General features: G+C 57.7%; 39 protein-coding genes and 1 tRNA gene. 37 read left to right on the forward strand and 3 right to left on the reverse strand.

Annotated features, from left to right (window positions below):
• Positions 1 to 559 precede the first annotated feature (559 nt).
• The 21 genes from QP978_RS09440 (at position 560) to QP978_RS09540 (ending at position 26,312) form a co-directional block, all read left to right on the forward strand.
• Positions 560 to 1,567, forward strand: a complete 1,008-nt coding sequence (locus tag QP978_RS09440; RefSeq protein ID WP_070767224.1) for a siderophore ABC transporter substrate-binding protein — start codon at positions 560 to 562, stop codon at positions 1,565 to 1,567.
• Between the two features lie 39 nt (positions 1,568 to 1,606).
• Entirely contained in the window at positions 1,607 to 2,554 is a 948-nt protein-coding gene (locus QP978_RS09445; protein WP_049171656.1) for an ABC transporter permease, read from the forward strand.
• On the forward strand, positions 2,547 to 3,590 hold the full coding sequence (locus QP978_RS09450) for an iron chelate uptake ABC transporter family permease subunit (RefSeq protein WP_053087318.1): 1,044 nt from the start codon (positions 2,547 to 2,549) through the stop codon (positions 3,588 to 3,590). Before QP978_RS09445 ends, QP978_RS09450 begins: the two co-directional genes overlap by 8 nt.
• Complete coding sequence (locus tag QP978_RS09455; protein WP_070437367.1) at positions 3,587 to 4,345, forward strand: iron ABC transporter ATP-binding protein; 759 nt, start codon at positions 3,587 to 3,589, stop codon at positions 4,343 to 4,345. The genes QP978_RS09450 and QP978_RS09455 overlap by 4 nt, the downstream gene beginning before the upstream one ends.
• Before the next feature lie 44 nt (positions 4,346 to 4,389).
• Positions 4,390 to 5,286 carry an RNase H family protein gene (locus QP978_RS09460; protein WP_284857106.1) on the forward strand — a complete coding sequence of 299 codons (897 nt, stop codon included), beginning with the start codon at positions 4,390 to 4,392 and terminating at the stop codon, positions 5,284 to 5,286.
• Positions 5,287 to 5,380: 94 nt separating this feature from the next.
• Complete coding sequence (locus tag QP978_RS09465; RefSeq protein ID WP_395892555.1) at positions 5,381 to 6,538, forward strand: hypothetical protein; 1,158 nt, start codon at positions 5,381 to 5,383, stop codon at positions 6,536 to 6,538.
• A 120-nt stretch (positions 6,539 to 6,658) separates the two neighbouring features.
• Complete coding sequence (locus QP978_RS09470) at positions 6,659 to 7,699, forward strand: HAD-IIA family hydrolase (protein WP_049193446.1); 1,041 nt, start codon at positions 6,659 to 6,661, stop codon at positions 7,697 to 7,699.
• A gap of 6 nt (positions 7,700 to 7,705) precedes the next feature.
• Entirely contained in the window at positions 7,706 to 7,981 is a 276-nt protein-coding gene (locus QP978_RS09475) for a hypothetical protein (RefSeq protein WP_049189958.1), read from the forward strand.
• A 5-nt stretch (positions 7,982 to 7,986) separates the two neighbouring features.
• Positions 7,987 to 8,826: a TlyA family RNA methyltransferase gene (locus QP978_RS09480; RefSeq protein WP_049171668.1), complete on the forward strand. Its 840-nt coding sequence runs from the start codon at positions 7,987 to 7,989 to the stop codon at positions 8,824 to 8,826.
• Positions 8,819 to 9,781, forward strand: coding sequence for an NAD kinase (locus QP978_RS09485; protein WP_049171641.1), 963 nt, complete (start codon positions 8,819 to 8,821; stop codon positions 9,779 to 9,781). The genes QP978_RS09480 and QP978_RS09485 overlap by 8 nt, the downstream gene beginning before the upstream one ends.
• A 57-nt stretch (positions 9,782 to 9,838) precedes the next feature.
• Positions 9,839 to 11,578: a DNA repair protein RecN gene (recN, locus tag QP978_RS09490; protein WP_284857107.1), complete on the forward strand. Its 1,740-nt coding sequence runs from the start codon at positions 9,839 to 9,841 to the stop codon at positions 11,576 to 11,578.
• A 25-nt stretch (positions 11,579 to 11,603) separates the two neighbouring features.
• Positions 11,604 to 12,788, forward strand: a complete 1,185-nt coding sequence (gene steA / locus QP978_RS09495; protein WP_154844206.1) for a putative cytokinetic ring protein SteA — start codon at positions 11,604 to 11,606, stop codon at positions 12,786 to 12,788.
• Positions 12,789 to 12,877: 89 nt separating this feature from the next.
• Positions 12,878 to 13,789 carry a copper transporter gene (locus tag QP978_RS09500; RefSeq protein ID WP_284857108.1) on the forward strand — a complete coding sequence of 304 codons (912 nt, stop codon included), beginning with the start codon at positions 12,878 to 12,880 and terminating at the stop codon, positions 13,787 to 13,789.
• A 74-nt stretch (positions 13,790 to 13,863) separates the two neighbouring features.
• Positions 13,864 to 15,072, forward strand: coding sequence for a DUF262 domain-containing protein (locus QP978_RS09505; RefSeq protein ID WP_150963478.1), 1,209 nt, complete (start codon positions 13,864 to 13,866; stop codon positions 15,070 to 15,072).
• Between the two features lie 74 nt (positions 15,073 to 15,146).
• A complete protein-coding gene (locus QP978_RS09510) occupies positions 15,147 to 16,430 on the forward strand; it encodes a hypothetical protein (protein ID WP_150963479.1) in 1,284 nt (427 codons plus the stop codon).
• Between the two features lie 814 nt (positions 16,431 to 17,244).
• On the forward strand, positions 17,245 to 17,502 hold the full coding sequence (locus tag QP978_RS09515) for a DEAD/DEAH box helicase family protein (protein ID WP_150963481.1): 258 nt from the start codon (positions 17,245 to 17,247) through the stop codon (positions 17,500 to 17,502).
• Positions 17,503 to 17,770: 268 nt separating this feature from the next.
• Positions 17,771 to 18,043 carry a hypothetical protein gene (locus tag QP978_RS09520; RefSeq protein WP_150963483.1) on the forward strand — a complete coding sequence of 91 codons (273 nt, stop codon included), beginning with the start codon at positions 17,771 to 17,773 and terminating at the stop codon, positions 18,041 to 18,043.
• A 611-nt stretch (positions 18,044 to 18,654) separates the two neighbouring features.
• A complete protein-coding gene (locus QP978_RS09525; protein ID WP_150963485.1) occupies positions 18,655 to 21,246 on the forward strand; it encodes a type I restriction-modification system subunit M in 2,592 nt (863 codons plus the stop codon).
• Complete coding sequence (locus tag QP978_RS09530) at positions 21,239 to 22,408, forward strand: restriction endonuclease subunit S (protein ID WP_191622128.1); 1,170 nt, start codon at positions 21,239 to 21,241, stop codon at positions 22,406 to 22,408. Before QP978_RS09525 ends, QP978_RS09530 begins: the two co-directional genes overlap by 8 nt.
• 12 nt (positions 22,409 to 22,420) lie before the next feature.
• Positions 22,421 to 25,588: a type I restriction endonuclease subunit R, EcoR124 family gene (locus QP978_RS09535; RefSeq protein WP_150963489.1), complete on the forward strand. Its 3,168-nt coding sequence runs from the start codon at positions 22,421 to 22,423 to the stop codon at positions 25,586 to 25,588.
• Positions 25,589 to 26,108: 520 nt separating this feature from the next.
• Positions 26,109 to 26,312 carry a hypothetical protein gene (locus QP978_RS09540; RefSeq protein WP_150963491.1) on the forward strand — a complete coding sequence of 68 codons (204 nt, stop codon included), beginning with the start codon at positions 26,109 to 26,111 and terminating at the stop codon, positions 26,310 to 26,312.
• A gap of 192 nt (positions 26,313 to 26,504) precedes the next feature.
• On the opposite strand, the gene QP978_RS09545 is transcribed toward QP978_RS09540, so the two are convergent.
• Complete coding sequence (locus QP978_RS09545; RefSeq protein ID WP_284857109.1) at positions 26,505 to 28,559, reverse strand: GmrSD restriction endonuclease domain-containing protein; 2,055 nt, start codon at positions 28,557 to 28,559, stop codon at positions 26,505 to 26,507.
• A gap of 309 nt (positions 28,560 to 28,868) precedes the next feature.
• On the opposite strand from QP978_RS09545, the gene QP978_RS09550 reads away from it, so the two are divergent.
• The gene (locus QP978_RS09550) at positions 28,869 to 29,408 is read left to right on the forward strand and encodes a GntR family transcriptional regulator (RefSeq protein ID WP_224784278.1); all 540 of its coding nucleotides are present in this window, start codon (positions 28,869 to 28,871) and stop codon (positions 29,406 to 29,408) included.
• A gap of 823 nt (positions 29,409 to 30,231) precedes the next feature.
• Positions 30,232 to 31,347: an esterase/lipase family protein gene (locus QP978_RS09555; protein ID WP_284857110.1), complete on the forward strand. Its 1,116-nt coding sequence runs from the start codon at positions 30,232 to 30,234 to the stop codon at positions 31,345 to 31,347.
• Positions 31,348 to 31,420: 73 nt separating this feature from the next.
• On the opposite strand, the gene QP978_RS09560 is transcribed toward QP978_RS09555, so the two are convergent.
• Positions 31,421 to 32,197 (reverse strand): LURP-one-related/scramblase family protein, encoded by a 777-nt coding sequence (locus QP978_RS09560; RefSeq protein ID WP_284857111.1) that lies wholly within the window; start codon positions 32,195 to 32,197, stop codon positions 31,421 to 31,423.
• A 40-nt stretch (positions 32,198 to 32,237) separates the two neighbouring features.
• Positions 32,238 to 32,756: a type 1 glutamine amidotransferase domain-containing protein gene (locus QP978_RS09565; RefSeq protein ID WP_070855741.1), complete on the reverse strand. Its 519-nt coding sequence runs from the start codon at positions 32,754 to 32,756 to the stop codon at positions 32,238 to 32,240.
• A gap of 93 nt (positions 32,757 to 32,849) precedes the next feature.
• Between QP978_RS09565 and QP978_RS09570 the strand changes: the two genes are divergently transcribed.
• From QP978_RS09570 to QP978_RS09635, 14 genes are all read left to right on the forward strand, one after another.
• The gene (locus QP978_RS09570) at positions 32,850 to 33,059 is read left to right on the forward strand and encodes a DUF4177 domain-containing protein (RefSeq protein WP_070602687.1); all 210 of its coding nucleotides are present in this window, start codon (positions 32,850 to 32,852) and stop codon (positions 33,057 to 33,059) included.
• A gap of 134 nt (positions 33,060 to 33,193) precedes the next feature.
• A complete protein-coding gene (gene pyrG / locus QP978_RS09575; protein ID WP_284857112.1) occupies positions 33,194 to 34,825 on the forward strand; it encodes a CTP synthase in 1,632 nt (543 codons plus the stop codon).
• 47 nt (positions 34,826 to 34,872) lie between these two features.
• Positions 34,873 to 35,526, forward strand: coding sequence for an NUDIX domain-containing protein (locus QP978_RS09580; protein ID WP_284857113.1), 654 nt, complete (start codon positions 34,873 to 34,875; stop codon positions 35,524 to 35,526).
• The gene (locus QP978_RS09585) at positions 35,523 to 36,461 is read left to right on the forward strand and encodes a site-specific tyrosine recombinase XerD (protein ID WP_070851061.1); all 939 of its coding nucleotides are present in this window, start codon (positions 35,523 to 35,525) and stop codon (positions 36,459 to 36,461) included. Before QP978_RS09580 ends, QP978_RS09585 begins: the two co-directional genes overlap by 4 nt.
• 116 nt (positions 36,462 to 36,577) lie before the next feature.
• Positions 36,578 to 37,453: a ParA family protein gene (locus QP978_RS09590; protein ID WP_038625574.1), complete on the forward strand. Its 876-nt coding sequence runs from the start codon at positions 36,578 to 36,580 to the stop codon at positions 37,451 to 37,453.
• A 3-nt stretch (positions 37,454 to 37,456) separates the two neighbouring features.
• Positions 37,457 to 38,299: a segregation and condensation protein A gene (locus tag QP978_RS09595; RefSeq protein WP_172954612.1), complete on the forward strand. Its 843-nt coding sequence runs from the start codon at positions 37,457 to 37,459 to the stop codon at positions 38,297 to 38,299.
• Positions 38,300 to 38,435: 136 nt separating this feature from the next.
• A complete protein-coding gene (gene scpB / locus QP978_RS09600) occupies positions 38,436 to 39,050 on the forward strand; it encodes an SMC-Scp complex subunit ScpB (RefSeq protein ID WP_005511298.1) in 615 nt (204 codons plus the stop codon).
• Between the two features lie 439 nt (positions 39,051 to 39,489).
• Complete coding sequence (locus tag QP978_RS09605) at positions 39,490 to 40,623, forward strand: PDDEXK family nuclease (protein WP_070604371.1); 1,134 nt, start codon at positions 39,490 to 39,492, stop codon at positions 40,621 to 40,623.
• A 209-nt stretch (positions 40,624 to 40,832) separates the two neighbouring features.
• Positions 40,833 to 42,215: an adenosylmethionine--8-amino-7-oxononanoate transaminase gene (locus QP978_RS09610; protein ID WP_284857114.1), complete on the forward strand. Its 1,383-nt coding sequence runs from the start codon at positions 40,833 to 40,835 to the stop codon at positions 42,213 to 42,215.
• Between the two features lie 27 nt (positions 42,216 to 42,242).
• On the forward strand, positions 42,243 to 42,932 hold the full coding sequence (gene bioD / locus QP978_RS09615; protein ID WP_284857115.1) for a dethiobiotin synthase: 690 nt from the start codon (positions 42,243 to 42,245) through the stop codon (positions 42,930 to 42,932).
• A 341-nt stretch (positions 42,933 to 43,273) separates the two neighbouring features.
• Complete coding sequence (locus QP978_RS09620; RefSeq protein WP_083304400.1) at positions 43,274 to 44,125, forward strand: pseudouridine synthase; 852 nt, start codon at positions 43,274 to 43,276, stop codon at positions 44,123 to 44,125.
• A gap of 51 nt (positions 44,126 to 44,176) precedes the next feature.
• Positions 44,177 to 46,489 (forward strand): bifunctional cytidylate kinase/GTPase Der, encoded by a 2,313-nt coding sequence (der, locus tag QP978_RS09625; RefSeq protein WP_070549848.1) that lies wholly within the window; start codon positions 44,177 to 44,179, stop codon positions 46,487 to 46,489.
• Between the two features lie 123 nt (positions 46,490 to 46,612).
• Positions 46,613 to 47,605, forward strand: coding sequence for a PASTA domain-containing protein (locus QP978_RS09630; protein ID WP_070862671.1), 993 nt, complete (start codon positions 46,613 to 46,615; stop codon positions 47,603 to 47,605).
• Between the two features lie 86 nt (positions 47,606 to 47,691).
• Positions 47,692 to 47,765, forward strand: a tRNA-Pro gene (locus QP978_RS09635).
• The last annotated feature ends 128 nt before the right edge of the window (positions 47,766 to 47,893 follow it).

Consider the following 47,893-nt stretch of genomic DNA (forward strand, 5'->3'; position numbering starts at 1 on the left):
CTGTATTTCGTTCGGCGGGTTTGCTTCACTACTTCTCCTGGTCGAAAGTGGTGATGCATTCACCGCCTGAACCTACCCGCTTGAAAGTGTCATAAACTCACACAGTTTCACCTTTGCAGCCCGTATTTACGCCTACAGCCCCATTCACATCTGCGTCCCCCATCCACGCCCGCAGCCCCGTTCACGCCCACAACCCCTCCATCACGCCTACAGCCCCAACTCACAAGCAAAGCCGCAAGCTCATCCCCAACTAGGCCCAACTACGCCCAACTAGGCCCAAACATGCGTCGATAGTGCACACGCTACCTTCGGTAGGGCCCAAGTTACCCCCGTTATCGAACGCTGCAGTCATACCTTTACCTGCACAAATGAGCTAATGCTAAACAAATAGAAGAACTCCACCCTAAATATTGCGTAATTTCATAACGTATTTACTTGTTAAATAGGGAACCCTAAGCTAATGTTTCACAGGTAATGATTACCTAAGTAAGTGATTGGGTAACGGCGTCTAAGTGGCGTTTGTTTAACAATCCTACTGTGACCGAAGGGATGCCTTTAAGTGGCGCGTTCTAACTCCGGCCGTATTCGCAATATCGTAGTTGCATCTGTTGCGAGCCTTGGACTTGTTCTTGGTGCTTGTTCTACTGATGCCGGTAACGAGGATAAGTCTGCAGCTGCAGGCAACGAGTCTACTATTACCGTTACTGATAATCATGGTGAGCAGACCGTACCTGCCGAGATTGACTCTGTTGTGGCCACGGATAACCGTTCCTTCGAGATGCTCGATCAGTGGGGTATTAAGCTGGCTGCAGCTCCTAAACCGATTATCCCGTTCACGGTTTCCGACTACAAGGACAATCCTGACGTTCAGGACATCGGCAATCACCGCGAGCCGAATCTCGAAATTGTTGCTGCTGCTGACCCGGACCTGATTGTGAACGGTCAGCGTTTCGGCAAGTACTACGATGACCTGAAGAAGCTCGCTCCGAACTCCGCGATTGTGGAGTTTGAGCCGCGCGAGGGCAAGCCGCTGGACGAGGAGCTCAAGCGGCACGCTAAGGGCCTGGGCGCCATCTTCGGTAAGGAGAAGGAAGCCGATCAGCTCATCGCAGACTTTGACAAGGCTCTGGAGCGCGCTCGCAAGGCTTACAACCCGGACGTGAAGGTCATGGCGCTGAACTCGTCGGGCGGCACCCTCGGTTACATTGCTCCGACTGTTGGTCGTACCTTCGGCCCGCTGTTCGACCTGATTGGCATGAAGCCGGCGCTGGAGGTCGACAAGGCCAGCGATGACCACCAGGGTGATGAGATTTCCGCCGAGTCCATCGCTGAGGCAAACCCGGACTTCATCATGGTGCTTGACCGCGATGCTGGCACCTCTGTCCGCGGTACCGATGAGTACCGTTCGGCACAGTCTGTGGTCGAGGAAGCCGCTCCGCTGAAGAACGTGAAGGCAGTCAAGGAGGGCAAGATCTACTACGCCCCAGAGGACACTTACACCAACGAGTCCATCGTCACGTACACGGAGATTCTGAACGGGCTTGCCGACGCCTTCGAGCAGGCCTAATAGTTCTCTGACCAGTCACAGGAGTACCTCACCAACTCTATGCAGAAGTTACTGGATTCCCGACTAGCCATCGGGATTGCCTTTGTGGCAGTCCTGGTGGCTATGTCGCTGTTTGTAGGCCAATACGACATCCTGGGCGCCGACGACGGCTGGGAGATGTTCGCCACTACGCGTATACCGCGCACCATTGCACTAGTGCTCTCGGGTGCCGCGATGGCGATGTGTGGCTTGGTCATGCAGCTACTTACGCGCAACAAGTTTGTCGAACCCACCACCACGGGAACCACGGAGTGGGCTGGTCTCGGCCTGATTTTCGTGATGTATTTCTTTCCTTCGGCCTCGATGCTTGGCCGGATGGGCGGGGCAATCATCTTCGCTTTCATCGGCACGGCAGTGTTCTTCCTGTTCTTGCGCCGTGTCGCTTTGAAGTCAAGTCTGGTTGTGCCCATCGTGGGCATCATGTTGGGTGCGGTAGTCAGTTCGATTTCGACTTTCTTTGCGTTACAGACGGACATGCTGCAGTCGCTAGGCGTGTGGTTCGCAGGCTCTTTTACTGCCATTTATAAAGGGCAGTACGAATTCCTGTGGCTGGTCGTCATCGTGGTTGCAATCGTCTTCGTATTCAGCGATCGGTTAACGGTTGCGGGGCTTGGTGAGGACATTGCCACCAACGTCGGTCTGAACTACAAGCGAATCGTGTTCCTGGGAACGGGGCTGATTGCAATCGCAACAGGTTTGGTCACCGTCGTGGTGGGCAACCTCCCATTCCTGGGGCTCATCGTCCCGAATATCGTCTCCATGTTCCGTGGCGATGATCTGCGCTCCAATCTTCCCTGGGTATGCCTGGTGGGCATTGCCATTGTGACGATTGCGGACCTGATTGGCCGCGTCATTATCGCCCCGTTCGAGATTCCGGTATCGGTGATTCTCGGCATCCTGGGTGCTGCCATCTTCGTCTATCTGATTGTGGAGCGGCGTCGTGCTTAATCTCAGTTCAACTCACACGGTGGCCGACCAGGCCGGGCCGCAAACGACGTCGTTTAGCACGGCCGCCGCGGCGCGCAGGTACTGGATTATCATTGCTGCGCTGGCGGGCCTGGCGGTGTTGTTTACGGCGGGCCTGCTTGCGTGGGACAACCCGTTGCCGTTCGGTACGGATGGTTTTTGGCTGATTGCGCGCCGGCGTCTTGATGCCGTAATTGCCATGATCGTGGTTGCCTGCTGCCATGCCGTCGCGACAGTGGCGTTCCAGTCGATTGCGAATAACCGAATTATTACGCCGTCGATTATGGGGTTTGAAGCGCTGTACGTGGCTATCAGTACCGCTGCGGTGTACTTCTTCGGGGCGACGGGTCTGATGAATGCCGGCTCGGTTGGGGCGTTTGTGCTGCAGCTCGTGCTGATGGTGGGGCTGTCGCTGGTGCTGTATGCGTGGCTGTTGACTGGGCAGGGCGCGGATATGCACAGCATGCTGCTGGTGGGCATTGTTATCGGTGGCGGGCTGGGCTCGGTATCGACATTTATGCAGCGCATGCTGACGCCTTCGGATTTTGACCTGCTGACGGCGCGGCTGTTCGGCTCTGTCAACAACGCGGACCCGGAGTTTTTCCCGGTGGCGATCCCGCTGGTGATCGCGGCAATCGTGGTGATTGCGCTGCATTCGCGGGCCCTCAATGTCATGTCGTTGGGGCGTGAAGTCGCGACGAATCTGGGCGTGAATTACCAGGTTCGGTCCATCACCGTGCTGGTTGCGGTGTCCGTGCTGATGGCAGTATCGACGGCTATGGTCGGCCCGATGACATTCCTCGGCTTCCTGGTCGCGACCATTGCGTACCAGGCTGCGGATACCTATGACCATCGTTTTGTGCTGCCGATGGCGGCGCTAATCGGCTACGTCACGCTGGCCAGTGCGTATTTCATCCTCAATCACGTTTTCTATGCCCAGGGCGTGGTGTCCATCATCATCGAGCTGGTTGGCGGTTCGATCTTCCTCTACGTCGTTTTGAAGAAGGGACGGCTATGATTCTCCTCGACAGTGTAAGCAAGAGCTATACCAGCGAGGTGTCAATTGGCCCCGTTGACCTGGAAATTCCAACCAATGCGATTACGGCTCTGATTGGGCCGAATGGTGCGGGCAAGTCCACGCTCTTGACTATGATTGGCCGCCTCCTTGCCGTCGATTCCGGCGACATCAACGTCGGCCCCTACAACGTGGGCAAGACCAAGTCGAAGGATCTGGCGAAGGTGCTGTCGATTCTGCGCCAGGACAACCACTTCGTCACCCGCCTCACCGTGCGCCAGCTGGTCAGCTTCGGCCGTTTCCCGTACAGCCAGGGGCGTCTGACCGCCGAGGACGAGCGCATCATCTCCCAATACATTGAGTTCCTCAATCTTGAGGCGCTCCAGGGCCGCTACCTCGACGAGCTCTCCGGTGGGCAGCGTCAGCGTGCGTATGTCGCAATGGTGCTCTGTCAGGAGACGGATTACGTGCTTCTCGACGAGCCGTTGAACAACCTGGATATTTCTCACTCGGTCGACATCATGTCGTACCTGCGCACTGCAGTGCGCGAGTTGGGTCGCACCATGGTGGTGGTGTTGCATGACATCAATTTCGCGGCTCGCTACGCCGATTACATCTGTGCGGTCAAAGACGGCCAGATTGTAGAGCACGGCCCTACCGCAGAGCTGATGCGTTCGGAGGTTCTGAGCCCAATCTTCAATACCCAGATTGACATCGTCGAGGGGCCGCACGGTCCGGTCGCCTGCTACGGCTCTTAATCCAATTCCTGGCCGGCCCCACGCAGCCGATACAATCTAGCCTCATGACTATTACTGCTGCTGTTGACGGTTCCGCCCTGCACAACCCCGGACCTGCCGGGTGGTGCTGGTATATCGACGACAGCTGCTGGGCCGCCGGCGGATGGAAAGAAGGAACCAATAACCGCGGGGAGCTCACCGCACTCGCCGAGCTCCTCCGCGCCACCGCGCACATTCCCGACGAGCCGCTTTTCGTACTGTGTGATTCGCAGTATGTGATTAACTCTGTCACTAAGTGGATGCCGGGGTGGAAGCGCAAGGGGTGGAAGAAGCGCGACGGTAAACCTGTCCTCAACGTCGACATTTTGCAGGACATCGACCAGCTGCTCGTTGGCCGCAATATTCACCTCGAATGGGTCAAGGGACACTCTGGCCACGACATGAACGAGGCTGCTGATCAGCGTGCCCGCGCCGCCGCCACCGCGTATCAGAAGGGCACCGCCGTGCCGGAGGGGCCAGGTTTCGCTGGTTCGGGTAGTCGCGCGCAGACGAATGCCGCGCCGACAAAAACCGCGCCCGCCGCGCCTAGTTCCGAGCCCAAGACGCCCAAGGCCGCAACCTTCGAGCAAGAAGGCCTCTTTGACCTCGCCGTCGACACCACAGTGACGCCCGAGGATGCCGCCAAGGAAGCGCTCACCGTTTTCCGCCGCGCCGCACATCGCGCTGAACAGGGAAATGCCCGCGCACTCAAGGCATTGCTTAACGACGCCCTGGGCGCCAACCTCGCCGTGCCAGACGGACTTTCGGATGCTGAGCATGAGCTCCGCGTCGAGGGAACCACCGCTACCGCGCAGTTCACCACCGACGACTGGGTTGGCCTGGCTGTCTGGGATTTGTCCCAGGCAGTGGGGAAGGCCACAGGTTCCGCGCGTTTGCTGGGCTGGAATGTGGGCAGGTCTTAGCAGTAGTATGAAAGTTTGGTCTTTTAGGTAGACCACCAGGCAATCCGGGGTTGCTGGTAGCCTGAAAACACATAAATTCTTTTACTCATTACATATAAGGAGCTCCGACTTCATGGCTGAGCACGAAGGTCCTCGTTCCGGCGAAGGCCGAGGAAATCGCGGAAACCGCGGGTCTAACCGTTCCCATGGTCGTGGTGAGGGCGGCTTTAACGGGCGCAACCGCAACGACCGTCGTGGACAGGGCGGTGGCCCAGGTGGTCGTGGCCGTGGTGGTCACGGTGGTCATGGCGGTAACCGCGATTCCCGTGGTTCGCGGGGCTTCCGTCGTGATGATCGCGATGATCGCGACTTTAACCGTGGCGACCGCAATGAACGCGGTGGCCGTGGCGGTCGTGGTTACAATCGCGATGACCGTAATGATCGTCGCGGCCCGGGCGGACGCGGTGGCCAGGGAGGCCGCAACTTCGACCGTCGTGGCGGCAAGCCACGTCGCTCCAACCGTGGTGGCCGCTTCCAGGATGAGGGGCGTACGCACCGCACCGGCCCGCAGCGCCCAGGCTTCCGCGAGGAGCGCATTGAGGCCCGCAAGAACGAGCCGAAGCTCCCAGATGACATTCGTGCAGATGAGCTCGACCCGAGCGTGCGCCAGGATCTGAAGAGCCTGGCTAAGGACAACGCCGACAAGGTTGCTCGTCACATGATTATGTCCGCAATCCTGATGGCTGAAGACCCGAAGCGTGCTCTGGAGCACGCCCGCGCAGCGAAGGACCGCGCAGGTCGCGTCGGTGTCGTTCGTGAGACCGCTGGTGTTGCCGCTTACCACGCAGGTGAGTGGAAGGAAGCCCTGGCGGAGCTGCGTGCTGCTCGCCGCATCTCCGGTGGCCCTGGCATGCTCGCGGTCATGGCGGACTGTGAGCGCGGTCTCGGCCGTCCAGAGAAGGCCATCGAGCTGGCTCGCTCCGAGGAAGCCAAGCAGCTGGACAACGAGTCCAAGACTGAGCTGGCTATTGTCGCCGCAGGTGCTCGCCGCGATATGGGTCAGATTGATGAGGCTCTGGTTGAGCTGGAGACCCAGGACCTGAACCCGGACCGCGAGGACTTCGAAGCAGCTCGTCTGTTCTACGCCTACGCTGATGCGCTGGTGGAGGCCGGTCGTAAAGATGATGCCAAGGTGTGGTTTACCCGCTGCGCCAAGATCGATGTGGACCAGATGCTCGATGCTCGCGAGCGCATCGAAGAGCTGAGCAAGTAATCAGCCCAGCTGCCGGCTCGCAACATCAGCCACCGCTAACGCACCGCTGGCGCAATCCGGCTGCGCATCTACAATTCGTCGTAAAGCGTTCCTATTTCGTAAAAGGAGAAATGAACCCCCATGGCTTCTGTCGCTTCTTCCTATGATGCCGCTCTGCTGGATCTGGATGGCACGATTTACGAGGGTGGCGCGGCGATTCCGAACGCGCTGGAGGGGCTGACTGAGGCGGCGCTGCCGATGGTGTTTATTACCAACAATGCCTCGCGCGCGCCGCAGACGGTGGCGGATCAGCTCAATGGGCTGGGCTATGACGTTCACGCGGACGATGTGATGACGTCGGCGCAGGCGGCCATTGAGATGGCGGCGGAGGTCATTGAGCCGGGCTCGAACGTTTTTGTGTTGGGTGCGGAGTCGTTTAAGCAGTTGGCTCGTGAGGCGGGGTACAACCTCGTGGATTCCGCTGATGACAACCCTGCGGCGGTGTTCCAGGGGCTCAACCGTGAGATGACGTGGAAGCAGATGTCGGAGGCGGCGCTGGCGGTGTCGCGAGGTGCGCGCTTCCTGGTGTCGAATTTGGATACGACGCTGCCGTCGGAGCGCGGTTTCCTGGTTGGTAATGGTTCGGTCGCTGCGGCGATTTCTACGACCACGGGCGTGGCGCCGCTGTCGGCGGGTAAGCCGAAGCCGCCGATGTTTATTAAGGCGGCGGAGCGTGTGGGCGCGAAGAATCCGCTGGCGATTGGGGATCGCCTCGACACCGACATCGCGGGCGGAAATGCGGCAAAGATGGACACGTTTATGGTGGTCACAGGCGTTTCCACGCATATGGATGTCGTTGCGGCGCCGCCTGAGCACCGCCCGACGCTCATCGGTGCTGACATGACTGCGCTGAATCGTGAGCTGGATCAGGCACGTCCGGCTCCGCAGGCTGGTTTCACCGCGCGTTACGACGACGCGGAGGCCGGTGTCATCGTTCTTTCTGGCGGTGACATGGAAGATCTTCGGTTGGTGAACCCGGCGGAGGCCGCGGTGGCGGCTCTGCTGACGGTCGTAGATGTGGTGTGGAACTCTGAGGCTGGTCGTGCTGGCGCAGTCGAGGTCGCGCAGGTCCGCGCGGAGGGCCCGGCTGCTGAGGCGGCGCTGGCTGCCTGGCGGAAGTGATAGCCGATGAGTGAGGTTGCACCGAAGCCGGGGCAGGGGCTGGGGCAGGGCGCTGGTCCTGTGCCGGGGCCGAAACCCGGCCCTGCATCTGTACCGAGCCCTGCGCCTAGCCCGGCGGCGATGCCCGGCGCGCGTGAGGTAACTCCGGAGGACGTCCGCGAGCAGGTGGCGGCCGCACTGTCAGCACCTGCCCCGACGCCGCAGGAGAGAGTCGCGCAGTTTGAGCGGGCGCATGAGATTTTGTATGAGGCCCTGGGCTCGTCACGCAGGGAAGGAAAGTGAACGCGGTGGCAAAGAAAGCTCCTAAGCGCAGGCTCGATGCGGAGCTGGTGCGAAGGAAGATTGCTCGCTCCCGTGAGGCGGCAGTGGACATGATTAAAGCCGGCCGAGTTGAGGTCGGTGGTTTTGTCGCCTCTAAGCCCGCGACTGCGGTGACGGGGGACGTGTCCATTCGCGTCAGTGGTCTGGAAGAAGACGAGAACTGGGCGTCGCGCGGGGCTCACAAGCTGCTCGGCGCACTGGAGGCTTTCGAGCCGCAGGGCCTGGACTTGAAGGGCCGGAAGGTGTTGGATGCCGGTGCCTCCACGGGCGGCTTCACCGATGTGTGCCTGCGCCGCGATGTCGAGACCGTCTACGCCGTCGATGTCGGTTACGGTCAGTTGATTTGGCGCTTGCAGGATGACCCGCGGGTGGTTGTGCTCGACCGTACTAACGTCCGCACGTTGACGCCGGAGATTCTCGGTGGCACGGCCGATGTCATGGTTGGCGACCTGTCGTTTATTTCTTTGAAGCTGGTCCTGCCAGCGATTGTTTCCTGCCTCGACGAGGGCGCTGACCTGCTGCCAATGGTCAAGCCGCAGTTCGAGGTTGGCAAGGAGCGCCTTGGCTCCGGTGGTGTCGTGCGCAGCGATGCGCTGCGCCAGGAAGTTGTCCAGGAAGTCGCCGAATACGCCCGCACTCTGGGGCTGTCCTTCCGTGCGGCGGTGGCCAGCCCGCTGCCGGGTCCGAGTGGCAACGTGGAGTTCTTCCTGTGGCTGGTGAAAGACGGCGGCGCCAGCGATATTGGTGATGAGGCTATGGCTGCGGCCATCGCCAAGGCTGTTGAGGAGGGGCCGCACAATGACTAGCGCGAAGACTCACTCACGGGAAAGCAAGCCCAAGACCAGCGCCGGCAAGCGCGAGATTCTGCTGGTCCCGCACACCGGCCGTAGCGCCAACCTGGAAATGGCCGCCGAGGCTGCCGAGCTGCTTGAGGCCGCGGGTATCGATATCCGCGTGCTGGCCGGTAAGAACCCGGAGGCGCTGGCTGCGCACCCGACGCTCGGCAAGTACCCGCGCTACTGGCATTCCCCGCAGGCGGCGTCGGGATGCGAACTCGTCCTCGTCCTCGGCGGCGACGGCACCTTCCTACGCGCCGCTGACATTGCGCACTCGGCTGACCTGCCGGTGCTCGGCATCAACATGGGGCACGTGGGCTTCCTCGCCGAGTGGGAGCAGGAGTCCATGACGGAGGCAATTAGCCGCGTCATCAAGCGTTCCTGGCGTATTGAAGACCGCATGACCATCCGCGTCACCGTCCGTGACACCACCGGCCGCGTCATTGGCTCGGGCTGGGCGCTGAACGAAGTCAGCATCGAAAATGTCAACCGCCGTGGCGTGCTGGACGTCATCTTGGAAGTCGATGGTCGCCCGGTGAGTTCCTACGGTTGCGATGGTGTGCTAATTTCCACGCCGACCGGCTCCACCGCGTACGCCTTCTCCGCAGGTGGTCCCGTACTCTGGCCGGAGCTCGACGCTATGCTCGTCGTGCCCAACAACGCCCACGCGCTGTTCTCCCGCCCGCTGGTGATCTCACCGCATTCGACTATCGCGATTGAGACCAACCACGACACCGCCGAGGCCATCGCGGTGCTCGACGGCTTCCGCAACATCACCATGCCGCCGGGTAGCCGCATCGAAATCGAGCGCGGCGCGCAGCCGGTTCGCTGGGTGCGTCTGGACGATCAGCCGTTCGCCGATCGTCTGGTGCACAAGTTCCGCTTGCCGACGTCCGGGTGGCGCGGCCCCGCCGAAGCCCAATAGCCTCCAAACACGGCAGACGAGACCCCAACTTCAAGGGAAGGACTGATTGCAGGCGCCATGCTGACTGAGATTTCCATCCGCGACCTCGGTGTTATCCCCGATGCAACGCTTGAATTCAGCCCAGGCCTGACCGTACTGACAGGTGAAACCGGTGCGGGTAAGACCATGGTGGTCACAAGCCTCAAGTTGCTCTGTGGCGCGCGTGCCGACGCCGGCCGCGTGCGCACCGGCGCAGACAAGGCGTTGGTGGAAGGCCGCGTGTCCACCGAGCACCTCTCGGAGGAAGAGTCAGCGACCATCGATGCTGTGGTTTCTGAACTCGGCGGCGAACGCGATGAGAATGACGAGTACCTGCTTGCCCGTCAGGTCTCCGCGAAGGGCCGCTCCCGGGCGTGGGTTGGAGGCCGCAGTGCCTCGGCTGCGGCGTTGGCGGATGTCTCCACCCGTCTGGTTGCCATTCATGGCCAGAATGATCAGCTGCGCTTGCAAAGCGCTGATGAGCAGCGTGCGGCCATCGACCGCATGGATGCCGACACCATCGCACCAACGCTGGAAACCTACCGGCAGCAGCGTGCACACTGGCGCGCCCTGGCCAAAGAACTAGAAGAGAAGACCTCCAAGCGCCGCGAACTGGCCATGCGTGCCGACCAGCTCAGCTTCGCCATCGAAGAAATCGATGCGGTCTCACCCGAACCGGACGAAGACCAGGACCTGGCCTCCCAGATCCGCCGCATGCAGGACCTGGATGGTCTCCGCGACGCTGCAGCCGTGGCGCTGGCCGCCATCGATGGCGCCGCCGCCGTGAGCACGACCGGCATGGATGCCGCCACCGAGGACTCCGGTGCCGCCGAACTCCTCGGCGCCGCCGCGAACGAGCTCGCCGCCGCAGACGACGAGGAACTCACCGAGTTTTCCAACCAGCTCAATGAACTGACCAGCCAGCTGTCCGAAATCTCCGCTGGTCTCGGCGCGTTTCTCTCCGGCCTGCCGGAGGAAACCGAGTCCTTGGACAAGCTGATGCAACGCCAGGTGGAGATTAAGAACCTCACCCGCAAGTACGCCCCAGATATCGCCGGTGTCCTGGCCTGGCGGGATAAGGCGGAGCGCAAGCTCGCCACGCTGGATGTCTCCGGCGAAGCCCTGGACAAACTCACCGCGGAGATCAAGGCGGCGGAGAAGAAGCTCGGCACCACCGCGCGGAAGCTCTCCAAGGCCCGCGCAAAGGCCGCGAAGCACCTGGAACAGGCCGTGACCAAGGAACTCAAGGGCTTGGCCATGCCACACACTTCGCTGGTGGTGGAGATCACCAAGGCCGACACCTTTGGCCCCGCTGGCGTGGACAACATTGAGTTCAAGCTCCGTGCCCACGAGGGTGCCGAGCCGCGCCCGCTGGCCTCATCCGCATCCGGCGGTGAGCTTTCCCGCATCATGCTGGCATTGGAAGTTGTCCTCGCCGAAGGACAGGCCGGACACACGATGGTTTTCGATGAGGTCGATGCCGGTGTTGGTGGGCGCGCGGCTGTGGAGATTGGTAAGCGCCTGAAGCAGTTGGCGGTGAACAACCAGGTGATCGTCGTCACGCACTTGCCTCAGGTGGCGGCGTTTGCGGATACCCACTTGGTGGTCAGCAAGGATGCGCGTTCGGGTGCGGTGTCGTCGAAGGTGACGAGCCTGGGCGACGAGGAGCGGATTGACGAGCTCGCGCGGATGATGGCGGGCTTGGACGATTCGGACTCCGGACGTGCGCACGCGCAAGATCTTCTGGATCAAGCTCGGCGCGCCTTCGCGGCCAAGTAGCTGCACTTATGTTTCACTAAGTGCCATGAGTCTGTTCTCTCGGAACGAAAAAGATCTTCCTGGCATTTCGGGGACCGTGCGGGACGGTTCCCGCCTGGATCGTGCGCTGAAGCGTATGGGCGAAGGCGACATCGTGGTGATCGATGCGCCGGATATCTCGCGTCCCCTGGCACAGCAGTTGATTGATGCCAAGGTCGCCGCAGTGGTGAACACTGGCGCGTTTACCACGGGTTTTGTGCCGAATTACGGCCCGCAGATGATGCGCGACGCCGACATCGAGATGGTGCAGAACGTCGGCGACGAGGTCTTTGAGAAGCTCAAGGACGGCAAGAACGGCAGGCTTGACGACGGCAAGCTCTACCACGGTGACCGCCTGATTGGACAGGGCGACGAGGTCGACCAGGACGAGCTGGAGCGCGCCTTCGACGAGGGGCGCACCAGCATGGTCGACCGCCTGGAGGCGCTCTCTGGCAACTTGGTGGAGTTCGCCAAGACTGAGTCCCCGCTCTACATTGATGGCCTGGGCATTCCGGACGAGACGGAGCCGCTGCGTGGCCGCAAGGTCGTTGTGGTCAGCCCTGGTGAGGGACACCGCAAGACGCTGGAAGACTTAAAGAACTTCATTCGCGAGTACGAGCCGCTGCTCATCGGCGTCGATGCAGGTGCCGACACGCTCTTCGACCTGAAGTACGAGCCGGACTACATCATTGGTGATCCGGAGAACATCAACTCCGAGGCACTGCGGTCTGCCGGTTGCGTGATCCTGCCCGCTGATCCGGACGGTCACGCGGTAGGCCTTGAGCGCATTCAGGACCTCGGCATTGGTGCCATGACCTTCCCGGCGCTGTCCGATTCCGCCACTGACCTGGCGCTGGTGTTCGCCGCGCATCACGACGCCGACATGGTCGTCTCCGTCGGTGCCCCGCAGAACATCGACAGCATTTACCACGATGAGGATCAAAGCGGCGTGCCGTCGGCGTTGCTGTCGCGTTTGAAGGTCGGGGAAAAGCTTGTCGACGGTCGCATGGTCGCTGACCTCTACCAGGTCAACAGCCGTGGTTTCGGTGTGGCCTGGGCAATCCTCGCTATCTTTGTCGCCGTTGCGGTGATCTTCGCTATCGCTGGTACTTCCGGTGATGGTTCTGTCAGCGAGAATCTGATTGATACCTGGAACTCCATAGCACTGTGGTTCCAGGGGCTGTTTAAGTAGTTATAGCGGTATCTTGAGCATTGTGAGCGCCTGAGTTTTCAGCTGTCAGTGCTGATTGAGGCGTCGGCGAAAGGAAAAAGGGACGGGCGATGGCGAAGAAGCGCAGGAGCGGGAAGTTTACAGCCGGTGTTACAGGTGCTGCCCTCGGTGTGGCGGCAGGTGCTGCGCTGGGTGCTTATGTGCTGAACCCTGCTGGTGCTGGCATTGATTTCGGCACTGGTGCCGCCTCCGAGCGCGATGCCGCTGTTGCCCGCGCTGATGCGCAGCAAGCGCGTGCCGATGAAGCCAATCGAATCATCGAGCCCATTGTCGGGGAGATTGTCAAGGGCTCACTGAAGGACGTGCCCGTCCTGGTTATCGCGACTCCCGATGCCACGGAGGAGCAACTGGCAGGGGTTTCCGAGACCCTGCGCGCTGCCGGTGCCCCAGATGCCGGCGTTTTGAAGTTGACCGATAAGTTCCTCTCCTCCGCTGGTGCGGACGAGCTGAAGGACACGGTTTCTACGTCGCTGCCGGCTGATGTGCAGCTGGACCCGGAGCGCCGTGAGCCGGGCAGACAGGCTGGCCAGGCGCTGGCTCCAGTGTTGGAGCTGGATAAGGATGGGGGAGAGCGGGCTTCCGCTGCTGACCGCAAGCTACTGCTGGAGGCGCTGAAGGGCGGCGGTTTCGTCGACTATGAGGAGGGGACGCTCCGCCCGGCTGCCGGCATTGTGATTGTTGGTAATCACGGCACTGTCTCACGCGCTGCGATTGATAAGGGCGAGGACCCTGAGTTCGGCGCTGGCTTGGTTGCGGATCTCGCTGTGGCTCTTGCTGAGGGCTTCGGTGCTGGTGAGGATGCGGCTGGACACGTAGTGGTGGGGACTGACGGCTTTGGTCGTGAAGGTGTCAGCGCGCTGCCAGACGAGCGCTGGGGCACCGACCCTGCCGTGAAGCGTGTAGACGCTGTGTCGGATGCGGCGGGCCAGGTTGGGGTTGTGAGACTGTTTCCAGCAGCTTGAAAGCGTGATGACACGGTCCATCGGGTAAGCTTTGATGTGATTAGAATGATGAAGACAAACAATTTGGAGGAGAAATGAAACTATTGAATGGTGAACAACTGCCGACCAAAAAGGAAAATAAATTTTCCGTTCCTATCACATCCGATTTAGAAGAAGAGTATGCAAACGGAGAATTCCGTATTGTGACAGAGCAAGGCCGGACACAGTTACCAGAACTAGCCACTTCACTTGTAAACAGTGATAAATATAATCTTTCACCGTCATACCAGCGCAAGGTTGTATGGTCGCAAGAGAAAAAATCTCGGCTTATTGAGTCATTCCTTATGAACATACCAATTCCACCGGTATTTTTGTACGAAACTGAATATGCACGATATGAAGTCATGGATGGTCAGCAACGAATGGCTACTATCCGAGAGTTTTATAATAATGATTTGGTTTTATCTGGACTGGAAGTATGGGCTCCTTTAAACGGAATGCGTTATCGAGATTTACCTAATCGGATTCGGAGCGGCATTGATCGGCGATACCTTAGTTCGATTATTTTACTTACGGAATCCGCTAGAACTAAGAATGCTGCAACTGATTTAAAACTAGAAGTATTCGCGCGCCTAAATACTGGAGGAATGCAGCTTACGGCCCAAGAATTGCGCTATGCAAAAGTTGAAGAAGGGCCTCTGAGGCTGGAGATTGAGGAAATAGTAAAAGTATCAACTGGATTTCATAAACTGTGGGGTATAGAAGGGCTTATTAATTCTGGGTTTGAGGTACCTTCGTTAGGCTCGAGTAACCTAACGAGTACTGAAGACAACTTAGTTAATCGAAAGCTTGCGGAAGAGCACGTATTACGGTTTTTTGCAAATCGGCAGCGCAATCTGATAAAACACGGTACATTCAAAGAACTTCTGGATAAGTACTGGGTACTTGGAAATGGAAATCTGACAGAGCCGATTGTACGCGAGATAGGCGAAATTTTTATACAAACATGCAACCTAATATATGAAGTTTTCGGTATGGATGCTTTATATTACTGGAAACTTGAAGAAGGCAAGTATGTGAGGACCGGCAGAAGATCAGTTGCAGTTTATGATGCTATGACTGCCGCATTTTCGAGTTTATTGAAAAATGCAGATGATATACGTTCTGCAAAGGAACGTATATTGGAAACATATCAGAAGGAATTTGTAAAAAATAGGGATATGTTTGATGGGCGCAAAACTGACTATAAATTCTATAAGGCACGCGTTGATCTCATTAGGCAACTGGTATCTGAATGTATTTAAGTAGAATACGCGTTTTACTCGATTCTTTATTGCAGAAGCTCTTTAGGTTCGACTCAAATCAATCGAATCAAACAGTGTTTGCACCGAATCGCATCGTAGCTCCATCTCTTGAATTGCCCGATCCAGTCCCGGTTTTCATTAAAAGCTGGATTCGTTTTAGTAAGCGATTCGATTCATTATCGATAAACAACTCTCCGGCTAATGATTTTGATGTAGTTAGATATCAAAAAGAGAGTGTCCAAAGGTCGGCGATTATTAAAGCAGCTTCCGGCTTTGAAGAAAGTGCACTGACGTTATTATCTAGTTGGAGTATCTCTTTCTGGGCACTTTGTGCCTCCTATAGCTCAATCTTAAGTGGACGGAGCCCTGAATATTATAAGAGCTTACGAATGAGGCTAGCTCTCCGTGGTGCCGATATTAATTCTAAAAGCGCAGGCTTGTGGTCGAAAGAACAGTTTGCGAGAACTGCTATAGGAATCGCGTCTTTTGAGAAGAATAAGGACGACACAATTAAAACAGCTTATGAAAATCTTTTCATGGCTACCATAGAATTTGATTCTGCCGAGAACGTAGAACTATATGCAGAAGAATTGGCGACGGCGCGGTCGGCAAACCTTAGGTTTCCTGTCTTTAGGCAACTAGCTAGTGATTTATCTTTTATATATTTTGATGGCGATCGGGAAAAGCTTTCTAAAAGAATTGACGAGTGCTTTCGCTTGGAAAGTAATGGAGATTCAAGCAGGGCCATCGATTTGGTAAACACATTCAATTCTTTATTCGATTTACGAAATGATGTCGCGCATAACGCCGATGTTCAAGGCTTAGAAGACGCTGATTCGATTCTTGAGTCAGTGGAAAACGTCTGGTATGCGCTTGTCGGGCTCTATAATTTGATGATGTCTGCCTGGCTCGAGCTTTTGGGTAGGATGATTGATCAGATTCCAATTGCATTTGAGGTGTCAGACGTCAAGATGCACTATGTTGAAAAGCCTTCGCCCTCTATTTCTTTTTCGTTTTGCTGTAATGATTTTGATAAGTTTTCCGATGATTCTGCATATTTAATCTTTTTAAAGCCGGAAAACAACGATGGACATTTTTTATTTTGGTCCGTTGATGAAAGCGGTAATCGCCTGCCGCCTGACATCAAGGTTAGGGATAATTCGATAATTAGTTTTGATGGCAAGTTTAGGAAAGTTTTCCAGGTTTCAACTTCGCTCCTTAAGAAACTCAAAGAAAATGGCGATTATTCGATGCATTTGGTGGTCTTAGATCCTTTGGATAGTGATATAAGGCGCTGGTCTGGCCCTTTTCTGCGCTGTATTCGGTATCAAATGATACTTGATTCGAATTTATCCTAGTTTGGAACTTTTGATTGCGAGGCGGTTGTATCGTTTATTTTTTGATTCTAGGTTGAATTGGCTTATAAAATACTTATTAGTTAATTTTCTTGTTTGTCGTTTTTGCGGAGGGCGTTATGGAAGCTTACCGTTCTTCTCGTTGAGTTACCGTTTCTTCTTGTTTCCTTTAGATTGAAGCTCGTTCTTGACTCCGCCATATAGGTAGCCCCTTTATGTTGGGTAACTTCAAAATTCAGTTTTGGTAGGTAAAAGTCCCTAACTCATCATTCCCTATTGAATCTGGTTTGTGGGATAATTTTGTTCCCATCTGAGTTTTCAAAATTCCATGAGAATCAACCGAAGATAAAGTACAGTATCGCTATGGAAAATTTCACGGTCAACTATGATTCTGCACTGACCGGCCTTCGGAAGTTCAGTTAAACGAGGTATATCGGTGCTCGCACGAGTAATATGAGGGGCTCCGATATTGGCATCAACTTGGTCTTCGTCGTATTGACGACTGCACGTGGATAGCCATAGAGTGCATGTGCTATAGGTCAACGACTGGCCTGGCCACGACGGTGCTCGATTCATTCTTTGTAACGTTTGGACAATCTCTTACTACGTCGTCTGCCCCAGAATAACCCCGGCAGTCGCATTATAATTCCGATCACTGATCACCGACCTTCGTACGCAGAAGAAGCTCCAGCTAATGTGCTGATTCCAACCAACCGCATCAGTTCAGCAGCCATTTCGGAATCCCTTTCAATTGGGTTGTCGTTTGCTTTGGCGCTGAAATCCAAACTCGTTTCTCGTAGCGCGAGACTTTTGAGTCTTGCCCGCACCAGCGGGAGCTGTTGGTAGTGGCATGGCTGGTTTTGCCGTGCGTGACCGCGGCAAACTCATCTTGGTTTGCGGTAACGGTCAGACGTTTACCGCCCTTCGCCTTGCTGAACGCGTAGCTAAGGAAAACGTCGGCAAGGTTCGCATTCGTTTCTTTGTGCCATATACTTCTCTGCTTTCACAATCTCTCAAGGAATGGACAACACAGGGGTTCCTCGACATGCGCACCTTCGCGGCGTGCTCGGATTAGAAAGTCTCCCGTAAAGCTGAGGATATTGCGATTTATGACCTGGAAGTTTCCGCCTCCAATAACGGTATTTCGATTGCGCAGCAGTTGAAATCCGGTGAGCTGGACAACAGGCTACACAGTGGCTTTTCCAGCGCTCAAAGACAAAGACGTGAGCCTTCCGGTTGAACTCGCATCTATGGATGGCTAAACGACTACGGCGCAGAGTTTTAGAGACTTGGCTCCGGCGAAGTTTTAGGTAAAGACTGCCCACGGCTACAAATTCCGTGTCATGACCGTTGACGAGGCCGTCGACAAAGTCCTGGCCTACAGCCAGGGTAATCAGATAGTTCTCGCTCTGCCCCTCGGTAATGGTTGGTGCATGGAACAGCACGGTCAAATACTCCGAGTCTCGGCTGGGGACGAGCGCGGCTTTGATGAAGGCTTCGCTATTTTTCCTCGAATCGGTACCCGCCTAAATCACGCTACGGGCATAACTGAACGAATTCAGACAAAGAGCATTGCTTCTAAAGCCAAGACCGAGTGGTTCTCACGTGTCAATTAACTCTAAGGTGGACGACTTTATCGAATCTATTATTCTCAAATGTACCTGTCGACTGGATTTGTTGGGTGCGCTACCGCGGGATGTTTTCACCCGAAGGGGAGACGGCTATCGCATAGCTGCAGGATCTGGCTGAAGAAGTGAACGCGTTGCTCTCACTAGTGGCATATAAATTGAAGCAGATGCTGACGTACAGGTATTTGTGTCAGCGTCGAAGAAGACCGAACGTCAAGTTGCGGAGCCATATAAAACGATTTGAGGTTTTTGACGACACTCTTTATTCAGCTGTAGAGCAATTGGATGGGGTTGGGCTTTGGTGAGTTCTGGAGGCGGAGCTGCCGCCGAAGAAAAGCTGACTATCGCGGCCGCTGGTGGATATTCGCATTCTGCCAAGAAAGCTTAGCGCGAAGAACCTTTCCCCGCACCGAGTGAAAACCACTTTGAGCTAGTAATTACCTGCACACTATCGCTGATGAACGGAGTATTCTACGCCTAGCTTCTCGTACGATGATTCCGTACAAATTTAACCTGTTGTTACACGCATGTAACCGTACGTCAGTCGTGGATATACTGATGTGACCGATTTAATACTGACAGGTAATAGGTACTTCATCATGGATAAACGACAACTTGCATCGCGTATTTGGGAATCCGCAAACACCATGCGCTCCAAGATCGAGGCGCAGGAGTATAAGGACTACATTCTCGGCTTCATCTTCTATAAGTTCCTCTCCGATCAGGTTGAGCAACTCATGTACGCCAACGACGTCGAACCCGATGAGCTTGCCGCGGTGCTTGTCGAAGACGACCCCGAGACTGTTGAGTTCGTACAGAACCGCTTGGGCTACTTCATCTCGTGCGACAATCTCCACTCGACGTGGCGTGCTGCTGGCAGTGACTTCAACGTCGCTGATGTCCGTGATGCGCTTGCGGCATTTGACCGTCTTCTCCTGCCGAGCCGCGCCCACGTTTTTAAAGACATCTTCCGCACGCTGGAAACGGGTCTGTCGAAGCTGGGCACGAACGCCACGTCGCAGACGAAGGCTATTAAAGACTTGCTCGACCTCATTAACGACATCCCGACTGATGGTGCTCAGGGCTACGACGTTCTCGGGTTCATCTACGAATACTTGATCTCGAAGTTTGCGGCGAACTCCGGCAAAAAGGCTGGCGAGTTCTACACCCCGCACGAAGTCTCCGAGGTGATGAGCCGCATCGTTGCAGCACACATCCAGGGCCGCGACACGATTACTATCTACGACCCAACCTCTGGTTCTGGCTCTCTGCTGCTGAATATCGGCCAGGCTGTCGCGCGTTACATGGGCGATCCAGATGCAATCAAGTACTACGCCCAAGAACTCAAAGACAACACCTTCAACCTCACACGCATGAACCTGGTCATGCGTGGTGTTAAGGCGGACAACATTGTCGCTCGCAACGGAGATAGCCTGAAGCACGACTGGCCGATGTTTGACGAGTCTGACCCGGAGAACACGTACGATCCGCTGTTTGTCGATGCTGTTGTGTCGAACCCTCCGTATTCGCAGAAGTGGGAGCCAGAGGGCATGGACACTGATCCGCGCTTTACGCAGTATGGTCTGGCACCACAGAACAAGGCTGATTACGCCTTCTTGCTCCACGAGCTGTTCCACATCAAGCCTGACGGCATCATGACCATTGTTCTGCCACACGGTGTGCTCTTCCGGGGAGGGGCAGAAGAGACGATCCGTACGCGCCTTATCGAGGCCAATAACATCGACACCATCATTGGCCTGCCGAGTTCGATCTTCTACGGCACCGGCATTCCGACCATCATCATGGTGCTGAAGAAACAGCGCAGCCACGACGATGTGCTGTTCATTGATGCATCCCAGGGCTTTATCAAAGACGGCAAGAACAACGTTCTGCGCGCACTTGACATCGAGCGCATAGTTGACACTGTCCATGCGCGCCGCGACGTCGAGCACTTCGCACGTGTTGTTTCTCGCGATGAGATCCGTGAGAACGACTACAACCTGAATATCCCGCGCTACGTCTCTGCGACGCTGCCGCCGGAGTCTGTGGACTTCTTCGCTACCGTCAACGGCGGCATCCCTGTCAGCGAGATCGACGCTCTTGACGGCTACTGGGATGTGCTGCCAGGCCTGCGTGAGGCACTCTTCGGTGAAGATGCCAACGGCTACGCAACCATCCGCACTGCAGACATTCGCGAAACGATCTTAGAGCACAGTGCTGGCGGAGCGCTGGCAGACACGTTGAACGCGGCATTGGATGGTTTTGCTGAGTCCTTGGAAACAGACATCATCGATGGCGCCATGGCTGTTCCAGTCAACACTGCTGAAGATGGCATCAAGGCTGATCTGTTTACACGTCTGGCTCCGGTACCGCTGGTCAACGAGTACCAGGGCTATCAGCTACTGCACGAGAAGTGGCTTGTCATTGCCAACGATTTGACGATCCTGCAGACCGAAGGCTGGGATGCAATGCGCGTGATTGATCCTGTCATGGAGTGGAAGCCGAAGAAAAAGGTTTATGAAGAAATTGGTCTTGAGGGACGTGTCGCACCATTTGCCATCGTCCAGGACCTTTATCTGCCTCAGTTGAGAGATCAAGTATCCGAACTGACCGATGAGCGCGATAGCATCGAGGCAAATCTCGACGCCATCGTAGAAGGTTTGAGTGAAGAAGACAAGACCGACCTTGCTGATGTGCTCAACGCCAAGGAAGACGGTTTCTTGAAGGACAATCTCAACAAGGCGGTCAAGGCACTTCCAACCCTTCCGAAGGGCGAGCAGTGGCCTGAGGGGAGCATCGAGGCTATTCAGATCGAGGCAAAGCAGTTGCGTGACCGCCTGACTATGGTGAATTCGCAGCTCAAGAAGGGCGACAAAGAGCTTGAGGCCAAGACGCACGAGACTGTTGAGAACCTCACCGCTGAGCAAATCGAGGAAGTGCTGTCGATGAAGTGGATCGCAGCTTTGATGGTCCAACTTGCGCTCCTCCCATCGCTTGCTCTGCGTGAACTCGCTGACCAGGTGCAGCGCCTGCAGGATAAGTACGCCACGCCCTTGACTGATTTGGATACGCAGATCGCTACCACTGAACGCAGCCTGCTTACATCGCTAGATCAGCTCACTGGCTCAGATGCGGACATGCAGGCTGTCGCAGCCCTGAAGCAGATGCTGGGCGGTGGTCAGCGTGACTAAGCACAACAAGCCAGCGCTGCGGTTTGATGGGTTCGATGATGAGTGGGTGACAAGCGAGTTAAATGACCTTGTAGAAGTCGGTAATGGGCGCGATTACAAGCATCTCAACGAAGGCCGCATTCCTGTATATGGAACTGGCGGGTACATGCTGTCTGTCGACCAGGCTCTTTCATACAGCAAAGATGCAATCGGTATTGGCCGAAAGGGAACTATCGACAAACCCTATCTACTCCGCGCACCTTTCTGGACCGTTGACACCCTCTTTTTTGTGATGGCCAAGAGCGGTATCGACTTGCCTTTTCTCTTCTCGGTGTTCCAACGTATTGACTGGAAATCGAAAAACACGGCTACAGGTGTGCCGAGTCTAACGAGTCAGGCCATTGAACGAACCACGATAACGATCTCCACATCCCTCGAAGAACAACGCGCCATCGGTGAACTCTTTGCTGACCTCGACGCGCTTATCGAGCAGCACCGCGCCAAGCAAGCGAACCTGCAGCAGACCAAGACCGCACTATTGCAGCGCATGTTTCCACAAGATGGTGCCGATGAACCGGAGCTGCGGCTTGGCGGGTTTAGCGGGCACTGGAAACGAGTGTCTTTCGGTGACACAGTGGAATCGTTCAAATACGGTTTAAACGCTGCTGCCACAGAATATGACGGTGTGACAAAGTACCTCAGGATTACTGATCTGGACGAATCTTCTGGACAGTTCGGAACGGGTTTGGTCACTTCCCCCAGAGCAGAAGAAGAGATAATTCGTGGTTTTCTCCTTAAAGAAGGAGACATGGTCTTTGCGCGCACGGGAGCTACCGTTGGGCGATCATACCTGTTCCGTAAGAGTGTAGGTAGGACTGTCTGGGCAGGATTCCTTATTCGAGCGCGCTTCAAACGAAACACTCATCCGCAGTTTATTGCGGCTTACGCCCAGACAGATTTGTACTGGACATATGTGAAACTAACATCGCAGCGTTCAGGGCAACCGGGTCTAAACTCCGCCGAATACGCCGCGATGCCAATTACGACCCCTCCCACCCTCGAAGAACAGCGTGCTATCGGTGGGGTCTTCGCTAATCTCGATGCCCTTATCGCTACCGAGCACCGCTACATCACACAACTGACCCAAGCGAAGACTGCACTGCTGCAGCGCATGTTTATCTAAGGATCGCTCACCATGACGACACCACTGACGTACACAGACGAGAATCGCTTCGAGGACGACGTTGTTGCCATGCTGCGCCGCCACGGCTGGGATGAGGTGCTTAATCGTCCCACTGAGCGCCAGCTCATCGACAACTGGGCTGAGATCCTCTACAACAACAACCGTGACCGGGACCGCCTCGGTGATGTGCCGCTGACGCCGTCTGAGATGGACCAGATCATCGAGCAAATTACGGAGCTGCGCACGCCCTTGCGGCTGAATGAGTTCATTAACGGGCGCAGTGTGGCTATTACCCGCGATGCACCTGAGGCACACAACCTGGGCAAAGAAGTGAGCCTAAAAATCTACGACCGCCGCGAGATTGCAGGTGGCCAGTCCTGTTATCAAATCGCACGGCAGCCGATGTTCTCCACTGCAGCGCACAAGCTCATGCCTGAGCGTAGGGGCGATCTTATGCTGTTGATCAACGGCATGCCGGTGATTCACCTGGAGCTCAAACGCTCTGGCGTGCCTGTCTCGCAGGCGACGAACCAGATCATTAAATACGCTCATGAGGGCGTCTTCACTGGGCTGTTTTCGCTGGTGCAGATCTTTGTGGCGATGACGCCTAGTGAAACTCTGTACTTCGCTAACCCCGGCCCCGGAGGCAAGTTCAACCCTGACTTCTTCTTCAACTGGGCTGATTTCAACAACGAGCCGATCAACGACTGGCCAACAGTCGTGACCTCGCTGCTGTCTATCCCGATGGCGCACCAACTTATTGGCTTCTACACGGTAACTGACCGCGCAGCCGGTGTGCTCATGGTCATGCGTTCCTACCAGTACTTTGCTGCTCACCGCATCGCTGACCGGGTGGAAAGCCACGAATGGGGCAGTAGCAACAGGGGCGGCTACATCTGGCACACCACCGGCTCTGGCAAAACCATCACCAGCTTCAAAACCGCGCAGCTGATCGCTGACTCCAAAAACGCCGATAAGGTGGTGTTCCTGCTTGACCGTGTGGAACTAGGCACGCAGTCGCTGGCGAACTACCGCAGCTATGGTGGCGACACCATCGACGTTGCAGACACCGCCAGCGCGGATGAGCTGCTCCGACTGCTCGCCAACGACACCTCAGTGCTGATTGTCACCTCATTGCAAAAGTTCCACCACTTGCAGGCTGGCACGTTGCGTGAACCGGTACTAGAGAAGCTGCGTGACAAGCGCATCGTGTTCATCATTGACGAGGCACACCGCTCCACCTTCGGAGACATGCTGCTGAATATCAAGACCACGCTGCCGGACGCGCTGCTCTTTGGCTTTACGGGTACACCGATTCACGATGAGAACCAGAAGGTGCATTCCACCACGGCCACCATCTTCGGTGATGAACTGCACCGTTATTCCATTGCCGACGGTATCCGCGACGGTAATGTGCTCGGCTTCGACCCTGAGATGGTTGAGACCTACCGCGCACATGACGTGCGCACATCTGTCGCGCTCGAACAGGCTAAGGCTGTCGACGAGCAGGACGCTTTTAGCGATCCGAAGAAGGAAAAGACCTTCCTGAAGTACATGGACAAGGCCCAGGTCCCGATGGCGGGGGTGTGCAACGAGGATGTGTCCTATGACAAGGGCATCGAGGACTTTGTTCCGATGGCGCAGTACGATCAGCCGGAACACCGCGCGGCCGTAGCACGAGACATCGCAGAGCACTGGGTGCACCTGAGCCGTAATAGTGCTTTTCACGCGATTCTGGCCACGCACTCCATCATCGAGGCTATTGAGTACTTCCGTATCTTCCGTGACAACTACCCGCACTTAAACGTTACTGCGCTGTTTGATGCCAACATCGACAACACAGGTGAGGTTCAACTTAGAAAAGAAGACGGACTTCTTGAAGTACTTGAGCATTACAACGCCAAGTTTGATCAGCACTTCAACATGACCACGCACGACGCCTTTAAGCGCGATATTGCTGCACGACTGGCACATAAGGCGCCATACAACACGCCGGCGTTTACGCACGACAAGCAGATTGACCTGCTTATCGTCGTCGATCAGATGCTCACTGGCTTCGACTCGAAGTGGCTGAACACGCTGTACCTGGACAAAGTCATCGCTTATGAAAACATCATCCAGGCGTTTTCGCGTACCAACCGCGTCTTTGGCCCGGAAAAGCCCTTCGGTTCGATCCGCTACTACCGCAAGCCGTACACGATGCGACGCAACATCGACGATGCCGTGAAGTTGTACTCAGGTGATAAGCCCTTTGGTCTGTTCGTTGATCACCTCGACGAGCACTTGTTGCAGATCAACCAATGCTTCACGATCATCAAGCGACTCTTTGCTGGCATCGGCGACTTCTCCCGGTTGCCCGACGATGAAGCCGACCGTCTTGAGTTCGCGAAGGTACTGCCTGAACTCTACGAGCATCTCCAAGCAGCTCAGGTCCAGGGCTTTACCTGGGAGCAAGACACGTACCAGGTGGCTGGCACCGAGATTGCAGTAGAACTGACCGAGTCGGTGTATATCGCGCTGCTGTCACGTTACAAGGAGCTTGACCGTGCCGACGGTGAACCAGAGCCAGCACCCGGCGGGGGAGATGGCGATGGACCTCCGCCATATGACATCAACGTTCACATCACTCACATCGACACTGCACGTATTGACGCCGACTACCTCGACGCGAAGTACACGAAGTACCTGCGCGCCATCGAGGCCGGGGTACCACAGCCTGAACTCGATGAGCTTCTGTCAGATTTGCACGCCGGCTTCGCACGCTTGAGCGCTGACGACCAGGTCTTTGCAAACCGCTGGCTTCATGACATCCAATCAGGCGATGCAGTCCTTGTTTCAGGTAAGACAGTGCAAGATTACATCAACGACTACAAACTCACGCAGCAAGAACGTGAGATCGTGCAACTTGTCCGCGCTATCGGCGTTGATCCTGTGCTTCTGCGTACAATCCTCGCCGCACACGTGGATGAGGCTCATATCAATGAGTATGGTCGTTTCGATGATGTCATTGACTCTGTTGACCTGGACGCTGCAGCCCAGTACTTCCATCAACAGACAGGTAAGAAGCTCACGCGCTTTAAGACCCGCATGGCCACTGACAAGCTCTTGCGGCGATACGTGCTGCACCACGATCTCCCTGCGGACCTCGAAGAAGCCGCGGCAGAAACAGTGAAGGTATAACCGATTTCTATCGGATACGCCGGTGTCTTCACATCAAATAGGGGCAATCACGCGCTCCCCAGCGTGAGGCGCTTATCGGCGCTGGATGCAATCCGAACTGCAACTACACTGACGCAACCTAGGACACGACGCGGCAACAACCAGGGGAGAGGACGCGTTAGCGTACTTTGCACGGGTGGTTCGCTCGTGGTTACGCACTCAGAAAGGCTGGGCTGCGGCCTGGCTGAGACAGTTAATACTGTCGGTGGCCTCGCTGAGTGTGGCATCAATGTGAAAGTTTTAGAACCCGAATTAGACACATCACGCGGTAGTCACAAAGCCGTGATTGACGCCATGGTCGCCCTCGTGCTGTGTATACGGGGGGGGAGCGTGACCTACTAGTTCAGCACGCTTGCGAGGGTACTCCATAACTTATGCGCAAAGTGGAGTGGCCGCTCCGAAGCCAATGCTTAGTAATTGGCGGCTCAAGTTACGAAGAAACTCATCGATAGGAGCTAGTTCATCAGTGCCGCGGGTGCACTTGAACGATTTGAGGCTGAGGATCTACAGACCAATCCGGCTCATCCTGGATAGTTACCAGGTCAAGAAGGACAAAGGCTCTGGCATTGTTAATGACCCGAACGATTGGGCTGACGAGGTAGGGAATCCTCGTTACATTGTGGACCTCATCGGGCGAGTGGTGCGCGTCGCTATGGAGACTGTGCGAATTGTCAACGATTTATAGGTGATTGAGTCTCGATTTAGTCCGGCTTTCTTTGCCGTCGTTATTCGTTTAGCCGGATAAGTGATGAAGGTCTGGATGAAATACCTGAAGTGATACAGGTTTCTTTATATTCGCCTTCGAGAAATTTCCTTACGAAACCAGTGAAGATGAGAGCTCAGGGCCAGACTCTTTCTCCTGAGCTCGTCACCATCCTTACACTGTGGCATCGGGAATTTCCAGTAACTCAGAAAGGTCTTCTGCATCAAGGAATTGTGCCCTAGACGCGTGACCCGAGGCTGAAAATTCAATACCTTCAGATGCTAAAAGCTCCTGAGGATTGCGGGTGTCGCTCTCGTCGTACCACCGAAATCCTTCAGGGATCTCGCCAGAGGCTCTCATTACTCGATAGGCGTTAGGCAATACGTTGTTCGCAATATAGGTACCTACAGGCTGGGGCGCAGAACCAATAGCTGCCGCTATTTCTCCGTAGCTGGTCCACCGACCAGTAGGAATTGCAACGAGAATTTCCTTGAGTTTCCGCCACTTAGGGTTTTCCGATTCACTTGAGAAATCGCCGGTAGTCGGACCCGGCCATGCCTTAATGATTAAGTCCGTAAGCGAATCTGCACGTGCTGCAATTTCATCTGGTCCCCATCGCTCACTGTCGATAAGGCTCGTGCTCAGCCTAAGTCCGGAGCGCGCAAGTTCTTCACGCTTCCACGCGAACCCCTTGTTGCTGAGCTGAGAGTTATATCCCGTCAAAGTGAGGTTTCCAAGTGTGTGTTTCCAAGTGTTGTGCATTTCGTCGATATCAACCCCTGGATACCAGGCCGACAAATCTGCTCGCCATTCAGGACTTAAATTCTGGGGCATGACATGCTCAATCGATAATTCGGATGTATCGACTGGTTCTCGAGATCCAAATTCTTGCTCTAACCAGCGCAAGAAAAGTGGGCGATGAGCTCGTCGGCCATTCAGGTAGTAAGGAAGCTCCTTGATAGAGGCTCGAAGTGCATCGTCTGGGTAGAAATGCTTTCGACCGGTGGAAAGCCATCGCCGCAGCTGTATTGCCGCAGGTTCATTCGGCTCAAAGATACCGGCAGCTTCACGAAAGACTCGGTTAAGTCCTTGCGTGGGGCGACCGGAGAGGAAACGGCGGACAATGTAGCTCTCTATTACCAACAAAGTCTGAGCGAGGTCTTGGCTATCAATTACGCCATTTTCACGCATAGTAAGCAGAGTGAGCATCAGAGCGTGCGTGGTTGTCGCATCCCATTCCCGCAACCTTTGAAGGCGATAGCGAACGCTCGAATTCTCTTCGTTCTCGGGAGCTAGAATCTTTTGGTAAAGCCTTGAAAGCTCAGTGAACCGTTTGAGCTCGGTGAGAATCTCCGATTCTGTGTGCATCGAATCCATACGCTTTTGCTGGAGGACAAAAGTGTCACTAATTTTCGCGCGCGGGTTCTCTGAAGCAATGTCTACCCAGAAAAGCGATTCAATTTCATCGTTGGAAAGGCGCTCTTGTAGCGGCTTCCAGTAGCGGTCGTACGCATCATCCCCATTTTCTGGTAGCCGCATGAAGATGTAGTTGCGCAGAAGATCGCCCTGTGTAAGCTTCAGCCCAGTGTTATTGAGAGACTGGAAAATTCGATGCACGTTATCCTGCGGATGAGTGCTAATTGATACTAGTGACAGGCCCTCGACAATTGCATCCTGAATATTGGCAATATCGTTTGGATCCTCCGGATCATCAATTTTCTCCAACTGCGTACGGAAAAAACGATATGCTTCGCCAATGCGGTCGGTTCCACCCAAGTGTGGAAGCTTTCTTATAACTGCCGCATAAGAGGCGCGATCGGCTTGAGTTGGAACAAGCTTAATATGTTGGCTGCCCTTCTTGTACTGGTTGACCAAGAATCGGTTGTGAATTTCAATTCCCGCCTCAGCCTCGGGTTCTTTCTCATCTCGATAGTCCCGAATCGCTGCGAGAAGGAGAGTTAAAGTGGTGAGTCGCTGTTGGCCATCGACCACCAAGAAGGTAGCAACACCACCCGCAACTGAGACCGGCGGAGGGGCTAAAACCAGGGAGCCTATAAAGTGGCTGGAGCGGTCGCCCTCTTGTCGGTCTTCAGTGAGCTCGATGATGTCGTTCCACAAATCCTGAAGCTGCGCCTTGCCCCACTGGTAGGGGCGTTGATAAAGCGGAACAATATATTGTTTTGTCCCCTCTAATACATCTTGCAGTATGGTTTCCTGTGCAGCGACCATGGGTACCCATCCTAATATTTAACCGGAAAGAAACTACTCTAATAGTATCTTTTGGAAGCGAACGGAATACATTGGATCTTCACGTGATTCGTTTTTACAGCGAAGCTTCCAAATTGCCGTCGCAAACTATGATGAGCGTGTTACTCATCTCGCCTCTCGATTACGGAGTTGAACTTCAGCCCGCAAGAACGCATCCGAAGATGGCGCAGCCTGCGTTTCCGCAGGTACTTCCTCCAGTGCAATTGGTGCTGACACGATTGTGTCCCAGTCAATCCGGGAGTCAGTCAGAAACTTCGCCGCCTGTTCCAGGTGCCGACCATCTCTTTCGACGAGGTCATTTTCTTTACGCAGTGGTGTCAAAAGATTGGCGCAGAGCCGGGGCAACAGACGCAGTGGGTAACACGTCAGCCGGCGGGGTCGGAGTTAGCTGCGCATCTGGAAATCTCGGACACCGATCAGGTTGTCTCCGTGCTCAGGCTGCGGCTTATGGATGGGGAGCCAGCTATGGTCGAGAGGCTGAATTACCCTCTGGACGTCGGCAAGCATATTCTGACCTTTGATACTGATTCGGGTTCCATTTACCGCCACCTGTTGGATAGCGGTGTGGATATTGCGTATGCGACGCGCACGATTGACGCGGTTCCAGCCAATGAAGAAGATGCCGCACTGCTGAAGATCCAGGTCGGCGCGCCTTTGCTGTGTGTGCGGCATCGTGCATTCACGCTGGACGGAGTGCCGATTGAGGCCTCCGATGACCGCTACCTGGCAAGTAAGGCGAACTTCTCGGTGGCGACGGCGCGGGGCAATGCGTCACCGATCTCGCTGCAGGCTGGGGAGAGCGTGCGGTAGGGGATTGTGGGATTTTTTGGGGGCGGTGGTGGCTATGAATTGAATTGGCAAAGCTGCCGCTGCGAATGTTTCTTGTTGAAGGCGGCAGCGGCCTCTTAATTCAACATCGCGCGACACTCTTCCTCGGAATGGCCAGAGTTCAGGCAATCAGCCCAGTCGATTTGGCCTTGAACCCACGGGGATGGCTCGTTGTTCTGAGGCTCCGGGGCAGTGTTCGTGGAAGGACCGTCATAGAAACTGTTGGCGCAATATTGTGTCCAGCCGAAGGTGCCGTCGGTAAACCAGGTGGTGCCTTGTTCGTAGAGGCCCTGCGAGGATTTCGCGCAATGCGAAACTGTTCTGGTTATAGCCGTCGGCTCGCCGGTGGGTGCGCCGGTGTAACCAGTGGCCTCGGCGCTTTCCGTTGTCTGGGTCGGGGGTGTCGACGGGTTAGGGGTCTTGGTAGTGGATTGTGTCGTCGATTCTGTGCTGCTTTCTGGGCTAGAGGTATAGGGCCTCGCATCGTTGGCTGCTCGAAATGATCGTGGAACAGGCATTTAGCTTCACTGGCGATTTGGGGATCGGTAGCAATCCTGTGACATTGCAACGAAAGTGCGGCCTGTTTTGGCCTATGAGCGATATCACTTTAAAAGCCTGCGGAGCTGGAGGTGGATAGTATTATAGTTATATTTAGTTCACATTTTATTAACCCTATTTAGGGGCTTCGATTGGGCGCCTTTCAGGGTACGATTGCGATTCATAGCCTGTAATTTTTGGCTTTTTCCCATGCCGTAGTTCTTATTGGAACCGTTTTACTATTCAATGCTCTATGCAAGGAGTAATCATGGGCACTCATCAAGCATTTTCGAAGCTGGCACGGTCGGCCACAGCACTGGTAGCCGCAGCTGGTGTCGCTATGGCAGCGGCTCCTATCGCGGCTGCCGCACCGGCTTCGGCAACTGGTAATGATCAGGTCCTGTCCTGGACCGAAATGGGCGAGTGGGGCCCAAAGGCAAATGATTTCCCCATCGTCATGGTCAATCAGGGGATGACGGAAAACATCAGTCCCGAGGGCACAAATGTGCAGTGTGTTCCTGCTCCTGGTGAGAATCCGGTGGTCATGATCCACGGGATGAACTCGAACGCGTACCAGACTTATGCCCGCATGGCACCAGAGCTAAAGGCAATGGGGAAGTGCCTGTACGCATTTAACGTCGGCAAGCTGGGCCCTGACGAGTTTTCGGTGCTGGGCTCTATTCCAACCATGCGCAACATGACCCCGCTCGACACCGCTTTGGCTGAGCTGACTGCAAAGATTGACACCCTCAAGGCTGAAACTGGTGCTACCGCCGTCGATATTGTTGGTCACTCTGCTGGTGGCACCTTGGCTGCCGCTTACGCCAAGCAGGAGCAGGGCCGGGGTATAGGCACGGTAGTATCCCTGGCGGGCGTCCTGCACGGCACGAGTTTGCTCGGTATCTCCTATGGTTTGGAGCAGCTCGACCAGTTCGATAATGCTGGCAATAAGGCTGCGGGGTACATTGTCAGCCCGAGCCTGGTGGATCTGCTGCAGCATAGCGAGTTCATGGCCAAGATGAATGAGGGCGGCTTGGAGCAGCCGGGTGTCAACTATGTTGCAATCTCTACCCAGGTTGATGAAGCCGTCACCCCAATGGCTGCAAGTCAGTGGCAGGCGCCGACTTCTAACAATATCCTCCTGCAGGACGGTTGCTCGGCGGACCTGTCGGGGCATATGGGATTGACCTTCTCGCCACGGGCAATTGCGCAGGTCGCCAATGCGCTGGGGCGCAACGTAGAAGTTCCGTGTGTGCCGGTAACTGGCTTTGTGGAAGGCGGCATCAATGACAATGCCGGTGTTCGTCCAGAACACGTCAATGCCGTTTCTGATGGCATCACGGAAATCGACGGACGTATTGCTCAGGCTGCGGAATCGCGGTAGCGATAGTCGCGACCGCGACAGTAACCGGCAGTAGAACCGGACAAGGGGTAGGGCGCGTTGTCGGCAGCAGTTACTAGCTGTCGGAGCGCGCCTTTTTCGCCATCAAATCCAGTGCAATGGCGGCACCAATAATGGCAGCGCGCAATTGTGGTGGTAAATCATCCTTGAGCTGCAGTAGATAGCGCTCATTGCCGGTTAGCATATTTGCGAAACCCGACCACTTGCGGGATATCTGTGCAACTTCGATGTCATTGATCTTGAAGGTTGCGTCGTAATGCCAAACGTCGCCGTTGACCTCGCAATGAGCAAAACCGGGGATAGAAATCTCCAGTCGCCGTTTAAAGAACGCAAATTTCTGCTGAATAGTTGCCAATAGGTGCGATGAGTCTGCTCCGACCTGCTGCTTGCCCTCAGGGCTTGTTGCCTGCGGGTCGGGGTAGTAGACCTCGTAGCTGTCGAGGGCGAAATCGGTCGGATCGGTAATAACGAATACCGGAGTGCCGTCTGGTTCGGACACTGTCAGACGACGAGAGCCCATAAACATGCGGCTCAACGTGCCGCCAGTAGTTTCAATCTTGCCGATGCAATTGCCCTCGCTATCCAGGATGTCGAAATCATCCGCCATGAAATTTCGAATCTGCTGGATAACGATGTTGTTGTGCGAGAGCAATCCCTGGTAACGCATTTGCTGTGGCGGAAGCTGTTCAGGTGTGGGAGGTTGCTCGGGCGTGGAGGGCTGCTGCGCGGGAGGCTGCTCAGCCGCGGAAGGCTGCTGCCCGGAAGCATCTTCCTGGTCGTGCTGTGGAATCTGATCCCACAGTGACTTTGGATTGTCCCAATATGAAGTCATGGCAACAGCCGTCCTTTGGTGGTGCTAAAAGCTGAGTGGCTTAGAAGTTCTCTACGAGTGCCTTGTTGAAAGCCTCAAGGTCGGCCGGGGTGCGGGAGGAAATCAGGTTGCCGTCAACGACAACTTCCTCATCGACCCAGTTGGCGCCAGCGTTAATCAGGTCAGTCTTGACGCTGATGTAGGAGGTAATAGTGCGGCCCTTCAGCACATCCGCATCGGTGAGAATCCAACCGCCGTGGCAAATCACGCCGATTGGCTTGTTAGCTGCGGCGAATCCCTTCACCAAAGCCACGGCATCCTTATCGATGCGAATCTGGTCGGCATTCACGGTGCCGCCCGGCAGAATCAGGGCATCGTAATCATCAGCAGAAACGCTGCTGGTCAGCTTATCGACGTCCACCTTCGTGCCATTCTTGCCCTCAATGGAGCCATCTTCGGTGGAGATAACGTGCACGGTCGCACCGGCATCCTTCACGGCCTCAGCCGGGCTAATCAGCTCGGAGTCCTCAAATCCGTTAGTGGCCAATACTGCAATGGTCTTATTCGTTAGATCAGTCATAGCCCCGAGGGTAACGACGTGATCGCGTTTATGCATCCGCCCGAGTATTGTTTTGCGTGCAATATTGAAAACTACTTTAACGGAGGGCGGAAAATGCCTCATTATGAAGTTCTTCAGGTGGTTCTGAAGGAAAAGTTCATCGGTACCGGCTCAGCTAATCTGACAGAGCTTGAGAGGGTAATCAACGACAAGGCTTCGCAGGGGTTTCGACTGCACACGATTACTACTGCCTCTTCGGGCAGTAAGGGGCTGATGGGCGGGGACCGCATCCAGGCGACCATGATCTTCGAGAGCATCGCGTAGTTCGCATTTGTCGCTGCGTTCCTGCTGGCGGATGGGGCGCAACTCCGAAAAAGTTACCCAAATATGAAACAAATCTCCGCCATTATGAAAAGTCGCTTGCGCTCACACCCGCGCAGGCGATATTCTGAAGTCCCGTGGTTACGAAATACATCATCGTTACGGGAGGCGTAGCCTCCTCCCTCGGCAAAGGCTTAACCGCGGCATCGCTCGGCCGCCTGCTTACCTCGCGTGGTCTGAAAGTGACTATGCAGAAGCTCGATCCCTACCTCAACGTGGATCCGGGCACCATGAACCCCTTCCAGCACGGCGAGGTCTTCGTCACCGAAGACGGCGCGGAAACCGACCTGGACCTGGGGCATTACGAGCGCTTCCTTGACCGCAACCTCTCCGCCGGCGGCAACGTCACCACCGGCAAGGTCTATTCCTCGGTCATCGCCAAAGAGCGCCGCGGCGAATTCCTCGGCCAGACCGTCCAGGTCATCCCGCACATCACCGACGAGATCAAATCCCGCATCGTCGCCATGGGCAACGCGGACGCGAACGGCGAAAAGCCCGACGTGGTCATCACCGAAATCGGCGGCACTGTCGGCGATATCGAATCGCAGCCCTTCCTGGAGGCCGCTCGGCAAGTGCGTCACGACGTCGGCCGCGAGAACGTCTTCTACCTGCACGTGTCACTGGTTCCGTACCTCGGCCCCTCCAAGGAATTGAAGACCAAACCCACGCAGCACTCGGTGGCTGAACTTCGCTCGATTGGCCTGGTTCCCGATGCCGTCGTTTTGCGATGCGACCGCGACGTTCCCGATTCCCTCAAAAACAAGATTGCGCTGATGTGCGACATCGACCGCGAGGGTGTGGTGTCCTGCCCGGATGCGCCGAGCATCTACGACATCCCGAAGGTTCTCTACGACGAGCACCTGGACACTTTCATCATCCGCCGCCTTAACCTGCCATTCCGCGACATGGATTGGGCCGTGTGGGGAGACCTGCTTGAGCGCGTCCACAACCCGAAGGGCGAGGTCACGGTGGCGCTCGTCGGCAAGTACATCGATCTGCCGGACGCCTACCTGTCTGTCGCGGAAGCCGTGCGCGCAGCCGGTTTTGCCCACCGCGTGAAGGCGAACATCCGGTGGATTGCCTCCGATGACTGCGAAACCCCCGAGGGGCTGAAAGAAAACATGGCCGGCGTTGACGCGATTGTCATCCCCGGCGGCTTCGGCGGGCGTGGGATTGAAGGCAAGATTGCGACCATCCGCTACGCCAAGGAAACCGGCACGCCACTTTTGGGAATCTGCCTGGGTATGCAGTGTGTTGTCATTGAGGCGGCGCGCACTGCGGGCGTTGAGGGTGCGTCGTCTACCGAGTTCGACGAAAACGCGGCCGAGCCGGTCATCGCCACGATGGAGGAGCAGCTGCAGGCCGTCTCGGGTGAGGCTGACCTGGGCGGATCCATGCGCCTGGGCTCTTACCCGGCGAAGCTCGCCGAAGACTCCGTCGTCGCCAGTCTTTACGGCACCACCGAAGTCACCGAGCGCCACCGCCACCGTTACGAGGTCAACAACGCCTACCGCGCCCAGCTCGAAGAAGCCGGCCTGGTTATCTCGGGCACTTCGCCGGACGGCAAGCTCGTCGAATTCGTCGAATACCCCACGGACATGCACCCATACCTCGTGGCCACGCAGGCGCACCCGGAGCTGAAGTCACGCCCCACCAACGCCCATCCGCTTTTCGACGGCCTCATCGCCGCAGCCCTCAAGCGCGCTTAGCTTAGTGCCACAAGGGCGAATCCGCCCTACCTATTAGAGTGAAACTCATGGCGCACGAATTTGACGTTGTTGATTCCGAGATTGTTCTCGAGGCACCTATTCTCGCGGTCCGCCGCGACCAGGTGCGAATGCCGGGTGGGAATGTTTCCGCCCGCGAGATTGTGGAGCATTTCGGCGCTGTCGCGGTCGTTGCCGCAGATGAGAATAACCGTCTCTACTTGCTGAATCAGTGGCGGCAGGCGGCAGGGAAGCGCCTGGTGGAGCTGCCGGCCGGGCTTCTCGATGTCGCGGATGAAGACCCGCTGGAGGCCGCCAAGCGCGAGCTGGTCGAGGAAGCCGGACTGGAGGCCGAGTCCTGGTCCCTGCTTACTGATATGTTCAGCTCGCCCGGCTTCGCAGAGGAAGCGGTCCGAATCTACCTGGCCAGGGGGCTCCATGCCGTCGATAAGCCGGAAGCCCACGATGAGGAAGCGGACATGACTGCGTCGTGGATTGGCGTCGAGGATGCGGTGGCGATGGCGCTGCGCGGAGAGATCCTCAACGGCATCGCGCTGTCCGGCATTCTGCTGGCGGCGGAGGTGCTGCTGCGGGGTGCCACGCCGCGCGCGGTCGCGGAGCCGTTCGACATCAGACCGACGGCCCTGGCGAAGCGCCGGACGGAGCAGCTCGACGCCGGTGCGGATTTGAAACGTATCCGATGAGCTCGATCGATCCGCTTGTCGATGCCTTCGTAACCTACCTCGCGGTGGAAAAGGGCCTGTCGGCGAATACGCTCGCCAGTTATAAGCGCGACTTGGAGAAATACCGCACCTACCTGCGGGAGATCGGGCGCACGGAATTGGCGCAGGTCACCGAGCAGGATGTGACAGAGTTCCTGGCGTATCTGGCGCGGGGAGATACGTCGGCGGGCCGGCCGGCACTGGCCCCGACCTCGGTGACGCGGTCGCTGTCGGCTGTGCGGAGCTTCCACAAGTTCGCGGTGGGTGAGGGCGCGTTGGAGGTGGATGTCGCCAAGCGGGTGGCGCCGCCGAAGCAGCCTTCGCGGTATCCGAAGGCACTCAGCATTGATGAGGTCACCCGGCTAATCGAGTCCATCCCCAATGACGACACCGCGGACGTGACGGATTTGCGCAACCGTGCACTGGTGGAGTTTCTGTACTCGACCGGCGCCCGTGTTTCAGAGGTTACCGGTCTGGATATCGATGACGTGGACCGCGAAACCAACCTCGTGTTACTGCGTGGCAAGGGTGGCAAGGAGCGCATCGTGCCCGTGGGCTCGCCGGCCATGGCGGCGCTGGATGCGTGGCTGACCCGCGGGCGGCCGAGCTGGGTGCGGGCGAACTCCGGGCCGGCGCTGTTTATCAACTCGCTGGGACGCAGGCTGTCGCGACAGTCGGCCGGAAATACACTGGCGGAGTTGGGTGAGCGCGCCGGGCTGAGCGTGAAAATTTCCCCGCACACCTTGCGCCACAGTTTCGGCACGCACCTCATTGAAGGTGGTGCCGATGTGCGCGTAGTCCAAGAGCTGCTCGGACACGCCTCCGTGACGACGACCCAGATTTACACCATGATTACCGCGGAGAATATGCGACGAGTCTGGGCGGGGGCTCACCCACGGGCTGAATACTCGCGGTAATATGCGGCGGTAGTATGTAGCGCTACCACGTGGCGGTAATATATGGCGGTATTACGTGGCGGTTTTACGTAGCGCAGTAGAATTGATGAGAAATCTTCAAGGAAGAGGGATTGACTGTGGCTGAAGAAGGGTTGTTTGAGGCCGATCGAGTTGAACTCGGTCTCACCGGTCGTCCGGTGCGCGAGCTACCGGAACCCGCACCCCTGACCAGTCACGGCCCCGCGGTCATCCTGGCAATGTGTAACCAGAAGGGCGGCGTGGGTAAGACCACCTCGACCATCAACCTGGGCGCAGCACTGGCGGAGTTTGGCCGTAAAGTCCTGCTCGTTGACTTAGATCCACAAGGTGCACTATCTGCTGGTCTCGGTGTCCCGCACGAGGAATTGGACCTGACCGTCTACAACCTCATCGTCGACGACACCACCGACGTGCGCGATGCCATCCACCACACCAAGGTTTCCGGCCTGGATCTCGTCCCGGCCAACATTGACCTGTCGGCAGCAGAGATCCAGCTTGTCAACGAAGTCGGCCGCGAACAGGCCCTTGGACGCGCACTGCGTCCAGTGATGAATGACTACGACTTCATCATCATTGACTGCCAGCCGTCGCTAGGCCTGCTGACCGTCAATGCGCTGACCATCGCCGAGGGCGTCATCATCCCGATGGTGGCGGAGTACTTCTCGCTGCGCGGTCTGGCACTGCTCACCGACACGGTGGCCAAGGTCCGCGACCGCCTGAACTTCAACCTGGAAGTCTCCGGCATTTTGGTCACCATGTTCGACCGCCGCACGCGCCACGCCAAGGAAGTCATGGAACGCCTCATCGAGGTCTTCGGTGACAAGGTCTTCGACACGGTCATCACCCGTACCGTCCGCTTCCCGGAAACCTCCGTCGCCGGCGAGCCCATCACCACCTGGGCACCGAACACCCCAGCTGCGGCGCAGTACCGCAACCTGGCCCGCGAGGTCATCGAGCGCAAAGGCCGCAAATAATAGGTGACTTCCCCGGATAGTTACACTCCCGAACCGTCGTCAAGCGAGGGCGTGCAGGAAGAGATCACCGGCTTCCGCGTTGCGCTCGCGAACTTCAACGGGCCATTTGACCTGCTGCTGCAGCTCATCAGCAGCAAAAAGATGGACGTCACCGAGGTCGCGCTGGCGGCGGTCACCGACGAGTTCATCTCGTACACGCGCAGCCTCGACGCAGTCAGCGACCTCGACGAAATCACCGAATTCCTCGTCGTGGCAGCGACGCTGCTCGACCTCAAGACCGCACGGCTTCTGCCGCGTGGCGACGTCGACAGCGAAGAAGACCTCGAACTGCTAGAAGCACGCGACCTGCTGTTCGCCCGACTGCTGCAATACCAGGCGTATGGCAAGGTGGCCGACCAATTCGAGGAGTGGCAGAAGACCGCGCCGCGGCGCTATCCGCGAGCTGTGGGGCCGGACAAGCAGTTCGAGGAGCTGCTGCCGCCCGTGCGCCTGGGCATGACGCTTGGGGAGTTCGCCGAGTTTGCGGCCGTCGTGATGCGGCCGAAGCCGCCGGAGGAAGTCGGCGTCGGGCACATCCACGGTGTGCCCGTGTCCGTACCGGAGCAGGCGGGCAAAATTCTGGACTCGCTGCGGCTGGCCGGCGAGGGGACCTGGTTGACGTTTACGCAGCTGACCAGCGAATGCCGCGTGTCCATGGAGGTTGTCGGGCGGTTCCTGGCGCTGCTGGAGCTCTACCGAGCCAAGGCGATCGGTGTGGAGCAGGAGGAGGCGCTGGAGGAAATCCACGTGGCCTGGACCGGGCTGGACGTGGACCCGGCTGTCGTGGCGGCGGCGAACTGGGAGTAGGTGGCTGGGGCTGGCTGTTGGGGCTGGCGTTGCGGCTTGGCTTGGTCGGGCGTGGGCTTGGTCGGGCTGGTGCTAACAGCTGATTAGCGCCCGGCCAATTAGCGCCCGGCGCGGGAGGTTGCGTAATCTGACGCGCATGAGCGAAACCAGTTCCGCACCATCCGAGCAGGCCGTGGAGCCCGCGTCTGCTTCTTCGGCGCAGTTGCCGCCCATTGACCCGTTGCGAGCAGGCGTTGAGTCGATTCTGCTGGTAGTCGATACGCCGGTGGCGGCGGAGGATATGGCGCGGGCGCTGGATGTTTCCGCAAGTGATGTCCGTGACGTGCTTCGCGAGATCGAGTACGAATACCGTGCACGTCGCAGCGGCATTGAGCTGCGTGAAACGGATGAGGGCTGGCGCTTCTACACAGCTCCCGCGCATGCCAGCGCGGTCGAGCGATTCTTGCTGGATGGCTCGCAGTCGAAGCTCTCACGTGCAGCTATGGAGACGCTGGCAGTAGTGGCTTACCGACAGCCGGCCACGCGTGCGCAGGTCTCCGGTGTGCGTGGTGTCAATGTTGATGGCGTGATGCGCACGCTGGTCGCGCGCGGTCTGATTGCGGAGTCCGGAGAGGACCCGGCAACCGGTGCGCATTTGTACGTTACGACGACGCTGTTCCTGGAGCTTTTGGGGATTGATTCGCTGGACCAGCTGCCTGATTTGGCTCCGCTGCTGCCTGAGGTCGACTTGATCGACGAGCCGTTGGACTAGGTGGGGTTCACTCTATTGAACGACCCACTTCACGGTTTTCGATTCGCCTGACGGTCATCGATCCACTTCACGACACGGGTGTCACCTCATGCCACCTCCACAGCTGCCACGAGGTGACATAGGTGTCGTGAAGTCGCATTTTGGGGCTGCGGTTGCCGCTCACGACGGCTCACTGCGAGCCTTTGCACCCCACTGCACTCACCACACGCACACGCACCCCACCACACACCCACCCCACGCCCTGTGGATAACTCCCGAAAACTGCAAACTATCCACAGTCGACGCCAAATTGACGCCTTCTGAGCCTCCGTGTGAGCCCAAAAATGAGAACGTAGCACTCACCAACACTCGCAAACACTCACAAACACACAAACCCACAAACACTCACACCCCGCCACCCACCAACCAGCAGTTGCAGGGACCTCAGGAGCGCAATCCGATGCCGCAGTGGATCTACGACGCCGACGACATCATCCGTACCGGCCAGCAGCGCGAATGCGCCCGCCCCAGCACATTCGCAATTTCCCGAATCGGCCAGCACTCCGACCGAGATCTCCGCCAGCGAGCCAAAAGCGGCAGCCTCCTGTGGCTCGCACACGGCGCGTACGTGCCGGTCGACAGGTGGCTCACCCTAAACAGCACCGAACGTTACATCCTGGAAATCAAAGCGCTCGTCCATCGCGGCACCACCACCGTAGTCACCCGCGATGCCGCCGCTGCTCTCCACGGTTTACCTCTACTTACGCACAACACTCCCATCGCGATAGCCAACTCCGGCCGCACGCGCGGGCAATCGCGAAGCACGCCGAATGGCCCGTACCAGCCACACAAACGCCTCATCCGCGTCTCCGGCCGGATTCTCCCCGAGGACATCGTAGAAATCGATGGCCGCCTCGTCACCGATGTCCCAAAGTCCGTCATCGACGTCTGCCGTTCCCGCACCCCGCACAATGCACTAGTGCTTGCCGACGCCGCCCTCCAGCGCCACACCGACACCGAGGAGCTGTTGGCCACGTTGGCTGCATATCCGCGTGCTCCGGGAAATGCACAGGCCAGGAGATTGTTGGGGCAAGCGACAGCGTCGTCGGAAAGCATTGGGGAATCGCTCACTAAAGAAGCAATCGTCCAGGCGGGGCTAGCTGCTGTCGACGATTCTCGGGCTCCGTTGCTTCAGCAGGTTTCCTTTCGGGATGATCGTGGCTTCATCGCACGCGTGGACTTTTACCTGCCCGAACTTGGGCTGGTCGTCGAGTTCGACGGCCGTATGAAATACACCGACGGTGGAGTCGCGGACACGCAGGTGGCAATCGCAAAGGAGCTGGAGCGCGAAAAGCGCCTGAAGAACCTCGGGTTGAATGTCATCCGGATCGTCTGGTCACAGCTTTTCGACGGCTCCGCCGTAGCCACCTTGCGGCAAGCAGCCGCGGAAATCCGGCGTCACCTAGCAAATGGTGGTAGTTGCTATCGCGGTAACTACGCCTTCGCGCGGCAGCCCATCACGATCACAGGTAAGGCGGCCGAGTTGGCCATGCGTCGCCGACGGGTGTGGAGCAAAGCGGGGCGGCTGTACTAGGCGGCGTCGGCACCGCTCTCGGCCCGCTTCCACAGGCCCTAAGTCCACTTCACGACACGAGTGTCACCTCATGCCACCTCCACAGCTGCCACGAGGTGACATGGGTGTCGTAAAGTCACTGAGACTGTCTGTAATCCTTGCGAGAAGCTCCACCACCAACCCCGAACGGCGTTCAAGTCTGGCGCTGTACAGGTATTATGCTGAGTATCATGACAGCCTCGGAAACCGCCCAGCCGCACACCCCGCAGCACTCCCAGTCGCACACCCCGCCGCCCGCCCAACCACCCGCCCAACCACACACCCGGCCAGCCATCGCCGACCTCGCCCAATTCGACGCCGACCACATCTGGCACCCATACGGCCCCATCCCGTCGCCGGTCGCGCCCAAGCTGGTCGAGTCCGCCGAGGGCGTCAACCTCCACCTCGCCGACGGCCGCACCCTCATCGACGGCATGAGCAGCTGGTGGGCCGCTTGCCACGGCCACTCGCACCCGAAGCTGGTCGCAGCCGCGAAGAAGCAGGCCACCACGATGTCGCATGTCATGTTCGGCGGACTCACACACCGTCCGGCCATCGAACTGGCGGAGAAGCTCCTAAAGCTCGCAGGCCCCGGCTTCGATGCCATTTTCTACTCCGACTCGGGTTCGGTCTCTGTCGAGGTGGCGATTAAAATGGCGCTGCAGTACCAGCAGGCCAAAGGCCATCCCGAGCGCACCCGCCTGGCCACTTGGCGCGGCGGCTATCACGGCGACACTCGCGCGCCCATGACCGTCTGCGACCCCGAGGGCGGCATGCATTCGCTGTGGACGGGGCAGTGGACTCCGCAGGTCTTCGCCGACAAACCACCCGCCCGCGGCACAACCGAGGAGGAGCGCGCACGCTATCTCGCGCACTTCGATTCGCTTATCGACGACTCCGTCGCCGGCATCATTATTGAACCGGTGGTCCAAGGCGCTGGTGGCATGCGGTTCCATGACCACGAGCTGCTTGTGGGGCTCCGGAAGCTGTGTGACAAGCACGGGATTCTGCTCATCGCGGATGAGATCGCCACCGGCTTCGGCCGGGCCGGTGACCTGTTCACGACGCAGGCGGCCGGGATTGTGCCGGATATTATGTGTGTCGGCAAGGCGCTGACCGGCGGCTTTATGAGCTTCGCAGCCACCCTCACCACCGCCGACGTGGCTCGCACCATTTCCAGTGGCGCAGGCGGAGGCATCATGCACGGCCCGACCTTCATGGGCAACCCGTTGGCCTGTGCCGTGGCCTGCGCGCAGCTCGACCTGATTGCAGAGGGGCAGTGGCGTGAGGATGTCCCGCGCATCGAGTCCCGACTTCGCAACCAGCTCCAGCCCCTAGCCAGCAGCGATGCTGTGGCCGACGTGCGTGTCCTTGGCGCAATCGGTGTCGTGGAGATGCAGCGTCCAGTGGACATGGGCCTGGCCACCGCAGCGGCCGTCGATGCCGGGGTGTGGCTGCGGCCATTCGGCAAGTTGGTGTACACCATGCCGCCGTATATCAGCACCAATGACGAGGTCAATCGCATCTGTGAGGCCATCGCCGCCATCGTCGCCGCGGAGGAAAAACGCAAGTAGCGCAACCAAAAAGGAGCATCAACCACCATGAGCATCGTCCTTGTCACAGGCACCGGTACCGATATTGGTAAGACCATCGGCACGGCAGCCCTGGCGGCGGCACTTCGCGAGGAGGGTAAGGAGGTGCACGTCGTCAAGCCAATTCAGACCGGTTTTCCGGGCCCAAATGGCGGTGATTTGGACACTGTCGCGGAGCTGACGGGGATCGATAACCTGCATGGTTTCGAGCGTTACCCCGAGCCGATGGCGCCGTTGGCGGCGGCGCAGCGCGCGGGAATGCGCCTGCCGAACGCCACGGAGATCGCGGAGAAGATCAAGCTTATCGACGGGCCGAACCGCGTTGTCCTCGTGGAGGGCGCGGGCGGCTTGCTGGTGCGACTCGGCGAGGACTGGGCGCTGCCGGAGCTGGCGGGGTTGTTGCCGGGTAGTCAGATGGTGGTCGTGACGCGGTTGGACCTGGGGTGCCTGAACGAGGCGGAGCTCACCGTCGAGGTGGCGCGGGGCCGTGGGGTCAATGTCACGGCGCTGGTGGGCGGTTCGTTGCCGGCGGAGGTCGACCCGATCATTGAGACGAACCTGGAGGAACTGCCGCGCATCACCGGGGTGCCGCTGCTGGGGTCGGTGCAGGCGGGAGCTGGCGCGCTGGACCGGCAGGAGTTTGTGGCGAAAGCTACGCAGTGGCTGCCGGGCGTGCGAGAGTGGGCCGCAACGCTGTAAAAGGCGCTGTAGGTGGAGGCCGCGCGGGACATCGTTAAGCTGGCGTTTTGCGAAAAACGTGCTAAGGTGGCTACACGACAAGGCGCGAGGCTTTCTCTGTAATTCTCTTTATTAACCTGCTTCCACCGGCCATTTTGGGCCCACGGGGGAGAGAACAGCGTCGCCTGGCGCTGACGTTCCAACAAACAGAACATTCTCCAACGCTTGAAAAGGATGTAGGTCAAGTGGCTAAACCCGCTCGCCGAGAAGGCACACCGGCACACAAGAACCGTAAGAATCAATCCAACCGCGGCTCCACTAACGCCCAGCGCAACCGCAGCCGTCGCGACAGCGGCGCGAAGGTGGAAACCTCCAACGTCCACGCGAAGGACATCTACGTATCCAACGCCCGCCCGGCGCGCCACCAGCATGTGGACGACAACCGCCGCGGTTCGGGCAAGCACGTGCACAGCGAAGCAGGTGAAGGCGTACGTCTGCAGAAGGTGCTTGCACAGGCAGGCGTGGCGTCGCGTCGTATGGCGGAAAAGCTTATCGACGAAGGCCGCGTCGAGGTCGATGGCAAGATTGTGACGCGACAGGGCGTGCGGGTGGACCCGAACACGTCTGTGATTCGCGTTGATGGTTCCCGCGTCATCGTCAATGAGGACATGCAGTACTTCGTCCTGAACAAGCCGCGTGGTGTGCAGTCGACCATGCACGATGACATGGGCCGCCCGTGTGTGGGCGACATCATCGGTGAGAAGATTAGCGCTGGTCAGCGACTCTTCCACGTTGGTCGCCTGGATGCGCCCACCGAGGGTCTGCTGCTGCTCACCAACGATGGTGAGCTGGCCAACCGTCTGATGCACCCGAGCTACGAGGTCACCAAGACCTACATGGCCACCGTCGTCGGCGAGGTCGACGCCAAGGTCATGCGTGAGCTGGAAAAGGGCATTGAGCTCGATGACGGCATCGCTAAGGCGGACATGGCGCAGATCATCGACGTCTGGCAGGGCCGCTCTATCGTCCGCATCGAGCTGCACGAGGGCCGCAAGCACATCGTCCGCCGGATGCTCAAGACTGCGGGCTTCCCGGTCGAGCGCCTGGTGCGCACTAAGATTCACACTGTCCAGCTAGGCGAGCAGACCCCGGGCGCTCTCCGCGCACTCAACCGCGCTGAGCTGACCTCCCTCTACAACGCGGTGGGGCTGTAAATGGCACTAGTGAAAAAGAACGAAGAGAACCAAGGAGCTGAAGGAGCCCACATGAGCGAGCAGAACACTGACGACATGCTGTTGGTTGCCATTGACGGCCCTTCCGGCACTGGCAAGTCGACTGTCTCTCGGATGGTCGCAACCGAGCTGGGTGCAAAGTACCTGGACACCGGCGCTATGTACCGCGTTGCCACCCTGTGGGTGCTGCGCCAGGGCATCGACCCGACCGACGAGGAAGCCGTGGCCAAGGCGACGGCCGCCCTGCCGCTGGAAGTCTCCGATGACCCGAACTCCACCGCCGTCCTCCTCGACGGCGAGGATGTTTCCGGCGAGATTCGCGGCCCGGAGGTCACCCGCAACGTGTCGGCGGTCTCCGCGATTCCGGCTGTGCGCACCAACCTGGTCGCACTCCAGCGTTCGCTGGCCGCATCGGCTGTGCGCTGTGTGGTGGAAGGCCGCGACATCGGCACGGTCGTTCTCCCGGACGTCCCTGCGAAGATCTTCATGACCGCCTCCGCAGAGGTCCGCGCTCGCCGCCGCTACGACCAGGACATCGCTGCTGGTCGTGAGGCCGACTTCGACACCGTGCTTGCCGACGTCATCCGCCGCGACGAACTCGACAGCAACCGTGCGACCTCTCCGCTGAAGCCAGCCGAGGACGCATTCATTCTGGACACCTCTGAGATGGACATTGAAGAGGTCGTGGAAAACGTCCTCGATGTCGTTGAGGCCGGCTACCCGGGGTCCACCATGGACTGGGACGATGTCGACAACGAGGAGTTCGAGGAATCTTACGAGGGCTCTTACGACGATTCCGAGGACGACACCGCCGGACACCTGGTCGCAAACGTGGAGAGCGAAAACGCGCCGGGCACCGCAGGCAGCCACACCAGCGCAGACGAGTTCATCGACCGCACGATTGCCGACCACGAGACGATCATCTCCGAAGCCATCGAGCGCGCCGAAACCGGCCAGATCGACGACGATGCCGACTGGGAAGAGCTGGAAAACGCATTCGCAGCACTTGGCGTCAGCGACGAGGAGGAAGAAGCTCTTCCGACCGTGGCCATTGTGGGACGACCGAATGTTGGTAAATCCACCATGGTTAACAGGTTCATTGGCCGTCGTGAAGCAGTTGTCGAAGACTTCCCGGGCGTAACCCGCGACCGCATCTCCTACCTGGGTGAATGGGGCGGACGTCGCTTCTGGGTGCAGGACACCGGCGGCTGGGACCCGGACGCCAAGGGTATGCATGCGGCGATTGCTCGTCAGGCGGAGACCGCCATGGAGACCGCCGATGTGATTGTTATGGTCGTCGACACCACCGTCGGCATCACCGCCACGGAAGAGGTCATGGCCCGCCGCCTGCAGCGCGCGGAGCAGCCGGTTATTCTCGCTGCCAACAAGTTTGAGTCGGATTCGCAGCTTGGCGACGTCGCGGAGTTCTGGGCCCTCGGGCTCGGCGAGCCGCACCCAACCTCGGCCCTCCACGGTCGTGGCAATGCCGACGTGATGGACGAAGTGGTGTCCTCCTTCCCGGAGGTGCCGCGTGCGAAGTCGCTGCCGACCGGGCCGCGTCGCGTGGCGCTGGTGGGCAAGCCGAATGTGGGCAAGTCTTCGCTGCTGAACAAGCTCTCCGGTGAAGATCGCGCAGTGGTCAGCGACGTGGCCGGTACCACGGTTGACCCGGTGGACTCGCTGGTGCAGATGGACGAGGCGCTGTGGCGTTTTGTGGATACCGCTGGTATCCGCAAGAAGACCAAGACCGCCAAGGGCCACGAGTTCTACGCCTCGCTGCGTACCCGTTCGACGATTGACAACGCCGAGGTCGTGATTTTCCTGGTCGATGCCTCCGAGCAGATTACCGAGCAGGACCAGCGCGTGCTGCGCATGATTCTCGACTCCGGTCGGGCACTTGTGGTCGCCTACAACAAGTGGGACCTCATGGATGAGGACCGTCGCGATTTGCTCGAGCGCGAAATTGAAGAGCAGCTCGCACACGTGCCGTGGGCTCGTCGGGTGAACATCTCCGCCAAGACTGGTCGCGCTGTGCAGAAGCTGGAGCCGGCCATGCTGGAGGCCGTGGAGTCGTGGGATAAGCGTATCTCCACTGGTCGCCTGAACACATGGTTGCGTGCGATTATGCAGCAGAACCCGCCACCGCTGCGTGGTGGCCGCCAGCCGCGCGTGTTGTTTGCCACCCAGGCATCCTCGCGCCCGCCGGTGATTGTGCTGTTTACAACTGGCTTCCTGGAGCACGGCTACCGTCGCTTCCTGGAGCGCAAGCTGCGTGAAGAATTTGGTTTCGAGGGCTCACCGGTGCGCATCGCGGTGCGTGTCCGCGAGAAGAAAAAGCGCCGCTAGGAAGCTCCGCCAGTTGCGCGTGGCGAGCTGAGAAAAGCCCAAAATGTGATTTAGGCAATTGCATTTTGGGCTTTTCGTTGGCATTTTAGAGTTTCAGTAAATTAGCGATAAGGAGAACTGACAATGGTCAGGCGCGGCAACAACCGTGACGGCTTTCAGCACGATGGCCGAGACAACAGCTACGGACGCGATTCCTCAAGCTCATACGGCGATGACTCCGCAACTCGCTACATTCCGCGGGACGAGGGATACCGCGGATACAACCCGGATGCCGACTTCGCGGGCGAGCAGCCGACCGAATACTTCGGCGGCGACTCCTCTGAGACGCAGTTCTTACAGCGCGGCGATGAAACACGTTTTGAGAACTCGCGAGGTGCCGGACCGCAAGGCGGTGGCGCAGGCGCTGGCGCGCAGGGGAGCGGACAGTACTGGGCTCCGCTTTCTGAAGAAGAACGCGGCTATGGTCAGGCGGGCCAGCAGGCAGGCGCAACCCAGCAGTACGCCGCAGGTGACGCAGGCGGTTACGGTGACATGAACAACGGCAACAACCGCGGTAATAACCGTGGCAACAGTGGCAATGATGACTCCAAGAAGGGGTGGGGTAAGCCTGTCGCCATTGTGGCCATCGCCGCCATGGTGGCCGTAGTCGCGCTGGTAGCCCTGGTTTTGTCCTTCACTTCCGGAACCGAGGACAATAAGGACAATACGGCGGCGCCGACGCAGGAGACGTCGTCAAGCCCGACGCCGACGACAACCTCGCCGGAAGAAACCACGACAAGCCCAACCGATCGCTTGGACCCATCGGGCACGATTAACGACACCCGTGAGCGCCTTGAGCAGGAGCTCGACCAACTTCGCGAGTCGCCGCCAGCTATCCCTGGCCCCGGTGAGCGCAGCAGCGGTTGGGGCACCATCCCGCAGGGCGTGGTGGGCAAGAGCCCGGCATCGGTCGAGGTGGAATTGCGTACCAACGGCTACCAGAATGTGACTGTCGTCGACGCCGAGGGCAATCCGACCAACTCTGTGGCCGCGATCATGGGTAAGGTTGCCTCGATCGATCCGCCGGAGGGACAGATGGCGGAGACATCCACGCCTGTGACCATCTACCTGCAGTAATGCGGTGGCCAGGGAAGGTGCCAGGGGCGATTTTCGCCTTCAAACTCCAATGATGTAACCTATAGCTCGTTGCACTTTCGTGCACGCGGGCTGTAGCGCAGTTTGGTAGCGCACCTCACTGGGGGTGAGGGGGTCGTCGGTTCAAATCCGGTCAGCCCGACAAAAATAGCCGCCGTCTTCTGGAAGATTCCGGGAGGCGGCGGCTTTTGTTGGGTTAAACGACAGAAAGTGTGTCTGGATTCGGTGATTTGTAGTGGTTGACCTCTAGGTTTCAGAGAAATATATGCT

The organism is Corynebacterium sp. MSK035 (assembly GCF_030232615.1).
Taxonomy (GTDB): Bacteria; Actinomycetota; Actinomycetes; order Mycobacteriales; family Mycobacteriaceae; genus Corynebacterium; species Corynebacterium jeikeium_D.

Excerpts from the sequence above, each read along its gene's own strand:
- QP978_RS09445 (WP_049171656.1), top strand. The coding sequence starts at position 1,607 with ATGCAGAAGTTACTGGATTCCCGACTAGCCATCGGGATTGCCTTTGTG.
- QP978_RS09455 (WP_070437367.1), top strand. The coding sequence starts at position 3,587 with ATGATTCTCCTCGACAGTGTAAGCAAGAGCTATACCAGCGAGGTGTCA.
- QP978_RS09460 (WP_284857106.1), top strand. The coding sequence starts at position 4,390 with ATGACTATTACTGCTGCTGTTGACGGTTCCGCCCTGCACAACCCCGGA.
- QP978_RS09470 (WP_049193446.1), top strand. The coding sequence starts at position 6,659 with ATGGCTTCTGTCGCTTCTTCCTATGATGCCGCTCTGCTGGATCTGGAT.
- QP978_RS09475 (WP_049189958.1), top strand. The coding sequence starts at position 7,706 with ATGAGTGAGGTTGCACCGAAGCCGGGGCAGGGGCTGGGGCAGGGCGCT.
- QP978_RS09485 (WP_049171641.1), top strand. The coding sequence starts at position 8,819 with ATGACTAGCGCGAAGACTCACTCACGGGAAAGCAAGCCCAAGACCAGC.
- recN (WP_284857107.1), top strand. The coding sequence starts at position 9,839 with ATGCTGACTGAGATTTCCATCCGCGACCTCGGTGTTATCCCCGATGCA.
- steA (WP_154844206.1), top strand. The coding sequence starts at position 11,604 with ATGAGTCTGTTCTCTCGGAACGAAAAAGATCTTCCTGGCATTTCGGGG.
- QP978_RS09500 (WP_284857108.1), top strand. The coding sequence starts at position 12,878 with ATGGCGAAGAAGCGCAGGAGCGGGAAGTTTACAGCCGGTGTTACAGGT.
- QP978_RS09505 (WP_150963478.1), top strand. The coding sequence starts at position 13,864 with ATGAAACTATTGAATGGTGAACAACTGCCGACCAAAAAGGAAAATAAA.
- QP978_RS09520 (WP_150963483.1), top strand. The coding sequence starts at position 17,771 with ATGACCGTTGACGAGGCCGTCGACAAAGTCCTGGCCTACAGCCAGGGT.
- QP978_RS09525 (WP_150963485.1), top strand. The coding sequence starts at position 18,655 with ATGGATAAACGACAACTTGCATCGCGTATTTGGGAATCCGCAAACACC.
- QP978_RS09535 (WP_150963489.1), top strand. The coding sequence starts at position 22,421 with ATGACGACACCACTGACGTACACAGACGAGAATCGCTTCGAGGACGAC.
- QP978_RS09545 (WP_284857109.1), bottom strand. The coding sequence starts at position 28,559 with ATGGTCGCTGCACAGGAAACCATACTGCAAGATGTATTAGAGGGGACA.
- QP978_RS09555 (WP_284857110.1), top strand. The coding sequence starts at position 30,232 with ATGGGCACTCATCAAGCATTTTCGAAGCTGGCACGGTCGGCCACAGCA.
- QP978_RS09560 (WP_284857111.1), bottom strand. The coding sequence starts at position 32,197 with ATGACTTCATATTGGGACAATCCAAAGTCACTGTGGGATCAGATTCCA.
- QP978_RS09565 (WP_070855741.1), bottom strand. The coding sequence starts at position 32,756 with ATGACTGATCTAACGAATAAGACCATTGCAGTATTGGCCACTAACGGA.
- QP978_RS09570 (WP_070602687.1), top strand. The coding sequence starts at position 32,850 with ATGCCTCATTATGAAGTTCTTCAGGTGGTTCTGAAGGAAAAGTTCATC.
- QP978_RS09580 (WP_284857113.1), top strand. The coding sequence starts at position 34,873 with ATGGCGCACGAATTTGACGTTGTTGATTCCGAGATTGTTCTCGAGGCA.
- QP978_RS09585 (WP_070851061.1), top strand. The coding sequence starts at position 35,523 with ATGAGCTCGATCGATCCGCTTGTCGATGCCTTCGTAACCTACCTCGCG.
- scpB (WP_005511298.1), top strand. The coding sequence starts at position 38,436 with ATGAGCGAAACCAGTTCCGCACCATCCGAGCAGGCCGTGGAGCCCGCG.
- QP978_RS09605 (WP_070604371.1), top strand. The coding sequence starts at position 39,490 with ATGCCGCAGTGGATCTACGACGCCGACGACATCATCCGTACCGGCCAG.
- QP978_RS09610 (WP_284857114.1), top strand. The coding sequence starts at position 40,833 with ATGACAGCCTCGGAAACCGCCCAGCCGCACACCCCGCAGCACTCCCAG.
- bioD (WP_284857115.1), top strand. The coding sequence starts at position 42,243 with ATGAGCATCGTCCTTGTCACAGGCACCGGTACCGATATTGGTAAGACC.
- der (WP_070549848.1), top strand. The coding sequence starts at position 44,177 with ATGAGCGAGCAGAACACTGACGACATGCTGTTGGTTGCCATTGACGGC.
- QP978_RS09630 (WP_070862671.1), top strand. The coding sequence starts at position 46,613 with ATGGTCAGGCGCGGCAACAACCGTGACGGCTTTCAGCACGATGGCCGA.